The 57,671-nt window shown below is 37.9% G+C and carries 48 protein-coding genes and 1 other annotated feature (2 of these 49 only partly in view); of the genes, 38 read left to right on the top strand and 10 right to left on the bottom strand.

Features of this window, described 5'->3' with window-relative positions; all coding sequences use genetic code 11:
* The 4 genes from FD46_RS02070 to metF all read left to right on the top strand — a co-directional run.
* A protein-coding gene (locus FD46_RS02070) for a YfhO family protein (RefSeq protein ID WP_057895527.1) crosses the window boundary here: on the top strand, positions 1–2,078 show its 3' portion. It extends 568 nt beyond the left edge of the window; 2,078 of the gene's 2,646 nt are visible here — the last part of the coding sequence; its start codon lies beyond the left edge, outside the window; it ends in the stop codon at positions 2,076–2,078.
* A gap of 59 nt (positions 2,079–2,137) precedes the next feature.
* Positions 2,138–3,325, top strand: coding sequence for a DUF3114 domain-containing protein (locus tag FD46_RS02065; protein WP_057895526.1), 1,188 nt, complete (start codon positions 2,138–2,140; stop codon positions 3,323–3,325).
* Positions 3,326–4,109: 784 nt separating this feature from the next.
* The gene (gene metE, locus FD46_RS02060; RefSeq protein ID WP_057895525.1) at positions 4,110–6,395 is read left to right on the top strand and encodes a 5-methyltetrahydropteroyltriglutamate--homocysteine S-methyltransferase; all 2,286 of its coding nucleotides are present in this window, start codon (positions 4,110–4,112) and stop codon (positions 6,393–6,395) included.
* Positions 6,373–7,254 (top strand): methylenetetrahydrofolate reductase [NAD(P)H], encoded by an 882-nt coding sequence (gene metF, locus FD46_RS02055; protein WP_057895524.1) that lies wholly within the window; start codon positions 6,373–6,375, stop codon positions 7,252–7,254. The genes metE and metF overlap by 23 nt, the downstream gene beginning before the upstream one ends.
* Before the next feature lie 112 nt (positions 7,255–7,366).
* Here metF and FD46_RS02050 read toward each other — a convergent pair whose 3' ends face one another.
* Positions 7,367–8,233, bottom strand: a complete 867-nt coding sequence (locus FD46_RS02050; protein ID WP_057895523.1) for a homoserine O-acetyltransferase/O-succinyltransferase family protein — start codon at positions 8,231–8,233, stop codon at positions 7,367–7,369.
* A gap of 209 nt (positions 8,234–8,442) precedes the next feature.
* Positions 8,443–8,580, bottom strand: a complete 138-nt coding sequence (locus FD46_RS10505; RefSeq protein ID WP_235805529.1) for a hypothetical protein — start codon at positions 8,578–8,580, stop codon at positions 8,443–8,445.
* Between the two features lie 108 nt (positions 8,581–8,688).
* Positions 8,689–8,915 (top strand) — a binding site (T-box leader).
* A 78-nt stretch (positions 8,916–8,993) separates the two neighbouring features.
* Here FD46_RS10505 and FD46_RS02045 point away from each other — a divergent pair.
* Positions 8,994–10,271, top strand: a complete 1,278-nt coding sequence (locus FD46_RS02045) for an O-acetylhomoserine aminocarboxypropyltransferase/cysteine synthase family protein (protein WP_057895522.1) — start codon at positions 8,994–8,996, stop codon at positions 10,269–10,271.
* Between the two features lie 152 nt (positions 10,272–10,423).
* Positions 10,424–11,209: a MetQ/NlpA family ABC transporter substrate-binding protein gene (locus FD46_RS02040; protein WP_235805536.1), complete on the top strand. Its 786-nt coding sequence runs from the start codon at positions 10,424–10,426 to the stop codon at positions 11,207–11,209.
* A gap of 275 nt (positions 11,210–11,484) precedes the next feature.
* Here FD46_RS02040 and FD46_RS02035 read toward each other — a convergent pair whose 3' ends face one another.
* On the bottom strand, positions 11,485–12,339 hold the full coding sequence (locus FD46_RS02035; RefSeq protein ID WP_057895520.1) for a hypothetical protein: 855 nt from the start codon (positions 12,337–12,339) through the stop codon (positions 11,485–11,487).
* A gap of 361 nt (positions 12,340–12,700) precedes the next feature.
* Between FD46_RS02035 and nagE the strand changes: the two genes are divergently transcribed.
* The gene (gene nagE, locus FD46_RS02030; RefSeq protein ID WP_057895519.1) at positions 12,701–14,677 is read left to right on the top strand and encodes an N-acetylglucosamine-specific PTS transporter subunit IIBC; all 1,977 of its coding nucleotides are present in this window, start codon (positions 12,701–12,703) and stop codon (positions 14,675–14,677) included.
* 95 nt (positions 14,678–14,772) lie between these two features.
* Here the strand turns inward: nagE and FD46_RS02025 are convergent, their stop codons facing one another.
* Entirely contained in the window at positions 14,773–15,246 is a 474-nt protein-coding gene (locus FD46_RS02025; protein WP_057895518.1) for a nucleoside 2-deoxyribosyltransferase, read from the bottom strand.
* A 192-nt stretch (positions 15,247–15,438) separates the two neighbouring features.
* On the opposite strand from FD46_RS02025, the gene FD46_RS02020 reads away from it, so the two are divergent.
* The 11 genes from FD46_RS02020 to FD46_RS01970 all read left to right on the top strand — a co-directional run bounded on the left by FD46_RS02020 (position 15,439) and on the right by FD46_RS01970 (position 25,381).
* On the top strand, positions 15,439–16,176 hold the full coding sequence (locus FD46_RS02020) for a deoxynucleoside kinase (protein ID WP_057895517.1): 738 nt from the start codon (positions 15,439–15,441) through the stop codon (positions 16,174–16,176).
* A 295-nt stretch (positions 16,177–16,471) separates the two neighbouring features.
* On the top strand, positions 16,472–17,251 hold the full coding sequence (locus tag FD46_RS02015) for a CPBP family intramembrane glutamic endopeptidase (RefSeq protein WP_235805528.1): 780 nt from the start codon (positions 16,472–16,474) through the stop codon (positions 17,249–17,251).
* Between the two features lie 96 nt (positions 17,252–17,347).
* The gene (locus FD46_RS02010; RefSeq protein ID WP_057895515.1) at positions 17,348–17,821 is read left to right on the top strand and encodes a universal stress protein; all 474 of its coding nucleotides are present in this window, start codon (positions 17,348–17,350) and stop codon (positions 17,819–17,821) included.
* Positions 17,822–18,327: 506 nt separating this feature from the next.
* The gene (gene pxpB, locus FD46_RS02005) at positions 18,328–19,062 is read left to right on the top strand and encodes a 5-oxoprolinase subunit PxpB (RefSeq protein WP_057895514.1); all 735 of its coding nucleotides are present in this window, start codon (positions 18,328–18,330) and stop codon (positions 19,060–19,062) included.
* A gap of 2 nt (positions 19,063–19,064) precedes the next feature.
* Complete coding sequence (locus FD46_RS02000; RefSeq protein WP_057895513.1) at positions 19,065–20,066, top strand: 5-oxoprolinase subunit C family protein; 1,002 nt, start codon at positions 19,065–19,067, stop codon at positions 20,064–20,066.
* Between the two features lie 18 nt (positions 20,067–20,084).
* The gene (gene accB / locus FD46_RS01995; protein ID WP_057895512.1) at positions 20,085–20,516 is read left to right on the top strand and encodes an acetyl-CoA carboxylase biotin carboxyl carrier protein; all 432 of its coding nucleotides are present in this window, start codon (positions 20,085–20,087) and stop codon (positions 20,514–20,516) included.
* A 13-nt stretch (positions 20,517–20,529) separates the two neighbouring features.
* Positions 20,530–21,849, top strand: coding sequence for an acetyl-CoA carboxylase biotin carboxylase subunit (locus tag FD46_RS01990; protein WP_057895679.1), 1,320 nt, complete (start codon positions 20,530–20,532; stop codon positions 21,847–21,849).
* A gap of 12 nt (positions 21,850–21,861) precedes the next feature.
* Positions 21,862–22,656, top strand: coding sequence for a putative hydro-lyase (locus tag FD46_RS01985; RefSeq protein ID WP_169790350.1), 795 nt, complete (start codon positions 21,862–21,864; stop codon positions 22,654–22,656).
* Between the two features lie 11 nt (positions 22,657–22,667).
* Entirely contained in the window at positions 22,668–23,417 is a 750-nt protein-coding gene (locus FD46_RS01980) for a LamB/YcsF family protein (protein WP_057895510.1), read from the top strand.
* Positions 23,418–23,544: 127 nt separating this feature from the next.
* Complete coding sequence (locus FD46_RS01975) at positions 23,545–24,687, top strand: NRAMP family divalent metal transporter (protein ID WP_420805337.1); 1,143 nt, start codon at positions 23,545–23,547, stop codon at positions 24,685–24,687.
* Between the two features lie 349 nt (positions 24,688–25,036).
* The gene (locus FD46_RS01970; RefSeq protein ID WP_057895508.1) at positions 25,037–25,381 is read left to right on the top strand and encodes a helix-turn-helix transcriptional regulator; all 345 of its coding nucleotides are present in this window, start codon (positions 25,037–25,039) and stop codon (positions 25,379–25,381) included.
* 285 nt (positions 25,382–25,666) lie between these two features.
* Here FD46_RS01970 and FD46_RS01965 read toward each other — a convergent pair whose 3' ends face one another.
* The 3 genes from FD46_RS01965 to FD46_RS01955 are packed head-to-tail and all read right to left on the bottom strand — an operon-like array spanning position 25,667 to position 28,820.
* Positions 25,667–26,608: an L-lactate dehydrogenase gene (locus FD46_RS01965; RefSeq protein ID WP_057895678.1), complete on the bottom strand. Its 942-nt coding sequence runs from the start codon at positions 26,606–26,608 to the stop codon at positions 25,667–25,669.
* Between the two features lie 54 nt (positions 26,609–26,662).
* On the bottom strand, positions 26,663–27,745 hold the full coding sequence (locus FD46_RS01960; protein ID WP_057895507.1) for a PTS sugar transporter subunit IIC: 1,083 nt from the start codon (positions 27,743–27,745) through the stop codon (positions 26,663–26,665).
* A gap of 28 nt (positions 27,746–27,773) precedes the next feature.
* Positions 27,774–28,820, bottom strand: a complete 1,047-nt coding sequence (locus FD46_RS01955; RefSeq protein WP_057895506.1) for a branched-chain amino acid aminotransferase — start codon at positions 28,818–28,820, stop codon at positions 27,774–27,776.
* 631 nt (positions 28,821–29,451) lie between these two features.
* Between FD46_RS01955 and mnmE the strand changes: the two genes are divergently transcribed.
* From mnmE to FD46_RS01905, 10 genes are all read left to right on the top strand, one after another.
* Entirely contained in the window at positions 29,452–30,843 is a 1,392-nt protein-coding gene (gene mnmE / locus FD46_RS01950; RefSeq protein WP_057895505.1) for a tRNA uridine-5-carboxymethylaminomethyl(34) synthesis GTPase MnmE, read from the top strand.
* A gap of 18 nt (positions 30,844–30,861) precedes the next feature.
* The gene (gene mnmG / locus FD46_RS01945; RefSeq protein WP_057895504.1) at positions 30,862–32,781 is read left to right on the top strand and encodes a tRNA uridine-5-carboxymethylaminomethyl(34) synthesis enzyme MnmG; all 1,920 of its coding nucleotides are present in this window, start codon (positions 30,862–30,864) and stop codon (positions 32,779–32,781) included.
* A 448-nt stretch (positions 32,782–33,229) separates the two neighbouring features.
* Positions 33,230–33,397, top strand: a complete 168-nt coding sequence (locus FD46_RS10500) for a hypothetical protein (RefSeq protein WP_235805527.1) — start codon at positions 33,230–33,232, stop codon at positions 33,395–33,397.
* Positions 33,398–33,713: 316 nt separating this feature from the next.
* Entirely contained in the window at positions 33,714–34,814 is a 1,101-nt protein-coding gene (gene pdhA / locus FD46_RS01935; RefSeq protein WP_057895502.1) for a pyruvate dehydrogenase (acetyl-transferring) E1 component subunit alpha, read from the top strand.
* A gap of 2 nt (positions 34,815–34,816) precedes the next feature.
* On the top strand, positions 34,817–35,794 hold the full coding sequence (locus FD46_RS01930) for an alpha-ketoacid dehydrogenase subunit beta (RefSeq protein ID WP_057895501.1): 978 nt from the start codon (positions 34,817–34,819) through the stop codon (positions 35,792–35,794).
* Between the two features lie 11 nt (positions 35,795–35,805).
* Entirely contained in the window at positions 35,806–37,140 is a 1,335-nt protein-coding gene (locus tag FD46_RS01925; protein ID WP_057895500.1) for a 2-oxo acid dehydrogenase subunit E2, read from the top strand.
* Positions 37,141–37,146: 6 nt separating this feature from the next.
* Positions 37,147–38,553 (top strand): dihydrolipoyl dehydrogenase, encoded by a 1,407-nt coding sequence (gene lpdA / locus FD46_RS01920; protein WP_057895499.1) that lies wholly within the window; start codon positions 37,147–37,149, stop codon positions 38,551–38,553.
* A gap of 18 nt (positions 38,554–38,571) precedes the next feature.
* Positions 38,572–39,585: a lipoate--protein ligase gene (locus FD46_RS01915; RefSeq protein ID WP_057895498.1), complete on the top strand. Its 1,014-nt coding sequence runs from the start codon at positions 38,572–38,574 to the stop codon at positions 39,583–39,585.
* A gap of 403 nt (positions 39,586–39,988) precedes the next feature.
* Positions 39,989–41,122: an SGNH/GDSL hydrolase family protein gene (locus FD46_RS01910; RefSeq protein WP_057895497.1), complete on the top strand. Its 1,134-nt coding sequence runs from the start codon at positions 39,989–39,991 to the stop codon at positions 41,120–41,122.
* Between the two features lie 143 nt (positions 41,123–41,265).
* The gene (locus tag FD46_RS01905; protein ID WP_057895496.1) at positions 41,266–42,042 is read left to right on the top strand and encodes an epoxyqueuosine reductase QueH; all 777 of its coding nucleotides are present in this window, start codon (positions 41,266–41,268) and stop codon (positions 42,040–42,042) included.
* 271 nt (positions 42,043–42,313) lie between these two features.
* Here the strand turns inward: FD46_RS01905 and FD46_RS01900 are convergent, their stop codons facing one another.
* Positions 42,314–43,678, bottom strand: a complete 1,365-nt coding sequence (locus FD46_RS01900; protein ID WP_057895495.1) for an MFS transporter — start codon at positions 43,676–43,678, stop codon at positions 42,314–42,316.
* Positions 43,679–43,874: 196 nt separating this feature from the next.
* Here FD46_RS01900 and FD46_RS01895 point away from each other — a divergent pair, with 196 nt between their 5' ends.
* The 5 genes from FD46_RS01895 to FD46_RS01875 all read left to right on the top strand — a co-directional run bounded on the left by FD46_RS01895 (position 43,875) and on the right by FD46_RS01875 (position 49,674).
* Positions 43,875–44,144 (top strand): ACT domain-containing protein, encoded by a 270-nt coding sequence (locus FD46_RS01895; RefSeq protein WP_057895494.1) that lies wholly within the window; start codon positions 43,875–43,877, stop codon positions 44,142–44,144.
* Positions 44,145–44,160: 16 nt separating this feature from the next.
* Positions 44,161–45,504 carry a PFL family protein gene (locus FD46_RS01890; protein ID WP_057895493.1) on the top strand — a complete coding sequence of 448 codons (1,344 nt, stop codon included), beginning with the start codon at positions 44,161–44,163 and terminating at the stop codon, positions 45,502–45,504.
* 518 nt (positions 45,505–46,022) lie between these two features.
* Positions 46,023–46,778, top strand: a complete 756-nt coding sequence (locus tag FD46_RS01885) for a DeoR/GlpR family DNA-binding transcription regulator (protein ID WP_057895492.1) — start codon at positions 46,023–46,025, stop codon at positions 46,776–46,778.
* The gene (gene pfkB / locus FD46_RS01880; protein WP_057895491.1) at positions 46,775–47,692 is read left to right on the top strand and encodes a 1-phosphofructokinase; all 918 of its coding nucleotides are present in this window, start codon (positions 46,775–46,777) and stop codon (positions 47,690–47,692) included. Before FD46_RS01885 ends, pfkB begins: the two co-directional genes overlap by 4 nt.
* Positions 47,693–47,721: 29 nt before the next feature.
* The gene (locus FD46_RS01875) at positions 47,722–49,674 is read left to right on the top strand and encodes a PTS fructose transporter subunit IIABC (protein ID WP_057895490.1); all 1,953 of its coding nucleotides are present in this window, start codon (positions 47,722–47,724) and stop codon (positions 49,672–49,674) included.
* Between the two features lie 289 nt (positions 49,675–49,963).
* Here FD46_RS01875 and FD46_RS01870 read toward each other — a convergent pair whose 3' ends face one another.
* Together FD46_RS01870 and thrC are read right to left on the bottom strand one after the other, a co-directional pair.
* Positions 49,964–50,416 (bottom strand): Lrp/AsnC family transcriptional regulator, encoded by a 453-nt coding sequence (locus tag FD46_RS01870; protein WP_057895489.1) that lies wholly within the window; start codon positions 50,414–50,416, stop codon positions 49,964–49,966.
* A 77-nt stretch (positions 50,417–50,493) separates the two neighbouring features.
* Positions 50,494–51,987: a threonine synthase gene (thrC, locus tag FD46_RS01865; protein WP_057895488.1), complete on the bottom strand. Its 1,494-nt coding sequence runs from the start codon at positions 51,985–51,987 to the stop codon at positions 50,494–50,496.
* 213 nt (positions 51,988–52,200) lie between these two features.
* On the opposite strand from thrC, the gene FD46_RS01860 reads away from it, so the two are divergent.
* The 5 genes from FD46_RS01860 to glf form a co-directional block, all read left to right on the top strand.
* Complete coding sequence (locus FD46_RS01860) at positions 52,201–53,490, top strand: homoserine dehydrogenase (RefSeq protein ID WP_057895487.1); 1,290 nt, start codon at positions 52,201–52,203, stop codon at positions 53,488–53,490.
* An 11-nt stretch (positions 53,491–53,501) separates the two neighbouring features.
* Entirely contained in the window at positions 53,502–54,368 is an 867-nt protein-coding gene (gene thrB, locus FD46_RS01855) for a homoserine kinase (RefSeq protein WP_057895486.1), read from the top strand.
* A 486-nt stretch (positions 54,369–54,854) separates the two neighbouring features.
* Positions 54,855–55,502 carry a sugar transferase gene (locus FD46_RS01850; protein ID WP_057895485.1) on the top strand — a complete coding sequence of 216 codons (648 nt, stop codon included), beginning with the start codon at positions 54,855–54,857 and terminating at the stop codon, positions 55,500–55,502.
* A gap of 84 nt (positions 55,503–55,586) precedes the next feature.
* Positions 55,587–56,324, top strand: a complete 738-nt coding sequence (locus tag FD46_RS01845) for a DUF4422 domain-containing protein (protein WP_057895484.1) — start codon at positions 55,587–55,589, stop codon at positions 56,322–56,324.
* Positions 56,325–56,853: 529 nt separating this feature from the next.
* A protein-coding gene (glf, locus tag FD46_RS01840; RefSeq protein WP_057895483.1) for a UDP-galactopyranose mutase crosses the window boundary here: on the top strand, positions 56,854–57,671 show its 5' portion. 298 nt of this gene lie beyond the right edge of the window; only the first 818 of its 1,116 coding nucleotides appear in the window; the start codon lies at positions 56,854–56,856; its stop codon lies beyond the right edge, outside the window.

Raw genomic sequence — 57,671 nt, 5'->3', positions numbered from 1 at the left:
GAAATGTGCTTTATTGGGCTAGTCTTAGTTTTGCTATTATTTCAAATTATTATATTGGAATAATGCTGGTACTTTACCTTTTTATCTTAAGTATTTTCTGGTTAATACGAGAATTTTTGATTGGAAAAGATACGGTTGTTATTCTTAAAAACAGTGTAAAGCTCCTGTTAATGACACTATTTTCGCTAATGATCAGTGCGATGGTTCTTATACCAAGTATTATCAGTCAAAATAGTGTTTCAAAGGTACCATTCAACTACAAGTTTGAATATTTGTATAAGCCCATTCAAATTATAGGAGCACTTTTTTCACAGAGTAAAGAACAAAACACACCGATTATTTATTCGTGTTTACTAGTTACTATTTTATTATTCTGCTATCTTCGAAATCGATTAACTTCTAGTCTGGATAGGGGTTTGACCATTTCTTTTTTAGTAGTTCTTCTAGCTTCAACTTGGTTAAACACGCTTTACATGATGTGGCATGCTTTTACTATGCCGAACGGTTTCCCTAACCGAGAGTCATTTTGTGTTGTATTTACATTGGTAGTAATTGGTTATCAAACTTTAGGGATGATCTATAATCAAAAAGATAAGGCAATACGGATACCATTCTGGTTATTATTATTTGCGTTATTAGCAGTCGTACAGTTGCAATCAGGAAAAGTATTAAGCGGAGTGAATTTTTTAATTAACCTTGGCGGAATGGCTCTATTCTGTCTGCTGATCTGGTTGGTAAAGTTGGGGAAAAAACCTCTTATAGTAGCATGGCTGATTTTAGGATTTGTGCTAGCAGATATTATTTTTAGCAATTTTCAGGTACTACGTAAATCTGCATTATCTTCGACTCAAAGCCAAGCTTATGCTACGGTTGTTAAACAAACTAATAGGGCATTAAAAAAATTACATCAAAAGGATGATTCCTTTTACCGCTTGGGGAGTGCAACTGAGATGAATGCAAATGATCCTTTGCAGTTTAATTACAGGGGTATTTCTAATTATGTTTCACAACAATCTACTGAAAATACTAATTTTCTGTCAGCTGCAGGATATTACCAAAAACATGGTTGGATACGCTGGGCAAGGTACAATAATGGTTCAACTCTTTTTATGGATAGCATACTCGGCATAAAATATGTTTTAGCTGCAAATGGTAATGATTTTAATCAGGCGCTGGAGAAAACTAATAATGCTTTAAAGGCACAAAATACTAAACCTGCATTACAGTATAAACACAGTTATTTCAGAGACGGCAGTATTAGTGTTTATAAAAATGAAACATACTTTCCATTAGCTTTCCCAGTTAACGAAAAGATAAATCAATTTAAACTTAGTTATGATTCTCTGGGTAACCCTTTTGAAGAACAAAATGAATTATGGAAAGCAATGTTTAGCGCTCGAACAGCTCTTTATAGTACACAAAGGTACCAGAAACAAATCACACCGAAAAGCGCAGATATTAAAGTAAGAGCTAGTAAAAGTGGCTTAGTATATTTATATTTGCCGACTAACCAATGGGAAATGAACATCCCTGGTGTAAAGGTCTGGACAAATGGTAAATACACTACCACTCTCTTTAAAAACGCTGAAGCAGAAAATGGCATTATTTGTTTAGGCAAATTTCAAAAGGGCGATATTGTGCAAATTAAGTTAGAACCAGTTAATAATAATAGTATTAAGAAAGTGCAACTGTTGATGCCTCTTGTTGCGGTCGAAAGAACAGCTCTTTTAAAACAAGTGCGGCAGCAAGTATCTAAACAGGTAAAAGTGGTTAAACTGAAGGGAAATCAAATTGTTTTTAAAACAAATGCACAGTTTAAAGGAGGAAAAATTTTTCTTTCCGTCCCTTATGATAAAGGTTGGAGCACTAATATCGGCAGCAAAACGTTAATTTCTAAAGCAGCGGGGCATCTGATGACCGTCTCTGTTCCGGCAGGAAGACATAGAGTTTTTCTCAAATACGAGGTTGCTGGATTGAGGTCTGGGATACTTATTTCATTACTAGGTCTTGTTTTGGCAGTAGTAACTTCTGGTTTCTTTTACTTTCAGAAACTTAAACGGACAAGTTCAAGGAAATAGTTTGAGGGCATACCGGCATGCAATTTGTAAGATAGTTGCAATAGGTGGTGATTTAAAAAATGCAGGATAAAAATTTTACTGACATTGCTGCTTTAAAGAATGAACTGCTTTGTGCTGGTTGGGATGAAGTTGCATGCAAGGTGTATATAAAATCAATTAGGAAACAAAGCATAAGTTTTACGGGGCACACAACAGCTATAACAAAAAATTCTTTTGATAAAATGTGTTATCTTATCGGTTCTGAACTCTATACCAGAATGTTTAAAGCCGCACATTTTTCGCCGCTGCAGAAGTTATCATTAATCTTGAACCAGCTCAACGCAAAGATTGACGTTAATGGATTTTTACAAATCAGCGGCGAGTATAGACTTGATCCTGCAATGCCTCCGCACGCATACTTTTTAAAGTACTTTAGGAAACTGGTGCAACGTGCATTTTTACAAAAAAGCCTTAAAGATTATGTTCAAAATAACGGTCAGACGGCAAAAACCGCGATGAAAGTTCACCTTCTGCGCAGTTATATTGACAAAAATAATATTGAATTTGTGCAGCAGAATTTTATTGGGAAAAATGATTTTGAAAAATTGTTACAATACGCAAAGCAAGCTAAAATAAAGCTGGATTATAGTACCGCTGCTAACTATCATAATCGTTACCTGACAAACAATCGCTTTTTTTATCCGCAAAATATGAAAGTTCAGGTTACCAAAAGTTCACGGATGTCCGAATTCATTGTTGACTTGAAAGATGGCCACTTTGTGAGCGAATGGCAGGTATATAAGTATAACACTGATGGCACAGTTGACTCTGATCCAAGGCATTATAATCTGCAGCAAAGCGGTGAAATTGCAAATACAGAATCATTCAACTATGGTATACCGCATGGACGATACCCCAGTATTTTCTTCTGCGATAATCATAGCCATTACAGATTAGACGTATGGCATCCTGTAGATCCGTTAATTCGTAATACTATTACTAATCGTAAAAACACCTATTATTGGAAGACTGAAAAAAGCTATTATTGGAAGACTGAAAAAAGCTATTATGTAAAAGATAAAGAAGCCAATTACGCTGGAAACTATGCAGATGTTGTGAAAAACGGGAAAAGAGATTATGAAGCTTGGAGACAAGTTCCAGATAGTAAAAAAGCTGCAGTTTATTTGGACTTTTTGGAATACTGCCGCAGACGGCTGCCATTGCAAAACCCAGGATTTGCAAAATATGTGAAAAGGATTGGAAACTAAGGTACGGAAGAGAGTGTGACATAAGTCGGTAAAATTTGAGTGCTAACAAGGAATTACGAACATAGCAAGTAATTTGCTATGAGTAATTCGAGGTTAGACGGAAAATTTTGACTTATGTCACACGTTTATCTGGAATAAGTAGAGGAACTAGGCTAAAATTTCACTTTTGACCCAGCCCCCCTTTTTTGTGCTCTTTTACAGTTTCCATATTAATGTGTTTCAATAGCCAGTCTTTACAGTTTAACCACGAATTCTCATAATCAAATTCGGACTATGCTCGTAATTGGCAGTCAATGCTCAAAGTCTAACGACTATTGGCACACTTCCAGCTGATTTTATTTTTAACAACCATTGACAAAGAGTACGATTAAAATTATTATAATTCTATGAAAAGCATTTTTATTTTTGTAAAACTGCGAGGAGAAGAGTAACTGGCTTATTAAAAACTGCAGAAAGTCCGGATAATGAAAAAGGATGTTGTAACGGTCGGTGAAGATGAACTCTGATTAGTTGTATTTGGGTTAACGCTTAAATGCCGGAAGATGTCCGTTACAGCATCAGGTATTTATTAAGATACTTTCAGAGGTTCTATCCGAGAGGGTAGTGCAAATTTGGGTGGTAACACGAAATTAATTCGTCCCTTGATTGGTTATTCAACTGATCAAGGGCTTTTTTTATCTCAGGGAAAAAATACTTGAGGATCCATTCGGTAAAGATGCTCTTCTTTGATTAAGTGAATAAGGTTTTTAATTCATTATTAAGAAAAATATTAGGAGGATTTTATATGACAACAACTATTATTGGCTTTCCAAGAATCGGTCATCATCGTGAATTAAAGTTTGCAACGGAAAAATATTGGCGAGACCAGATTACGCAAGATGAATTATTGAAAACTGCAGCACAAATCAGGGAAAATCATTGGAAATTACAGAAAGAAGCAGGGATAGAACTGATTCCTGTTGGTGATTTTTCTTTCTTTGATAATCTTTTAGACACTGCTAATCTTTTGAATGTAGTTCCGCAGCGCTACAAAAATTTGAACCTATCGCCTTTGGATGAATATTTTGCGCAAGCACGTGGATATCAAAAAGGAGAAGAAGCAGTCAAAGCTTTACCGATGAAGAAGTGGTTTAATACAAACTACCACTATATTGTCCCCGAGTTTACAAAAGAAACAAAAGTAAAACTTGTTGGCGCTAAATTATTTGCAGAAGTGGATGAAGCTTTGAAGCAAGGAATCAATGCTAAAGCTGTGGTAATTGGTCCTTATACATTGCTTAAACTTAGTCGTTTTCTTGGGGGTAAAATTGCGCAAGACTTTATCCCTGATCTTGTTGCAGCCTATTCTCAAATTATTGAACGTTTAGGGCAAAAGAAAGTTCAGTGGTTGCAGATTGATGAACCTGCGCTTTGTCTGGATGTAACAGCTGCTGAGAAGGAGCTATTCAAAGAACTTTACTCGAAAATTTTGGAACCAAAACATTCGGTGAAGATCCTTTTGCAGACATATTTTGGTGATATTCGCGATGTTTATGAAGAAGTTGCCGAGCTTTCATTTGAAGGGATTGGGCTTGACTTTATTGAGGGAAGCTATAATGCTGAATTGATAGCAAAAAATGGTTTTCCAACTGACAAGATCCTTTTCGCCGGAGTAGTAAATGGTAAAAATGTTTGGCGGAATCACTATTCCGCGACACTTGAATTACTAAAAAAATTGGGCACAGATGCTAAGGTTGTTTTGAGCAGTTCAACCTCTTTGCTGCATGTTCCCTATAGTGCCGCTGATGAAGACCAGCTCGAAACAGGCGTTAAACAGCATTTAGCATTTGCAAGTGAAAAATTGACAGAACTGAAAGAATTGGATGCACTTTATACGAAAAAAGCCGGCAGCAAGCAGTTCTTAGAAAAGAACGATGCATTGTTTGCTAATGTAAAACATCCTTATAACCCTGAAGTTCATGAGCAAAGTGATAACTTAAAGCAGAGCGACTATCTTCGTACTCCTGAACGCAAGGTACGGCAACAGCTCCAGAAAAAAGAGTTCAAGCTGCCCATTTTGCCTACTACTACTATCGGATCATTTCCTCAGACTAGGGATGTGCGTCAAAATCGTGCTAGGCTGCGCAAGGGTGAAATAACTCGTGCGGAATATGATAAGTTTAATGAAGATAAAATAGCAAGAATTATTAAGATTCAAGAAAAACTTGGGCTGGATGTTTTAGTTCACGGAGAATACGAAAGAAATGACATGGTCGAATACTTTGGTGAAAAGCTTGATGGGTTTGTATTTACTAAAAACGGCTGGGTACAATCATACGGCAGTCGTGGAGTAAAACCACCGATTATTTGGGGGGATATCAGCAGAACTGCGCCTATAACTGTAGCTGCTTCTGTATTTGCCAACCATTTGACTGATAAGCCAATTAAAGGGATGCTTACAGGTCCTGTTACGATCTTTAACTGGTCCTTCCCGCGTGAGGATATTGCGCCGAAGAAAACTGTTACTCAGATTGCTTTGGCACTTCAGGCAGAAGTATTGGATTTGGAAGCTAACGATATCAAAATTATTCAAATTGATGAACCTGCTCTGCGTGAAAACCTGCCTTTACGCAAATCAAATTGGTACAAGGAATACCTCGACTGGGCGGTTCCTGCTTTTAGACTTGTTCATAGTAAAGTTCAGCCTACAACACAGATACACACCCATATGTGTTATAGCGAATTTGGAGACATTATTGATGCGATTGACCAGTTAGATGCAGATGTAATTTCATTTGAGGCTTCCCGTGCAGACTTTACACTGATTGATCAGTTAGCAGCCGCTGATTTTCAAACAGAGGTAGGGCCTGGAGTATATGATATTCATTCTCCAAGGATTCCTTCAGAAAAAGAAATTGAAAATCTGATTACGCAGATTATTAAAAAATTGCCGCTTGAAAAGATTTGGATAAATCCTGATTGCGGATTAAAAACACGTTCTGAAAAGGAATCATTTGCAAGTCTTGAAAAAATTATGGAGGCTACTAAGAAAATTAGGAGTAATGTAAATGAAGCTAACGGAACTCTTTAAAACTAAAACTGTTTTTTCACTGGAGGTTTTTCCGCCTAAAAATGAAATGTCAGGCAGTGAAATAATACCGACACTTGAAAAATTGCGAGGTGTCTCTCCTGATTTTATTTCTGTTACGCTTGGGGCGGGAGGAACAGAGCACAGCAAAGGAACAGTTGAAGTTGCGGATTTTATTCAAAACAAACTAAAAATTCCGGCAGTAGCACATGTTCCTGGATTATATTTAACAAAAAAGCAGGTTCTTAATCTTTTGGATCAGTTGGCAGAAGTTCATGTAAATAATATTCTGGCTTTGCGCGGTGATTACATTGCGGATAAAAAGCCGGCTGGAGACTTTTGCCATGCGAATGAACTAGTTGAATTTATTAAAAAAGAACGTCCCGGGATCAGTATAGCTGGTGCGTGCTATCCAGATAAGCATAGAGAAGCTGCAAGTTTTGTAGAGGATATAACATGCCTGAAAAGGAAAATTGATTCTGGCAGTGATCATTTAATTACGCAGCTGTTCTTTGATAATCAAACTTTTTATGATTTTAAAGAAAAAGCTGAAATTGCAGGAATAAATGTGCCGATTGAGGCAGGAATAATGCCTTGCACAAATAAAAGGCAGATTGAAAGGATTACTAAGGTCTCGGGTGTTCCAATACCGCAAAAATATAAAAAAATGCTGGATAAGTATCAGGATAACAAAGAAGCACTAAAAGATGCGGGAATTGCCTACGCAGTTGAACAGATAGTTGATTTGGTTTCACAAGGTGTTGACGGTATTCATCTTTATACGATGAATCATGCTGAAGTGGCACAAAGAATCTGGGATGAGACAAAGACAGTTTTTAAAGCTGCAAGTAAAAGTTTTTGAGCAGTTTGAAATATTTGCTGAAAACGTAAATCTAAATCAAAACTATAACTTTATAAGGTAAAATTTTTGATAGGATAATTAAAAAGGACTAGGGAAAAACGTATATTTTTCCCTAGCCCTTTTTTGTTTGCAGTGTATTATTAACTTTGACAGTTTTAAAATTTTTAAAGAAAAGTTGCTCTGAAGAAAAATCAGCAAATGAGGGCTTGAACATTCCATCCAACCAGTTCTGATAGAAATGAACAGCACTTTTTTCCCACGTGTTTGTTGCCTGCAGATCTTTACTAAAGTAATTTACTGGAATAGGAGTAGTTGGATCATGTTTAAGGTCACGATAGTATTCTTCTCTTAACGTATTAGTCAGATATTCAAAATGGCCGGTAACATACAAAGAAGCACTGGAAATATCACGGACAATTACAGCTCCGAGCAGTTCATTACCCGCAAGCAGATTATCATGATCTACATTTTGTTGTGGAATAGTAAAGTAACGTGAATGAGGCATTGTATATCCATTTACCGTATATACACCGCTGATCTTTTTTTCAAGTTTTTTTCCAACAAAGAAATGTTCGATCTCTCCAGCAGCATATGCACTCCAGCAGATAAAAAGGCTTGTTTTGACATGTGAATGCCGCCAAAAAATGATTTCTTTAAGTTCTTGCCAGTAATCAACTTTTTCAAATGCCAGCTGATCCACTGCTGCACCTGTAACTATCAAAGCATCATAATACTGGTCACGAATTTGGTCAAAAGTTACGTATTTTTCGTAAAGTCCTTTTTCTGGGTGACGAAATTGGTGTGTTTGGGGAATGCAGAAAGTTATTGTACTGTTATATGTTGTGTGTGCAAGCATCTTGGAAAATTGTCTTTCTGTTTTTATGCGGTCAGGCATTAAATTTAAAATGAGAATTTTTAAAGATGGGGTAGCTGGAGCATGACTTTGTGTCAAGCCATGCAAAATATTAACATAAGCCATAATATTATAACCTCCTTGTAGTTAATGGTAACAAAAAAGCCCCGCAGTTCTGAAAAGAACTGCGGGGCGACATGTCGCGGTACCACCCGTTTTTTGGCCAAATAGCCACTCAATAACATACGGCCACTAAAGGGCGATATGCTGTCGCTTTAACGGGCGCACCCGAAACACATTTGCTTTTAAGAATTAAAAGTTCATCTGTCTATTACTCAAAGACCATTTTCACACGTAAGCGGCAGTTGGATTGCACCATTTCCAACTTCTCTGACACCCGTTTTAAACGTCTTACTTATCTTGTCGTCGTAAATCATAATGATATTATATGTAGAATATGTTTTTTTTCTCAAAAGGTCAAGTAAAAACGGCTTATTTTAAAAAGATTTCTGGGTCCTAATTTTAAGTAGTAAAAGTTGTTGACATGTGATTGTTAGGATGATAAAGTATCTCCAATAAGACATGTGATTTTGATGAGAATAGTAAGTTTAAATTTAATCTAGCAGAGAGTACGGATTGGTGAAACCGTACGGTTGAATGAAACTGAAGATGAACTCGGAGTCATAATCGGCGGTGCAAGCCAATGGTTCGTTAGGATACGATACAATCCCAAGCATTATCTGTGCTAAGAGATCAGCTCTTTTGAACTGATGAAAATGGGTGGTACCACGTTAAAAACGTCCCTACAATATTTTATTGTAGGGGCGTTTTTGTCTTATAAAGATTGCAGCTGACAGTTATAAAGTACATTAAAGGAGGATCTCAAATGAGTAAAGAAAAATTAAATTTTGAAACACTACAAGTTCATGCAGGCCAAACGATAGATGAAACTGGTGCGAGAGCTGTTCCGATTTATCAGACAACTTCATATGTTTTTAAGGACGCTCAACAAGCAGCTGACAGATTTGCTCTTCGTGATCCGGGCAATATTTATAGTCGTTTGACCAATCCGACAACAGCAGTACTGGATCAGCGCATTGCAGCACTTGAAGGAGGAACCAGCGGAATAACTTTGGCAAGCGGCGCAGCAGCTGTTACAGCTGCAATCACAAATGTTGCAGGTCAAGGAGACGAGATAATTGCTGCAAGTACTCTTTATGGCGGCACTTACAATTTACTCAATGTAACGCTGCCAAAGTTGGGAATTACTACTCACTTTGTTGCCTCGGAAGAACCTGAAGGATATGAAAAATATATTAATGAACATACAAAAGCAATTTATTTAGAAACTATTGGGAATCCGGATATTAATCTATTAGATATCGATGCTATTTCGAAAATGGCACATACACATGGAATCTTAGTGCTGGTTGATAATACTTTTGCATCTCCTTATCTCTACCGTCCCTTGGAACATGGGGCTGACGTTGTAATTGAATCCGCCACAAAATTCATTGGCGGGCATGGAACAACGATGGGAGGCGTGATAGCTGAAAATGGAAAATTTGATTACAAAGTAAGCAGACGTTACCCAGAATTTGTTTCCCCCAATGCACAATACAATGGTCTGGTTTTTTCTGATTTAAAAGGCGGCGCTTTTACAACAAAGATCCGTGCGGAAATTTTGCGGGATACCGGCGCAGCTATCAGCCCTTTAAATTCATTTTTATTATTGCAGGGGCTTGAAACTTTATCCTTACGAATTGAAAGACATGTTTTTAATACAAGAAAAATTATTGCATTTTTGAACGATCATCCGAAAGTAGCTTGGATTAAGTATCCTGAACTTCAAACAAGCAAGTACCACAAATTAGCTGAAAAGAATTTTCCAAATGGTGCAGGTTCTATTTTTACGCTGGGTCTTACAGGTGGAGAAGAAGCTGGTAAAAAACTGATAGAACAGCTAAAATTGTTTTCCCTGCTTGCTAATGTAGGAGACGCAAAATCGCTGATTATTCATCCTGCATCGACGACACATGCACAGTTGAATGAAGAAGAACTTAAAGAAACAGGAATTACGCCGGATTTAATCAGGATTTCAGTTGGAATTGAAAATGCAGCTGATTTAATTGCCGATTTAAAACAAGGGTTGGATAAGATTTAAAAATAAAAACAATATAAATAAAGCAGTTTGATAGTGAAGTTTAGTACTCAGAAAAGTTGTTTCATTAACAACGCAATAGACTAGAGGGAGTGAAAAAATTGTTAAAAAAGCCATCTTTCAAATTATTTGCAGCTCTAATCGTTATTTTATTAATTGTTCTATTAGCATTTTTTACTTTCCGCAATAAAAAAGCAGCGACTTCAAATGAAAAACAAACTATTCAATTAGGTAGTTCTCCTGGACCTTATAGCGAGCTGTTTCTTAAAGGAATAAAGCCAATTCTTGAAAAAGAGGGTTATAAAGTAACTAATAAATCGTTTAACAACTTGCTTAATGCTGATATCGCACTTAGCGAAGGACAGGTAGATTTAAGTGTTGACCAGCATACAGCCTACATGAAGAACTTTAATTCAGAAAAAAATGCCAACCTTGTTGCATTAACGCCAATACCGACAGTTCCGACTGGCATATATCCTGCTAATAAGAAGTCTTTAAAAGAAGTAGCAACCGGCGATCGGATCGCAATCCCCAATGATCCAGCTAATACAGCTCGTGCATATAACCTCCTGGTTAAAGCCGGCTGGATCACTTTAAAAAAGGGAACTGACCTGATTAAAGCTACCAAAAAAGACATTGCAACCAATAAGTATAATTTAAAAATTATTGAAATTGATTCTTCGACTATTCCGCGTTCAAGACAGGATTTTGAATATGTGATTCTCCCTGGTTCAGTTGCCTACAGTGCTAAGATTTCTACTAACAAGATATTACTCCCAGAAACGCTGCGTGCTGAATACTGGTTAGTAGCAGTAACTAATAGGAAGAATGCAAATAGCAAATGGGCAAAGGCTGTTAAGAAGGCGTATCAATCACAAGAATTTAAAGATTATGTAAAAAAACATAATAATGATAATTATTGGGTTGTTCCTAAAAAATAACTTCGACTAGCTGATATTATTCATATTTTGAAGATAAACAAAAATTATATATCAAATAGGCAGTACCAAAGCGATGATATATCGACAAAGGCAACTGCCTATTTTTTAGTTTTGTTTTGCGGGTATTCAAATCACAGAGCGCAAATTTGGCTGATGCATATTTTTTATACACTATACCCTGTAGGATTAAATGTGCTGTTGGTTAGCGTTAATATGTTAGTATTTTGCTTGATTTTACAGGCTGTGTAACTAAAGTTTAAAGGCAAATGACATTTTTATTTAATACTAGCAGCCATTTTTATGGCAGTTTCGGCACTGTGACCACTTAATTGATAAATGGTATTTCCCTTTTGCCAGACAATAACCTGGTTTCGGCTCCCATAGCTGGTATTGGTATCAAAACGTACTTCACCATAAGGATCTGGTGCTGGGGGACGGTATGTTTCCAATAATTCAACCGTCTGCTTTGCGAGTTGCTGAGGATCCTCGTTATTGACAGCTGCTGCATGTACACGTAAAGCCCAGTTTCCTTCGTTCCAAGATAGATAACGTTGCCCCGCCCCAGAGTCAAGGTAACCTTTAATATTGTGACCAAGATCAATTTCCGGTAGACCTTGGGAATCGCTTGCTGTCTGATGATTTATTTGCTGTCCTGCTTCGTCAGCAGATGAATAAGTTTTTTTAGCAAATTCAGCGTATGGAATTTCTTGTGAGATAGAAGAATCGTTAAATTCTTTTGCTTGAGCACCAACACTGTAACTGATTGTATAGTTAGCGGTATTACCCTGATAACGAACATTCAGCTTATCACTGCCAGTGGCAAGTCCATCGGCTTGAGGAATTAAAGTATCTTTTAAATTAGCTTTCAGCTCTTGGTTGAATTGAGCTAAGCGGTTAGTATTTTGTTGTTGTGATTGTGAAGATGAGCTTGATGAGTTGGCCGCAGAGCTTTTTGAAGTGGCACTTGAACTTTGGCTAGCTGCAGCCGTTTGGCTACTTTTTGCCTGAGATTGCGAAACTTTCGAAGCTTGCGTTGCAGTTTGCTTTTCTTTTCCCTGATTTTTTTGCGCGCTGCACCCTACTAATAATAAGCAAAGCGGCACTAGAAATAGCTTATACTTGTTTAACATAACGGTATCACTCCCCCTTAATCATTAGGATACTATAAATCCGGTTTGTAATATAGATAATATTAAATGAAAATAATGAAAGACGATAGTTTGGTTTTCATTAGAAATATTTTTTTTAAAAAAGTAATCTTAAAGATAGCTGCTAAAAATCTTTTGAATACACTTTAAATAACGCTAGACATTGAACAACCTGCAAAATCACTTATAATAGAAAGCAGTTGTTTTCGCAATAATGAAAATAACATAAGAAAATATTGGAATCTGACACAATATTTCAGAAAATACATAATTATTTTTACTACTTTCTTTAATTAAATAAATATTGCGTCAGTTTTTGGTATTCTGAGGGGAAGATATCAATATGAAAACTTATTTACAACGGATGGGCAGGTCAATACAGCTGCCGATCTCCGTTCTTCCAGCAGCTGCATTGCTAGTCGGTATTGGTCACTGGCTGCCTTCTGACTGGGCAGCGGCTAAGTTCCTGCAGGATGGAGGAAATGCTGTTCTAGGAATTTTAGCGCTATTATTTGCTGCCGGTCTTTCAACCGGAATGTCTAAAAATAAAGATGGAGCAGCTGCACTTGCAGGAGTAGTAGCTTATTTTATACCAGTCAGTGTGCTTGCGCCTGCTTCGGTTGCAGCTTTGGAGGGAACAAAAACAGGTTCAGTTGATCCTGCATTCAGTGCGATTGCCGGTAATGTATTTATTGGTATTTTGAGCGGATTGATTGCAGCTGCACTTTATAATCGTTTTTATAAAACAAAACTGCCGATGGCACTTTCATTTTTCAGTGGGAAAAGACTGGTCCCAATAATGGCGGCTGCGGTTATGCTATTGGTTTCATTAGTGCTGTTATTTGTTTGGCCCGTTGTATACGGCTGGTTAGTGGCATTTGGTAAATTTATCGTTAGTTTAGGTGCTGTGGGAGCGGGTCTATATGGTTTCTTCAATCGCTTGTTGATTCCGACTGGCCTGCATCAAGCTTTGAACTCAGTTTTTTGGTTTAACGTTGCAGGAATCAATGACCTCGGTAAATTCTGGGCAAACCAAGGTACTAAGGGAGTTACAGGTATGTACATGGCCGGCTTTTTCCCAATAATGATGTTTGGCCTGCCAGCTGGTGCTTACGCTATCTACAAAAATGCACGTCCTGAACGTAAAAAGGTGACTGCATCATTGATGATGGCGGGGGCCTTTGCTTCCTTCTTTACTGGAGTTACAGAACCATTGGAATTTTCCTTCATGTTTGTTGCTTGGCCACTATATGTAATCCATGCTATTTTTACCGGCCTTTCAGTAGGATTTGCGGCGTTCATGCATTGGACAGCCGGGTTTACTTTTAGTGCCGGGTTAGTTGACTTTGTTTTGAGTTCAAGGATGCCGATGGCTTCAAAGCCGTATATGTTGATCGTTCAGGGAATAGTAATGGCATTTATTTATTATTTCGGTTTTGATTTTGCAATCAAGAAATTTAACCTGATGACACCAGGAAGAGAGTCACTTGTAGAAACACAAGCAGCTGTTGCTGCGGAAGTTCCTGTAGATGAAGCAGACGATAGGTTTACGTTATTAGCTAAAAAGATCTATGCTGCAATTGGCGGATATCAAAACATTAAAGTTGTTGATAATTGTACGACGCGGTTGCGTTTGCAGCTCAATGATACTGCAAGAATTAATAAAGCTGCGCTTTCTGCGAGCGGGGTTCCAGGTGTCAATGTGCTCGATAAGCATAACTTGCAAGTGATCGTTGGTACAGAAGTGCAGTTCGTTGCTGCTCCGCTTGAACAGCTGTTTAAAAATAAAGCAGCTATTTCGACAGTTCCTGTTTCTATGACAGCAAAAGAAGATCCTAGCAAAAAAACCAGCACAACCGGCACAGATGAAATCTTTAATGTCGCCGAAGGAAACTATTTGAGGATCGAAGAAGTTGCTGATAAAACATTTGCGTCCAAGGTCTTAGGTGATGGTTATGCCGTTGAACCAACAAGCGGCCAAATCTTTTCTCCAGCGGATGGCAAAGTAAGCGCCGTTTTTCCAACCAAACATGCTGTCGGAATTACAACTGAACTTGGACTTGAACTTTTGGTCCATATCGGGATTAATACGGTAGAATTGAAGGGTAGACCTTTCGAAGTAGTTGTTTCTAAGGGACAAGAGGTCAAACATGGCGACCTTCTTGTTAAGGCTGACCTTGCAAAGATCAAGGCTGCAGGTAAAAAAGCTACTACAATGGTGATAGCTACTAATATGGATAGAGTAGCTCATATTGATAAGATAGCACAAGAAGGAAAAGTTTCAGTTAATAAACTTATAATGAAAGTTATCACTAAATAAAAATAAATTCACCAAAAAGGCCTCTAACAACATTGTAACTTTTGTTAGAGGCCTTTTTTATTAAAGCCTGCAGATACCATACTGCACGTTCAATATTAGAATACTTTTCGGTGTGTTGGTTTTGATTTCAAGTTATTGAAATCATATTCGGCAAGCTCTCTAAGCCCATCTTTACTAGCATCAAAATATGCTGTTAAACTCTGTGCGATCATCAAATTTACTTCTTTTTCTGAATCAAATTGAACGATTGCAATTGGCGTGTTATCCTCGAAAGCCGCTCCGATTTCAAACATAGTTCCCGAGTCGCTTTCATTGTTGCCATCTTCCAACTTATAATCAAGAATCGCAATAAGAAGATCAGCACGGTGGACTTGGCGCATATCTGATGCAAAGACGTATTGCTGCCAAGCACGGCTGCCGAATTTTTCGTCTTCGAATTGATGTTCCTGTGGTAAAAAGATATTGTGGTTGTCAATTGTCGAATTCTGTTCAAGAGCCTTTTTGACAGCCTGAATTCGCTGATCTTGATGTTCGCTAAAAAAAGGTGCTGCAAGATAGACTTTATTCACTTTTATAACCTCGCTTTTATTTTAACTACAATATACAGTGGTTGAGTTTAATTTTAGTACATCCTATTGTGTAAAAGCAATCCTTTATTTTTAACTGAAGTCCGAGTATGATGGTAATTGGTCCTTATTGTGATGACCGCTTAGAAACTGAGATTTTAAAAAGAAAGTACTAGAAAGGGTGTATCAAACATTTTGATTACATTATCTGGCATTATTGGGTCCGGCAAGTCCAGCCTGACGGGAATTCTGGCTAGGGAGTTGGGGACTCAAGCCTTTTTTGAACCAGTAGAAGATAACCCAGTATTGCCTCTTTTTTATAAGGGAAATGAAATTGCTGCGAAAAAACGTGCCGTAGGGGATAAAGAAGCTACTAATCCTTATGCTTACTTATTGCAAACCTATTTTTTGAATCGTCGTTTTAAGATGATTAAAGAAGCGATGCAAGATGACAATAACATTTTGGATCGTTCAATTTATGAAGATGAATTATTCATGAAGATGAATACAGAGATGGGCAACGCTACAGAAGTTGAGTATCAAATATATAAAAGCCTGCTGAACAACATGATGGAAGAATTGCCATATGCTGCAAAGAAGAAATCTCCTGACTTGATGATTACAATTAAAGTGTCGTATGAGACAATGATTAAACGAATCACAAAACGCGGCCGTAAATATGAACTCATTGAAAATGATCCTTCGCTCATCAATTATTACAAGAGGCTTCTTAAATATTATGACGACTGGATGAATAGCTACACTGTTTCGCCACTATTGATTCTTAATGGTGATCAGTATGATTTTGTGGGTAATATGGCGGATAGAGTCAAGGTACTTGAAGTGATCGAAAACAAGTTGCTTTTACTTAAAAAAATACCAGATTCCAAGATTGAAAAGCTTAAAGAAAAGCATCATATCCTTTTTAAATGATACAAAAAAGATTTTCCGCCATTTTGGCGGTCTTTTTTATTTAGTAAACTCATTTACAAGTATGATTGAGAAACAGTATACTTATGTAAAATAAGCTGACTTTATGTCCAAAGGCTTTTGAGAGGAGCAGTTTGTTATTAATAAGATTGAAAAAAAACAATTTCAAAAAAGTATTGGGAAGGTTTTATTAGTCACAGCCGTCTATTTTATAGTTTTTCAGGTTGTTGCATTGGTTTCTTCTATTTTACTTTTATTTACACAAAGTGGTTCATTTTTACAAAAACTTTCTCCTAGTATGATTGAAAAAAGCGGAATACCTTATTTTTGGGCAGTTGGAATGGGGTTGCTAGTGATCATAGCAGTTTCTTCACCACGTTTGCGAAAGCGCTGCTTTGTTACTGGAAGAAGAGCCATGTCGGGCAGAATATTTTTTAGCCTTGTTACGATAATGATGGCTATTCAAGTCGTTGCAAGTGTTTACAGTTTGGTGTTTGAAAAATTCGTTAACCTTTTTGGAATAAGTGCTATGCAGCAGCTCGAAGCAGCGACACATTCTAGCCAAACTATCTCAATGCTCTTGTATGCTGGTTTTTTGGGTCCTGTGACTGAAGAAATTATTTTTCGCGGTTATTTATTACGTAGCTTGGAAAAATATGGTTCTGCATTGGCTATTACTATTTCCGCATATATGTTCGGCTTATATCATAGTAATTTTATTCAGTCTCCGTTTGCCTTTATGGTGGGACTGGTACTTGGCTATGTAGCAATCACCTATGGAATTAAATGGTCAATCAGCCTGCATATTTTTAATAATTTTATTTTGGGTGATTTTCTGACCTTCTTTTTACGCCGCTTTATGCCGCAACAAGTAGAAAAAGCCAGCAGTATGATTATTTTTATTGGCGGTTTGGTTGGTCTATATTTATTATTACGAAAGCGAGAAAAAATTTTCGCATGGTGGAATAGTAAGCGTAGCGAATTGCCATATTTAAAAGCTGCGTTCTTAAATAAGTATCTGCTTGTTATTACTGTCTTGGTTTTGGGGTTGGCTTGTTTGGGGCTTACCCGGGTCTGACCGCTGCAGCAGAGGTATTACATTGCTTGTAGTTTTTCTTTGAGAGCGCTATTATAAGCATAGAAGAGGAGTTACAATCTTAAGGCGGTGGATAAAATGGCTCATAAATATACTCAAATTCTGGTGGCAATCGACGGTTCTAACGGAGCGGAGGTTGCTTTAAAAAGGGCAATTGAGTCCGTAAAACATAATCAAGGAGTGAAGTTGGATATTCTAAGAGTTTTAGATTTGAATTCTTTAGAATATGGGGGTGCAGGAATTGCACTTGATGGTGAACGGATCTACAAGATTGAACAGGCAAACGAGGACTATCTGTTGAAGTTGAAAGAACGTCTGCTTAAAAATAATGAAATTGACAGTGATAAAATTAATGTCCATCTGCGCTTTGGAAATCCTAAAGTTGTAATCCTTGATTTCCAAAAAGAGTATCAAAATGACTTGATAATAGTCGGGTCAACTGGTAAGAACTTTATTGAGCGTTTAGTTGTGGGATCAGTAGCTTCATATATAATTCGTAATGCAGATTGTGATGTTTTAATGGCTAGAACAAATTTTCAGAAAAAAGAATGATTTTTAACAATAAAATAAAAATATAATAACGAGGGGTTAAGTCAAACTTTTGATTTAACCCCTTATTTTTAATCTGCAGTATGCGTACTAACATGTTTCAACGGTCAGTTTCTTCACTTAACCATGAATTGTTCTTAGCTAAATCCGGATTATTATGCTCGCAATTTGCAGTTAATGCCCAAAGTATAATGACTTTTGACACATTTTTTAGTGTCTATTTTTTTGCAATTTCTTCTTAGAAATAATAGCTGAATCGCAGGCTTCAAATTGAAGAAAAAATGTGAAACGAAAATATGAGATTCCTAACTAATGGAGCAGATTAAAATCTGTGAAAGTATTTAATAAATTTTATAAAGTTTTTATTTTATAAATTAATTACGTTTTTTATGTTAGTTAATATAACATAAATTGTTAGTAATCATAATGAAAGCGAAAACTAGCTTTACATAAAAATTAAAAAATGCTACCCTGGCTCTAATCCAAAACTCATAAAGCAAGGTGAGCTTATGCAAAAATATTCCTACAGTATTATTACGGTTGGCGAACAAACAGTAAATGTTGTTTTTCCAAACCAGATAAATATTAAAGAAAATCTTTATATTCAACATCTGAACCAATTGATTCTCGCTCGAAATGATCCAGGAATTTTAGCTAGTATTCCAGGATATCATACTCTGACGATCAGCTTTGATATTAGAATTTATGACTACAATAAAATTTTTAAATTAATTAAAAATATTTTAGAAAAAAAATCCTTTCAAATTCAAAGCTTCCATAAACGAATTTTGGAAATTCCAGTTTGCTATGACGAAACGCTGGGTCCAGATATTCAAGATGTTGCTGCATTCGGCAAGCTTTCCGTGAAAGAGCTGATTAAAATACATACACAAGTGGAATACTTTGTTTATATGATTGGTTTCTTACCTGGATTTGCCTATATGGGCACAGTTCCTTCCCAAATTGCTATGCCGCGTTTAGATAGGCCTAGGACAAAAATTCCAGCAGGAAGTGTCGGAATTGCAGGTGCTCAGACTGGAATGTATCCTGTTGAATCGCCAGGGGGTTGGCGGTTGATCGGGCAGACGCCACTAAAATTGTATGATGCTAAACATCCTAAGATTCGTTACCAGAGCGGTGATTTTATTCGCTTTAAAGCAATCACTATCAATGAGTTTAAAGCGATCCAAGATAGAGATTCATCGGGCGAATATCAGATTAAAATTTCAGAAGTGGGGGAATAAGCATGCGAGGAATAGAAGTTGTTGCCTCGGGGTTAGCTACTACGATTCAGGATATAGGTAGAATAAAGTATCAAAGTGCCGGTTTCCCTTCATCTGGAGCAATTGATCACCAAGCCCATTGTTTGGCGAACGCATTGGTAAATAATGAAGAAAATGCTGCGACTATCGAATATTGTTTAATGGGGCCAACGTTAAAATTCACTATGCAGACTTTTATTGCTTTGACTGGCGGTACTGTTCAGCCGCAACTTAACTCTCATATAGTTCCAATGAATCAAGCTGTTCCTGTTCATAGCGGTGATGTCTTAAAGATTGGGAATTTAAAGCATGGACGTTTTGGATATCTAGCCGTTGCCGGCGGAGGAATTCAGGTACCTGAAGTTTTAGGCAGTAAAAGCACCACTTTAAGAATTGAATTGGGCGGTTTTAAGGGACGTACGCTAGAGGAAGGTGATCTTTTACCAACATGTGATGTTTATACGATGCCCAGTTTAGCATCTCGAAAAGTTTCTGTAGAAACGAACAATACTACTCAAATTCGTTTCGTTAAGGGACCACAATGGAATTTATTCAGCGAACAAGCCCAGCATAAATTTATGGTACAAACTTATCACATTTCTAATCAGGCAGATCGGATGGGGTATCGTTTACGCGGCAAAGCAATTGAAGTTTCACAGTCCAATATGTTATCTGAAGGAACTGTTTTAGGAAATGTTCAGATCACGCGTGATGGGTCACCTATTGTTTTATTAGCAGATCGGCAAACCACAGGAGGATACCCAGTGATTGCTACTGTGATCGCGGCAGATTTAGGAAAATTAATTCAATTCTCTAACCAAATGGCCTTCAACTTTGTATTAACAGACATTGAAACGGCTGTAAAAGAACTTAAACAGCAAATTAAAAAAATTCAAGATCTACGAAAGCTCTGGCAACAAAAAAGGTACATGGAACCAATTGGGCCAGCACGTAAAGCAGCGTTGAAAATTGGGAAATTATTTTAAGAATTGAGGTATGATATTTTGGAACTAAAGAAAATTGAATCCATAATCAAATTATTTGGAAATTCAAAGTTAACACGTTTAAAGGTAAAAGATGGTGAAAGTGAGATCATTTTGGAAAATAAAATCTTTACCGGAAAAAATATAGTGTCATCTGCTGCCTCTACATCCGCAAGTCCACATAATGATTTAACGGCTGTCAAAGAAAAAAAGGATCAGGAGGTGATCAGTGCTCCTCTTGTAGGAACATTTTATACGGCTGAAGCGCCTGGAAAATCACCCTTTGTACAGCCTGGTGAAAAAGTAAAAACCGGGCAGACTGTCGGCATCATTGAAGCAATGAAAATGATGAATGAAGTTAAAGCAAAAAAAGATGGAATAGTTGAAAAAGTACTTGTTGCAGACGGAACAGCTGTTGAGTTTGACCAACCGCTTTTTCAACTTAAAGATTGATGGGGTGAATAACTTGAAAAAGGTATTGATCGCAAATCGGGGTGAAATTGCTGTCCGTATTATTCAAGCCTGCCATTTGTTGAAATTGAAGTGTGTTGCAGTATATTCAACCGCTGATAAGGAGGCACTTCATGTTCAGTTAGCCGACGAATCAGTTTGCATAGGGGGGCCTGATTCTAACCAAAGTTACCTTAATCAACAGAATCTGCTTGCTGCTGCTGAAATTACTAATGCAGATGCAATCCATCCTGGATATGGTTTTTTGTCAGAAAATGCTGATTTTGCGCACTTGTGTGAACAGCAAAATATTAAGTTTATCGGACCCAGCTCTAAGGTCATTGCTCTCATGGGTGAGAAGGCAAACGCACGGGAAACGATGGAAACTGCCGGTGTTCCAATCGTGCCTGGCAGCCCAAGAGATTTTATTGATGTTGATTCAGGATTAGCTATTGCCAAAAAGATTGGATATCCAGTGATGCTGAAAGCTAGTGCTGGTGGTGGCGGTAAGGGCATGCGGGTAATTCATTCCGAAATGGAATTTAAACAAAAATTTAGTATTGCGCAAAAAGAAGCTCAAAGTGCTTTCAATGATACCCATATGTACGAAGAAAAATATTTAGAGCATCCCCGCCATGTGGAAGTTCAACTTGTCGCGGACCAGCAAGGACATGTTGTGATATTAGGCAATAGAGATTGCACTTTACAGCAGAATCATCAAAAAGTGATTGAGGAAGCTCCTGCTGTCATTGTTGATAAAGCAACACAAGATGAAATGTTTCGAGTCTGTATTAGAGCAGCTAAGCAAATTCAATATGAAGGGGCTGGGACGATTGAATTCTTGTATGATGCTCCCGGTAAATTTTATTTTATGGAGATGAATACTCGCATACAAGTTGAACATCCTGTAACAGAACTAACAACTCAAACTGATATTGTTGCGTTACAATTACGAATTGCGAGGGGGGAACCATTAACAAATTTCAAAGAAGTAGTATCTGCTCGCGGTTTTGCGCTTGAATGTCGAGTAACTGCAAAAACAGCAGGACAAATTAAACATTTATTATTACCCAGTGGACATGGAATTCGGACAGATAGGGCTTTATATCAAGGATACAAAGTTCCTCCTAATTATGATGCAATGATCGCTAAAATTATTGCATATGGTCCTGATCGCCAGACAACTATCCGACAAATGCAAATAGCGATTGAACAAACCGTTGTTGAGGGAATTCGAACAAACTTGGATTTTCTGATGCAGTTATTACAGGAACCCGATTTTATTAAAAATACTACAGATGTCAATTGGATTGATTTACTTACCCATGCAAAATAGGAGGAGATATTTATGATAGAACAAATTAACACGTTATCTCCAGTTGAATTGCGTCATTTGATTCGCAAGGGTACTTATACTAAACCGACAAGCGGGTTAGCTCCTGGATATACCCAAGCAAATCTTGTAGTTTTGCCCAAAAGCCTAGCCTATGACTTTCTTTTATTTACACAGCGTAATCCCAAGCCCTGTCCAGTGTTAGAGGTCAGCGATGTTGGGAGCCGTCAACTACATCAATTTGCTAAAGACATTGATTTAGCAAATGATTTTCCCAGATATCGAATCTATAAAAAGGGAATTTTGCAACAGGAAGTAACAAGTGTCGCTCCTTTTTGGCGAGATGATCTGGTCAGTTTTCTGATTGGCTGCAGTTTCTCTTTTGAATCGGAGCTGCTTGCAGCTGGCATTGAAGTTCGCAATATTACGCAGGGTGTCAATGTACCGATGTTTGATACTGATATTCCTTTGCAATCCGCTGGGCATTTTCACGGGAAAATGGTTGTTAGTATGCGGCCAATTCCAGAAAATCAAGTAGTGAAGGCGGTAAAAGTAACTGCCGACATGCCAAGAGTTCATGGGGCGCCTATTCAGATTGGTAATCCGGAGCAGATTGGAATCAAAGATGTTTTTAAACCGGATTATGGGGATCCTGTCACTATAAACGAGGGTGAAGTTCCGGTTTTTTGGCCTTGTGGTGTTACTCCACAAAATGTAATTATGGCTTCTAAACCCGACTTTGTCATTACCCATGATCCTGGTCATATGTTAGTAACAGATATTAAAAATACAGCTTTGAAATACGATTAGGAGGTTGAACAATGGTCACAGTAGATTTGAATAGTGATTTGGGAGAAAGCTTTGGCCGTTATAGGATTGGCAAAGATGAGCAGGTCATAAAGACCGTCACTTCAGTTAATATTGCTTGTGGTTTTCATGCAGGTGATCCGGATGTAATGGCAAAAACTGTCGCAGAAGCAGAAGCCGCTGAAATAGGCATTGGGGCTCATCCCGGGTTTCATGATTTACAAGATTTTGGACGACGTTTTATCGATATTCCAGCTGAAGAGGTTCAACACTTAATTTCTTATCAAGTAGGGGCACTTCAAGGATTTACAAAAAATCATCGTTTGCATCACGTAAAACCTCATGGTGCTTTGTACAATGCAGCTGCTAGGAATCATGAACTGGCCGTTGCTGTTTGCCGGGGAATCCAAAAAGTCGATTCCAACTTGCCGCTTTATGGGCTGGCACACAGTGAACTAATCACAGCTGCAAAAGAGGTGGGGTTGCCATACGCACAAGAGGTATATGGAGATCGTAATTACTTGCCTGATGGGAGCTTAGTCCCAAGAAGCCAACCCAATGCCGTGATCACAGATCCAGAAAAAATTGCCAAACGCACGTTGAACATGATCAAAGACCAAGCTGTAACGGCTATTGATGGCAGCCGAGTTTCTCTAATAACGGATACAATTTGTGTCCATGGTGATAATGAAGAAGCTTTAGCTATCGTAAGAAGATTATCTACAACATTAAAAACAGCTGGTATAGGTTTAAAACCATTTTAATCAAGGAAGGATGTTGGCTCCTATGACAACTAAAAATACTAAAGATACAGCAGACACGGTTGCTTCGACAGATATAAATGGTAAGAAGCATTCTAAAAGAAGTATAGCAATGGGGGCTGCTTTTCTCATGGCAATGGCTGCTGTAGGCCCCGGTTTTCTGACACAAACAGCAACATTTACTGGACAAATGGGTGCAAATTTTGGGTTTGCTATTTTGATTTGTATTGTTGTTGATATTATCGTGCAAATGAACATTTGGCGCATTATAGTGGTGAGCGGCAAACGAGCTCAGGTAATCGCCAATGAAGTATTTCCGGGATTAGGCTATGTTTTATCATTTCTAGTTGCGCTAGGAGGATTATTTTTTAATATTGGCAACGTTGGTGGTGCTGGATTAGGATTAAACGTCTTATTTGGTATTTCACCTGAAAATGGTGCAGTGATTGCTGCAGCTTTGGCGATTATAGTGCTTGTGGTAAAAAATGCTCTTACAGTTATGGATCGTACAGTGCAGATCTTAGCCGTCGTGAAAGTGGCAATTTTGGTCTACATTATTTCTGTGATGGCAGTACCTTATCAGACAGCAGTTATCCATTCATTTATGCCAACGCAAATTAATTTTTATTCAATTGTTACTATTGTCGGGGGAACTGTTGGCGGTTATATTTCCTTTTCTGGCGGCCATCGTTTGATTGAAGGCGGCTTGAAAGGAAAAGAAAATATAAAGTATATTAATGAAGGCTCTTTGACTGGGATCGGGATCGCTTCATTAATTCGAATAATGCTATTTTTGGCGGGCTTAGCAGTTGTTACTACGGGATACAAGCTTGACCCGACAAATCCAGCTGCTTCAATTTTCAAGTATGCTGCGGGAAATTTTGGTTATAAATTCTTTGGTATTTTACTCTTTGCTGCAGGGATGACCTCTACTTTAGGCTCAACTTTCACTTCGACGTCATTTTTAGATTATGCTATTAGTACGAAAGGACAGAATAAATATCTTAAATATCGTAGTTGGCTGATTGTCGCGTTTATTGTGATTTCTACGGTAATTTTTTATTCAATTGGTAGTCCAGCCAAGGTCCTAGTTGTTGTAGGGGCGTTAAATGGTTTTGTATTACCAATTGCGCTCGCAATTTTGTTGGCTGCTGCTGTTAAAAGAAAGATTGTTGGTGATTATAAGCATCCTAAAACTTTAATTTATTTAGGATGGTTAGTGGTTGCTTTTATGGCTTTTGCAAGCATCGAAACATTTATTAATTTATTTTGACTAATTAAATTAGTGCAGTGTGTTTTTACATTTAAATTTATTTAAATAATTTAATTCTAAAGAGGCTGAGTCAAAAGTTATGTTTTGGCTCAGTCTTTATGTGTATTCTTTTGCAGTTAATGCTCAAAGCCTAATGACTATCGGCACACTTTCTTTTTTGTTTGCATTTGAGAAAACTATGGCAAGTAAATTGTAACGGTCTATTTGAGCCAACCTGATTGAAAATTCATGGCAGCGGGTGTAGTTTGCAATTATATACTTATGCACTGATCAATAACGTGCTTTTTATGGTGTTTTCAGCCATAATAAGGGTGGATAGAATAATAGATAGAACAAGGGGGTGCATAGGATGATTTTAGGAAATCTAATCAAAGAAGAACGCGAGAAACGTGAAATGACCCAGGAAAAATTAGCTAACACTTTAAATGTAAATCGTCAGGCTGTTTCGAAATGGGAAACGGGAACGGCTTACCCAGATATTGACCGTTTAATACAAATCAGCGAATTGTTTAATGTGAGTTTAGATAGTCTGATTAAGAACGATGATGGCTTGAAACAGAAAATAATTATCGATAAAAGCCATCAACATCCTAGAACAGGAGCATGGGAATTTATGCGCAGTACTGGTTGGATGATGGTAATAGCAGTTGTTTGGATAATTGGGCGAGTCATTAGTACTATTTGGGGAAATTAAGGAGAATATAAGAGGTATGTTTTTCACTATATATTTGTTAAGCATCTTGAGTATCCTTTAATGAGCGCATGCAGCAAAAAACAACAAAGGGGATTGGATCAAAAGTTAACTTTTGATCCAATCCCCTTTGTTTTAAGCTGAATATACCCATTAATCGTGTTTCAATAGTCAGTCTTTTCCTTTTAATCATGAAATACTCATAATCAAATTCAGACTGTGTTCGTAATTCGCAGTTAATGCTCAAGGTCTAACGACTATCGGCATGAGCCCTTTTTGATTACCTATTTAGTTAGTAACTTGTTCAACTACTTCCATCGTTTTGAATTTTTCTTTAATAGTAGCAGCAGAGTTGGCTAATTTTACCTCTTCTTCGGGCAATAGAGGAATGGCGACCACTTCTTCAACCCCATTTTTGCCGATGATTCCCGGTTGGCCGACGTAAGAATCATACTTTTCATTGTATGTTGAACAAGGGCACATCAGCTGTGCATCGTCAAAAACAGCACGGCTGAGTTTGATTGCACAGGTTGCAATTGCGAAACTGGTATAACCTTTTCCGGAATGGATTGCCCATCCACCAGAACGAGCTTGATCTTCCAGTTTGTCAAGATCCAAATGCTTTTGAGCAGCGAGAGGCTTTACATCGAGTCCATTTACTTTAACAGTCGACCATGCAACAAACTGTGATTCACCATGTTCACCATAGACAAAGCCGCTAACGTTTTTAGGATCCACAGCAAAATTTTCTGCGACGACACGTTGCATTCTAGCTGTATCAAGAAATGTTCCTGTTCCCAGAACCTGTGAACCCGGTAATCCGATCTCTTTTTGCAAATATTGAGAAATAGCATCACAAGGATTCATGGTGTCTATTAAAACACCATGAAAACCGCTTTCTTTGATCTTTGGTGCAATATCTTTGACGATTTCACGTGTATATTCAAATTCTGCCCACCGATTACCACTCGCATGATCTAAAGCATGGATATTTCCTGCTGTGACAAATAGAATATCAGTATCCGCGAGTTCACTGTAATCTTGAATTTTAATTTTAGGCCTAGTTTCTAATCGCGCTGTTGCATCTTGAAGATCAAGCTGCTCGGCACGAGCCTTCTTTTCATTCGTATCAATTAGAACCAGCTCGTCTGCATCGCCTTTAGTTACTAAAGCAAAAGCAATTGTAGAGCCGACATGACCAACACCAATAACTGCATATTTTCTTCCTATGTTATCTTTATATTCCTTTCTGTTCTCCAATGATTTACATATTCATATCTTTAATTAAACGATCTCTAAGTGAAGCTGATTATCTTTAATAAAGCCAGCTTTTTTCATCATGCTATATGCAACTAATGAGATTACTGCAGGCAAGAATACCCCAGTGAACATGTATACATCGAATGGGCCCCATCCTTGTGCAACATAGGCCAGTGGAGCAATGAAGGAATTAAGCCCTAAACCAGCAAGTTTGTAGGTTGAACGGAAGCCGAACATGATAGTTGCAATCGGTGCACAAACAACAGCGGAAAGCATTGATGGAACTAACAAGTAAGGATTGATCAAGAGGTTAGGAAATTGAACTTTAGGTGTCATAACTCCTTGAGCAATGTTGGCCCCTGCATTGTTTTGTTTGAATGACATTGCAGTAAAGGCTACAAATTGTGAGGTTGTACCTATTAAAGCTGCAGCTGAAGAAATTGGATCAAGCGTTAAAGCAATTGCGAGTGCTGCAGAAGACGCAGGTGTCATTAAGAAAAGAGCCCAGATTGCAGAAATTGAAATTGAACCTACCAGCGGATTTACCTGCATTGTTTGTGCGATAAATGCACTGACATTCAGCAAGAAGGGGGTAGTAACGGCTGCCAGACCTAAGCCGGCAATACCACCGACGAGAGTAGCGGTAAAAGGAACGAGCATCATATCAAGCGGTGTTTTTCCTGTAAGATATTTACCTACTAAAGCAGCAATTAAACCTGCTAAAACAGCACTAATCGGTTGTCCAGTTGCAAAAGTGGCGCTCCCTGCTGCCTGCATAAGACTTGCACCGGTTGCGGTAGTTCCATTGACAGCACTGTTTGTAAAATGTACCGCGTTTGCCCCTATAGTAGAAGAGATCATAGCACTGAACATGACCAGTGAATTGGTTCCAAGCTGTGAAGCAATAGCAACACCTAAAGCTGGGGCAAGGAGATCATTAGCAATTACTCCAACTTGATAAAGGGCATTCCAATGAATAAAAGATGCAATGGTCTGAAGCAACAAACCAATTCCTAAAGTAACCAAGATAGCGTTGGCAACTGCGGCACTAACACGATAGGCGTATTCTTTTACGGACGTTTTCTCAGCGGTATTTGTATTTTCCATTATAATAACTCCTTTTTAAAGATTAGTATTAAACTTTTTCAACCCAGCCTTGCGGTGCCTTGCGGTCGCCAAACTGGATCCCGGTTAATTCATCATAAAGTTTGCGTGTTACAGGGCCAACTTCTGTTTCACTATAAAAGACGTGGAAATTATCGCCGTATTTGAAACCGCCAATAGGTGAGATTACAGCAGCGGTTCCACAAGCGCCGGCTTCAGCAAAATGATCCAATTGATCAATATAGATGTCTCCTTGTTCGGTTTCCATGCCAAAGTGATGCTCAGCAAGATATAATAACGAGTACTTTGTAACACTTGGTAAAATAGATGGGGATTTTGGTGTGACAAATTTACCTTCTTTAGTAATTCCAAAGAAGTTTGCGGAACCAACTTCCTCGATCTTCTTGTGTTCAATCGGGTCAAGATAGATACAATCTGAAAAGCCTGCATCATGTGCAAGTTGTCCAGGGAAGAGGCTGGCTGCATAATTTCCGCCAACTTTGCTTGCACCTGTTCCTTTGTGTGCAGCTCTGTCATATTCAGATGCAACAAAGTTCGTAGGAGTCAAGCCGCCTTTGAAGTAACTTCCAACAGGCATTGCAAAAATTGAAAATATATATTCTTCTGCTGGGTGAACACCAATATTGCCGCCAACGCCAATCAAGTAAGGACGGAGGTAAAGAGTTGCACCTGTACCATATGGAGGAACATAATCTTCATTGGCTTTGACAACTTGTTTGAGAGCGTTGATAAACATTTCAACAGGGACTTTTGGCATCATTAAGCGCTCGCAGCTTTTCTGCATTCGCTTAGCATTTTGATCAGGACGGAAAAGGTTAATGCTGCCATCTTTACAACGATAAGCCTTCAAACCTTCGAAAACTTCTTGACCATAATGCAGACTTGTAGATCCTTCACTGATGGTAACATTTGCATCTTCTGTTAATCCTGTATCGCGCCACTCGCCATCCCGCCAATATGCGCGATATCTGTATGGTAAATTCATGTAGGTAAAGCCAAGGTTGTTCCAGTCTAATTCTTGTGGCTTTTTTGCTTTAGGGTCTGATGTCAATGTCATAATGATTCCTCCTCTAAATTAAATTGCGAAGCAACAGGAATTGAGTTAAAAGATAATAAAAAAGTACCCATCGCATAATATTCTAGCGATGGGTACGTAAAAAAAATCCACCGCCTAAGTTACCCTTAGCACGATGGTTTTTAATGTCCTTATACTCTAATCAGCCAAGACATTGAGAAACACATCGTGTGTGTTAATAATGACTAGGCTCACTAGGTATTGGATTGCTGTATTAGAGCTGTTATTGCAGCTCATGGTACTCATACTAGTGTATGACATGTTTCTCAACTCCCTTCGATTTTAAAGTTGTTTCGTAATTGATATTTTTATTATAACTACTCACATTAAAAAAGCAAGCATTATTTTAATAATAATGTAATTTTTATTTTATTTTCTGGATAAATAGTTAATAAAACATAGTTTTTATGTTGATATGACTCCTAAAAATTATGATGGAATAATTAAAAAAACATTTCCAAGCGAGCTGTGATTGACTTTTTTTTGAATAAAAAGTATATTATAGACAATCATTCTTATCTTAATTGATGAAGTAGTCAAAGTGCTTTATCCACGTATAACGCGTGGAGTGGCGCTTTTTTTATTGTCTTTATTTAAAGGAGGTCTTAAAAGGGTGGAAACTGCTACAGAATTTGACACAATCGCTGCAATTTCGACTCCGCCAGGTGAAGGAGCAATCTCGATTGTCCGCTTAAGCGGAGAAGAGGCGATTCAAGATACACAAAAAGTCTTTTCAGGTAAAAACCTGCTCCATGTTGCAAGTCATACTATTAATTATGGTCATATTATTGATCCTCAAACACATCAAGAAATTGATGAAGTAATGGTTTCTGTAATGAGGGCTCCTAAAACTTTTACTCGTGAAGATGTAGTCGAAATTAACTGTCACGGCGGAATAGTTGCAACAAATCGAATATTGCAGCTTTTACTAAGCAATGGAACTCGGTTGGCAGAACCGGGCGAGTTTACTAAACGCGCATTTTTACATGGACGGATCGATTTGTCACAGGCAGAAGCTGTCATGGATTTGATTCGGGCAAAGACTGACCGCTCTATGCAGGTTGCTTTAAAACAGCTCGATGGTAATTTAGCGCATCTGATTAAAAATTTACGCCAAGATATTTTAAGTGTACTGGCTCAAGTAGAAGTTAATATTGATTACCCAGAGTACGACGATGTTGAAGAAATGACAACTCGTTTACTTAAAGAAAAGGCACTTGAAGTTAAGCAGCGTATTCAACAGCTTCTTGAAACGGCTAAACAGGGCAAAGTTTTACGTGAAGGGCTTGCTACTGCTATTGTCGGGCGGCCCAACGTTGGAAAGTCGAGCCTGTTGAATCATCTTTTGCATGAAGATAAGGCGATCGTTACAGATGTTGCAGGAACAACCCGCGATGTAATTGAGGAATACGTTAATGTAAGAGGAGTGCCTCTGAAATTGGTAGATACTGCCGGTATTCGTGAGACTGCTGACAAAGTTGAAAAGATCGGGGTCGAGCGTTCAAAAAAAGCAATTGATCAGGCTGACTTGGTCATGCTGGTTTTAAATAGCAGCGAACCTTTAACAACTGAAGATCGGCAGTTGTTGGCATTAACTGCAAAAAAGAAGAGGCTTGTTCTTTTAAACAAGGGAGACCTTGAGCAAAAAATTGATTTGGAAGAGCTTAGGAAGCTTTTGGGATCTAATGAAGAATTGCTGACAATGTCTGTATTGAAAAATAAAGGACTTGCTGAGCTGGAAACAAAGATTTCAAAACTTTTCTTCGGCGGTATTGAAAACAGCCAGACAACGGTAATGGTTACAAATACACGCCATATTGCTCTTTTAAAGAGGGCAGAAAAAGCTCTTGACGCGGTGTTAAAGGGTATTGAAGACAATATGCCTGTTGATTTGGTTCAGATTGATATGACAAGTTGTTGGGACCTTTTAGGGGAAATTACAGGTGATAGTTATCAAGATGAACTTTTAAATCAGCTGTTCAGCCAGTTTTGTTTAGGAAAGTAAGAATAACAGGAGATTAAAATGGAAGTAAAGCAATATACTAGCAAAGATTATGATGTAATCGTTGTCGGTGCAGGGCATGCCGGCTGTGAAGCTGCGCTTGCAGCTGCTCGAATGGGCAACGACACACTTTTAATGACTATTAATCTAGAAATGGTTGCGTTTATGCCTTGCAACCCATCGATTGGCGGACCAGCTAAGGGAATTGTGGTGCGTGAAGTAGACGCTTTAGGCGGTGAAATGGGCCGTAACATAGATAAAACCTATGTGCAGATGAGAATGCTTAATACAGGTAAAGGACCAGCTGTACGTGCTTTGCGGGCTCAAGCTGATAAGCGTCTTTATTCGATCGAAATGAAGCATACTATTGAAAAACAACCGCATTTGACACTACGCCAAGGGATTGTTGACGATTTAATTGTTGAAGACGGTACAATTAAAGGTGTTGTTACTAATACGGGAGCACGTTATGGTGCAAAAACTGTGGTGCTGACAACGGGAACAGCTGCACGTGGTAAGATTATTATCGGTGAGTTGACATATTCTTCAGGCCCCAACAATACACAACCTGCTAAAAAACTTTCCGGCAATCTGGAAAAATTGGGCTTTGAACTACACCGTTTTAAAACAGGAACTCCGCCACGAGTTGATGGCAACACAATTGATTATACTGATACCGAGGAACAGCCAGGCGATACACAGCCAAATCATTTCAGTTTCGAATCATCCGATGAAGACTTTTTAAGTGTTAAAGAGCAGTTGTCATGCTGGCTAACATATACTAATGAAACAACGCATAAACTGATCAGAGAAAACCTTGATAGAGCCCCTATGTTTTCCGGGATAGTTAAGGGTGTGGGGCCGCGTTATTGTCCGTCCATTGAAGATAAGATTGTCAGGTTTGCTGACAAACCTCGTCATCAGCTATTTATTGAACCTGAAGGGCGAAATACAGATGAATATTATCTGCAAGGATTATCGACTTCAATGCCGGAAGAAATCCAGCAAAAACTGATTCATTCGATCAAGGGACTTGAACACGCTCAAATGATGCGTCCCGGCTATGCAATTGAATATGATATTGTTGCACCTTATCAGTTGCGGCCCACATTGGAGACTAAATTGATCAAGGGATTATATACTGCTGGGCAGACAAACGGGACTTCTGGGTATGAAGAAGCTGCAGGGCAAGGCATTCTAGCAGGTATCAATGCCGGACTAAAGGCTTTAGGCAAAAACCAAGTTATACTTAAAAGAAGTGATGCATATATCGGCGTGATGGTTGATGACCTTGTTACAAAAGGAACTAATGAACCGTATCGTTTGTTGACATCGCGTGCTGAGTACCGCTTGATTCTGCGCCACGATAATGCAGATTTGCGCTTGACGGCACTTGGACATCAGCTGGGTTTAATTTCAGAAGAAAGATTTGCTGCTTTTAATCGTAAAAAAGAGGCAATCGAAGACGAAATGAAGAGACTTAAAGAGGTAAGAATTAAACCTAACGAACAGGTGAATGCTTTTCTTGCAACCAAAGGGGCGGCACCATTGAAAGACGGGGTACTTGCAAGTGAATTTTTGCGTCGGCCTGAAGTAAGCTATGCGGACTTGCTAAGGTTTATCCCTGCACCTGAAGCACCGCTTAAGCAACGCGAGATTGAGCAGATTGAAATTCAATTTAAATATGACGGGTATATTAAAAAAGCATACAGAAAAGTAGAGAAACTTAAAAAGATGGAAGCAAAAAGAATTCCAGAGTTGATTGATTATACTGCAATTGAAGGTTTGGCAACCGAAGCTCGGCAAAAGCTGCAAAAGATTCAACCTGAAACTTTGGCTCAAGCTAGCAGAATCAGCGGAGTTAATCCTGCTGATATCTCTATTTTAGCGATATATATTGAACAAGGGAAAATTGCTAAATTAAAGAAAAAGGGAGCTTAAGGAACCTTTGAGCTTCAGTTTTAAACATAAGTTGCTGAAGTACATTGTTTCAGTAAGGTTATGAGGAGTGTGCTAATAGTCGTTAGATTTTGAGCATCAACTAACTGTGAGTTACGGATCTAGTCTGAATTTGACTATGAGTAATTCATGGTCAAACGGAAAAGACTAACTATTGAAATACATTAATTTGCATATTTCAGGTTAAAACAGGGACTAAGTCAAAAATTAACTTTTGGCTCAGTCCCATTTTTGTACGGTTTTTTAAAGCAAAAATCGAGGTAAAAGCTGTGTATTGCAACAGATAAACCAGTATTATGGTTTGTCATCTTCGTTTTTTTCCCTTGCTTTTTTCCTCTTAAATAAAACCAGCACTAATAAAACGGATTCTATATTAAGGTAAACAAAAACAATCAGGACCATAATAATGATCAATAAATAATTTTGGGCTATGAAAGACCAAATTGTCAAAAACAAAAGCGGTATAAAAAAAGTGCTAAAAATGGTGAGAAGCAGTGCGGCGTGGAGCCATATTTTTCTCAATGGTAACCTCCTAAAAATGATGGCTGTTTTAAAAGCAGCAAAAAATACCGACAGCATAAAATACTCAATATATTAGAATTTTAGCATAATTTCCAGTTAATTATCACTAGTGGTGTAAATTAATGCTCACTATTTCACAATCGGGCTATAATGAATTAATTTATAGTAACATTTAACTGTTTGTCCGAATTTTAAATGACTTATTCTTAACAAGTCCACAAATTAAGAAGTTAACAATGTTTAATTTTTAACAAAAAGGCGTTAAAATCATATTGTAAGCGTTTTACAAATACGTATTGTTAGCAAGAGGGGAAAAATTATGGCATATTGATTATCAGATACTGTTAGCCTAGAGAATAACAAAAGTTAAGTTTAACAAGGAGGCCCACGAAATGTCCGAAAAAATTATTGATTTTGAAAAATTGAAAAAAATTGGTGATGAATTTAAGACAGTCAAGATTTTGTCTGAGGATGGAAAATTGCTTAAAAAGAATTGGGAACCGGAATTAAGTGATGAAGAGTTATTTAAACTGTTTAAACAGATGGTCTGGTCCCGTGTTCTTGACGAGCGTTCTACTAAATTAAACCGACAAGGACGACTTGGATTTTACGCACCGACAGCAGGAGAAGAAGCTAGTCAAATTGCCTCTAATTTTGTAATGGACAAGAAAGACTTCATTTTGCCTGCATATCGTGATGTCCCACAGCTTGTATTGCACGGACTCCCTTTATATCAAGCTTTTTTGTGGTCTCGTGGGCATGTTGATGGTAATAAATATCCTGATAATTTCCCAGCATTACCACCGCAAATCATTATTGGGGCGCAATATGTGCAGGCCGCAGGAGTTGCACTAGGCTTTAAGCTCAAGGGGCAAAAAAATGTTGCCTACACTTATACCGGTGATGGCGGAACTTCTCAAGGTGATTTTTATGAGGGAATTAACTTTGCAGGGGCGTTTAAAGCACCCGCAATTTTCATTGTCCAAAATAACGGCTATGCTATTTCTGTTCCGCGCAGCGAACAAACTGCTGCAAATACATTGGCGCAAAAAGCAGTTGCAGCTGGTATTCCAGGGGTTCAGGTTGATGGAATGGATGCATTAGCCGTTTATGAAGTCACAAAAGAGGTTCGTGAATATGTGCTTGAAGGCAATGGACCGGTCTTAATTGAGACATTGACATATCGGTATGGACCACATACTTTATCTGGGGACGATCCAAAACGTTACCGGACGAAGGAGACTGATGATCTATGGCGTAAAAAAGATCCGCTTGTAAGAATGCGCAAGTATCTTGAAAATAAGGGGATCTGGACCCAAGAAAAGGAAGACAATTATGTAACAGAGGTTCAAGCACAGATAAAAGAAGCAATTGATAAAGTTGAAAACATGCCAAAACAAAAAATTAGCGAATATTTAAAGAATACTTTCAGTGAAACTCCAGCAGGTACCAAACAGGAGATTGAACGTTTTGAAGCAAAGGAGGGCAAGTAGTCATGACGAAAAAGACAATGATTAAAGCCATTACGGATGCGATGGATGAAGAACTTACCCGCGACGAAAAAGTACTGGTTTTTGGTGAAGATGTGGGTAAAAACGGTGGTGTATTCCGCGCAACAGAGGATCTGCAAAAAAAGCATGGTGAAAAGCGTGTTTTTGACACGCCGCTTGCTGAATCAGGAATTATCGGGTTATCTACAGGGCTTGCATTGCAGGGTTTTCGGCCCGTTCCTGAGATCCAATTTTTCGGTTTTGTATTCGAGACAATGGACCAAATAGCTGGACAGCTATCACGGATCAGATTCAGGTTAGGCGGTACACGAAAAGTACCTATAACCATTCGGGCTCCTTTTGGCGGTGGAGTTCATACACCAGAACTGCATGCAGACAGTCTGGAGGGCTTGATGGCGCAGATTCCGGGATTGCGTGTAGTTATCCCAAGCAATCCTTACGATGCAAAAGGGCTTTTGATTTCAGCAATTCGCGCAGATGATCCGGTTGTTTTCTTAGAACACATGAAACTATATCGTTCATTTAAAGCGGATGTACCTGATGAAGCGTATACAGTACCACTAGATAAGGCCAATGTTGTCAAAGAAGGTAAAGATATTACACTGATTGCATATGGTGCGATGGTACAAGAGAGCCTTAAAGCAAGTGAAGAATTGGCAAAACAAAATATTGACGCAGAAGTGATAGACTTACGAACGGTTTCTCCGCTTGATGAAGAAACAATTTTGAAATCTGTCAAAAAGACTGGACGTGTAGTTATTGTACAAGAAGCACAAGAACAAGCTGGAGTTGGGGCACACGTTGCGGCTTTGCTTGCGGAAGACGGTATCCTTTATTTAAAAGCACCGATTGGTCGTGTAACAGCACCGAATACTCCTTATCCATTTAGTGAAGCCGAAAGTGACTGGCTGCCTAATAAAGGAGATATTTTGGAAAAAGCAAATAAGGTTTTGGAATATTAGGAGGCGTAAAAATGGGCGTGTATCAGTTTAAGCTGCCAGATATTGGCGAAGGTATTTCAGAAGGTACAGTTGCGCAATGGTACGTTAAACCAGGCGATGAATTAAAAGAAGACGATGATCTGCTGGAGATTGAAAATGATAAGTCAGTTGAAGAAATTCCTTCTCCTGTTTCCGGTAAAGTTAAAAATATTCTTGTTGAAGAGGGTGAAACAGCAGAAGTCGGCCAGGCACTAGTTGAGTTTGAAGTGGCTGGAGAGGGTAACCAAACAGAAGATAACGCTGTTCAGCAAGAAACCGCTGTAAAGGAAACAGAGAATTCTCAAGAAACCACAAAATCCGAAGAAACAAAAGAACAGGAAGAAACAAAGGAGGTTTCGTCAAAACAAAGTACGTCATCAAGCGGCTCAATTCCGGCTGTTCCTGAGCGAACTTTACCAGTATTGGCGATGCCTGCAGTACGTGTTTATGCTCGTGAACAAGATGTTGACTTGATGCAAGTCAAAGGAAGCGGAAGTCATGGGCATGTGACAAAGGCTGACGTGGACGCATTTATTAAGAATGGACCGCAAGAAGCTGCTCAAAAAGAAGAGGCAGTATCAAAAGAGAAAGAGCAGTCTGGGAAAGCAGCTCCAAGTAGCAGTCAATGGTCTGAAACACGAGAAAAGATGTCTGGAGTCCGTAAAGCAACTGCAAAGGCCATGGCAAACAGCAATGCTAATATTCCTTCTGTAACTGTTTTTGATGACGTGATTGTTGACAAGTTATGGGATCACCGTAAGAAATATAAGGAAGTTGCTGCACAAAGAGAGATTAAACTGACTTTTTTAGCTTATGTAGTTAAAGCATTGGCATGTGTGATGAGAGAATTTCCAATCTTTAATTCTAAAGTTGATATGGAGAATCAAGGAATTGTTTACCGTGACTATATTAATGTAGGGGTAGCTACTGACACTGACAGGGGGCTGTTTGTTCCGAATGTCAAAAATGCCGACCAAAAGAGCATCTTTGTGATTGCCCGTCAAATTAGTGAAAATACTAAAAAAGCAAAAGACGCAAAACTCAGCAGTGAGGATATGAAGTACACTGGAATGTCAATCACTAATATCGGTTCAATTGGCGGCGGTTTCTTTACTCCAATAGTGAACTTGCCAGAAGTAGCAATTCTTGGTCTTGGTAGGATTACAAAAGAAGCCGTAGTGGAAGAAGATCAGGTTAAGGTTGCCCGTGTTCTGAAGTTATCACTTTCGTTTGATCATCGTGTAATTGATGGAGCAACTGCACAAAAGGCACTGAATCGGTTGAGTGAGCTGTTAAGCGACCCTGAACTCTTATTAATGGAAGGATGAGCACAGATGGTAGTTGGAGATTTTGCAATAGATTTAGATACAGTTGTAATTGGAACAGGGCCTGGCGGTTATGTTGCAGCTATTAGAGCGGCAGAAAAGGGACAAAAAGTGACTGTTATCGAAAGAGAGTTTATTGGGGGAGTTTGTTTAAATGTTGGCTGCATTCCTTCTAAAGCGCTGATTGAGGTTGCACATAGATATCGGCGTGCAAAAGAGTCTTCTGAAATGGGTTTGCGAATCACTGGTGCTAAGCTGGATTTTAAACAGACTCAAAAGTGGAAAAAAGAGAATGTTGTGGACAAATTAACCGGAGGTGTCGCTGGACTTTTTAAAAAGCATCACATTGATGTTGTATGGGGAAGTGCTTTTTTAAAGGATGACCATGAACTGCGGGTAATTAATGAGGATCATGCGCAAACCTATACTTTCAATAACTTGATTATTGCAACCGGCAGCCATCCGGTTGAAATTCCTAATTTTAAATTTGAAGGGAGGGTCTTAGATTCAACAGGCGCTTTGGCATTAGAAGAAGTTCCCAAAGAGTTAGTAGTAGTGGGCGGCGGCTACATCGGATGTGAGCTCGCTTCGGCGTATGCAAACCTGGGCTCTCATGTATCAATTCTGGAAGGTGCTGACCGTATTCTTGCAAACTATGAGCCCGATCTGGTTTCTGTGATCGAAAATCATTTTAGCGGGCAGAAGGTAGATATCTACACAAAAGCTATGGCCAAAAAAGCTGAGCAAACGAATGATGGGACTACGATTACATTTGAAGTTGCCGGGAAAGAAAAACAGCTTAAATCTGATTATTGTATTGTCTGTGTCGGCCGTAAGGCCAACACTGCTGAAATGGGATTAGAACATGTCGGCATCAAAATTGGTCAGAAAGGTCTGATTGAAGTTGATGCTCAAGGAAGAACATCTATTCCAAATATCTTTGCGATTGGCGATATAGTTGCCGGGCCCGCACTTGCACATAAGGCAAGTTACGAAGGTAAAATTGCAGCTGAAGCAATCTCAGGTTCAAAGGCGATTATAGACTATCGTGCAATGCCGGCAGTTTGTTATACAGATAGTGAAATTGCAACAACTGGTTTAACGGTTGCTGAGGCCAAAAAACAAGGCTTGACAGTTAAAAAAGCACAATTTCCTTTTGCAGCAAACGGTCGGGCTATCTCATTAAGCAGCACAAATGGGTTTGTGAGATTAGTGTTTGAAAGTGAGAGTCATGTCTTGGTAGGGGCGCAAATTGTGGGGCCAAATGCCAGTGATTTGATAACAGAGTTAACGCTTGCTATTGAAACTGGATCAACCATTGAGGACATTTCGCTAACTATTCATCCGCATCCAAGTGTCAGTGAGGCCGTTATGGATGCTGCGGATTTGGCAATGGGGCTGCCGGTTAACATTTGATGAAGGGAAGCGGTGACAGTGCAGTACGTAGCAATGAAAAATTTTGATATTAGAAGAAATCTTGCAACTGAACAGTATCTGATGAATAATGATGATTTAAAATTGCCCATGATGCTGTTTTATATTGAAAAATCATGTGTAATTGTGGGACGCAATCAAAATACCATTGAAGAAATTGATCAGAAATATTGCCGTGATCATGACGTTACTATTACTCGTCGTTTGTCAGGCGGCGGTGCAATGTATCAGGACCTTGGGAATCTTTGCTTCAGCTTTATTGTGGATGCAGATCATCATCGTTTTGGGGATTTTAAAACAATGGTTGCTCCAATTGTTTCAGCCTTGCATGAGATTGGCGTTGCTGGTGCAGAAGTTACCGGCAGGAATGATATTGTAGTAGACGGGAAAAAATTTTCTGGTAATGCGATGTATACTAGAGGAGGAAAGACCTTTTCACATGGAACTTTGATGCTTGATGTGGATACGGATGAAGTAACTAAGACTTTAAATGTTCCGTTAGACAAAATACAATCAAAGGGAATCAAGTCTGTTAGAAGCAGAGTTACTAACCTTAGGCCTTATCTGGCGCCGGCTTACCACGATATTACGACTGAGCAGTTTCGTGACTTGCTGGTCATGCGCGTTCTCGGGGTTGATAGTATGGAAGAAGCACAAAAGCACCAGTATCATCTGACCCCAGAAGACGAAAAAGAAATTGACAAGATAGAAGAAAAGTATTACAGCAACTGGGATTGGGTATACGGTCATTCACCTAATTTCACTGTCAAAAAACGACAACATTTTAATAGTGGAACAATTGATGCACGGATTTTGGTTGAAAAGGGCAAAATTGAAAATATTAAATTCTATGGTGACTTTTTTGGAACAGATAATGTGCAAAAATTAGAAGATTTGCTTGAAGGATGCATCTTTGACGAAGCTAAAATAGTGGAAGCCTTAAAAGATATTGACTTGAACAAATATTTCCAAGGTATTCCACGTCAAGAGGTTATTAGCTTGTTGGCAAATTAAAAATTGCAATTACGAAAAGCAACGTTTAAGAAGTATGTGATAGGGTCTAAGATTTGCTGAGATACGCGGTGAGTTAGAAACATAAAATAGATAAAAGCGGACTACTAGCAATCTTGTATTTGAAAAAATAAATTTTTGAAACACTTTTAATAGTAGTTTGGGGAAGGGAATTGGGTCAAATAACTTTTGACCCAGTTCCTCTGTTTTTAATCTGAAATAGGCGCATTAATATGTGTCTGGCCCGCTCAATCGCGAATTTTAATCATAGTCAAGTTCAGACTATGTTCGTAATACATAGTTAATGCTCAAAGCCTAATGTTTTTGGGATGTTACAGCAATCGTTTTTTAGGTTTAATTTATACAAGAATTAATGCTGACAGAAAACAAACTGGAGGTTTTTTAAGTGAAGTGGCAAACAATTTGGATGCATACTTGCAATGATTTTTCTTCACTCCCTTTTAAAATGGAACAATTGACACAAATTATTCAGGTAACTTCAAACCTTACAGGGACTAAGATACGCTTCAGATTAGCTAATCTTTATGGAAAACAGGAGCTAATATTTCAAAACGTCGAATTCTCAAAAGATGAGACGTTTCATGTGAAACTTCAGGTAACATTGCAAGGATCGCCAATCATCAAAATTCCCCAAGGAGGAAAAATTAAAACGGATCCGCTTGAGGTTAAGGTTCAAGCAGGTGAGAAAATTTTTCTTAGGTTAAGCAGTAATAAGCCGCAGACTTATACGGATTTCGGCAATACTTATGATACAACGCTAACTAATGCAGGGATTATTCGCAAAGCAGATGGATTACCGCGGCTACGCAGTTCTTTTACGGCACGAAGAGGCTGGTTTTGCTTAGATCAAGTTCAACTTTATACGGTAAAGCAGCCAAAAGTAATTTTGTTTACTGGAGACTCTCTTATTGAGATGGGTTTAATCAGCGATAGTTTAACTGCAAAATTATATCGAAACTTTCCAGAAAAGGTTGTAGCATTAAATAGTGGAATTTCAGGAAACAGGGTATTGCATGATGCTCCCGAAGATGAGCTGCTTTATCAGACTTTTGGTCAAGGACTGCTAGAAAGAGTACCAAAGTTGCTCAATATTAAACCTGATCTGGTATTTGTTTTTGCGGGTGGAAATGATCTTATTTTACCTTTACTCAGCACGCAGGCCCAAGCACAATTGGTATCTGCTGAGGAATTAGCAGAAGCTATGGCTAAGGTACAGCTCTTGGTTTCAGAAAATGGCGGTGTACTTCTTTGGGGAGATCTTTTTCCTTTTAAGCTAGGCCATAATAATACTGTATTTCATACAAAAATGTATAATAATGCTCAACAGATACGACGTAGACTCAATCAGTTGGTAAGGGGAAGAGGGTATGTTTTTCATAACAATTTTGTCGAAAATAATGAAGGACAATTGGCTGATACATATGATCTTGGAGATCATTTGCATATAGGTAAAGAAGGAGGTATGAAAATTGCAGCTCGTCTATATAAAAGAGTCTGTTTAGCACTAAAACTATATTGAAAATGAAAGGTATTGTTGCACATTTACTCAAGGTATATACTGAACTGGAAATAGCTTTTGTTCAGATATAATTAGTTCTCATATGGAAAGTATATAAAGAAGTTATATACGATGAAAAAGCACCTAAGGGAAGGGAAATTGTGATGATTGATCTGCATGAATTCTTGGATAGACTAAATCCAAATCAGAAAATTAATTATGATACAATCCTGCAAAAAATGGTTAAAAATTGGCAGCTGACCAAAAGCAGACCTAAGATCTTGCTGCATAGTTGTTGTGCACCGTGCAGTACATACACCCTTGAGTACTTAACAAGATACGCCGATGTGACCGTATATTATGCAAACTCTAATATTCATCCACGTGCAGAGTATCAACGACGTGAATATGTGCAGCAAAAATTTATTCATGATTTTAATGAAAAAACTGGCAACCACGTTCGCTTTTTAGCAGCATCTTATGAACCGCAGAAATATTTTGAAGCTGTGAGAGGTTTAGAAAAAGAACCCGAAGGTGCAAAACGCTGCCGGGTATGTTTTAGCTATCGCTTGGACATTGTTGCTGCTAAGGCTGTTGAACTTAATTTTGACTATTTTGGCAGTGCACTAACTATTAGCCCGCACAAAAACTCGCAAGTAGTAAATAGTGTGGGAATAGAGGTTCAGAATTTTTATACTACAAAGTATCTGCCAAGTGATTTTAAGAAAAACAATGGCTACCAGCGTTCACTTGAAATGTGCAAAGAATATAATGTTTACAGACAGTGCTATTGCGGTTGTATTTTTGCGGCTAAAATGCAGGGGATTAATTTGCCGCAAATTAGACGAGAAGCTATAGAATTTATTAAAGGTAAAGATGGCGCCGCAGAATTTCCTGAGATAAGATTTGTTTATCATGATAAAAGTGAGAAAGTTGAATAATAACACTACATACCTTAATTATTGAAGCATGTTAATGTGCCTATTTCAGATTAAAAAAGGGGTCTGAGTCAAAACTTATGTTTTGGCTCAATTTTTTTGGACTCTTTTGCAATTTCATATCAACGTGTTTCAATAGTCAGTCTTTTCTGCTTAACCACAAATTACTCATAGTCAAATTCGGACTATCTTCGTAATTAGCAGTTAATGCTCAAAGTCTAACGGCTATTGGCACACTCCCTCTTTTTTGTAATCATGCATCAATGTACTGTATCTAGTTTTTGCTATGCGTTTTTTCGGTATGCGTATATTTAAAAAATAGAGTTTCTGTGATTAAAAGCAGAATAACAGTAAAACCAATTGCTAGATGAGTACCTGTAACAAGAGAATGTGGAATATCTGCAATCACAATCATTAAAGTCGTTGAAACAGAAGCAGCTATCTGCCTTAAAGAGTTATTAAGTGCGGATGCGTGACTGACATAAAGAGGAGCAACGTCCCTGAAAGCTTCTGACATTGCAGGTGAAAAGACTAACGAATTCCCAATCATCCTAAGCAGATAAGCAAAGGTAATTATCCAAATCGGTGTTTTTTCATTCATTAGTAAAAAGGGAACCGTAGCAATTAGCATAAGTACAAACCCGACATTAAGCAACAGTTTAGGACCATGCAGATCATAATAACGGCCTGCCAAAGCTGCAAACAGGGCATTTAGAATTGCCCCTGGAAGAAGTACAAACCCGGCTTGCATACTGCTGAGGCCTTTAACATTTTCAACAAAGATCGGGATAAGCTGTTCAGTGCCGATCAGAACCATGAAAGCCAGCATTCCAACAAGTGTAAACAGGCGAAAAGAACGTAATTTAAATAATTGAACGCGTAACATCGGTTTTTTAAGTTGCAATTGCCGGCGAGTAAACACAAATAACAAAAAAAGACCGACAAGTAATGCTAAAAGCGCAAGAAGAATATTCTGCTGAAAGATAGTTAAGCTTGCAAGTGCTATTCCAGAGCCAAAAAGCGATAGAAAAACAGAGATAAAGTCGATCTTGATATCTTGCGGTTTTGAAAAATTAGGAAAAGTTATAAATCCTATGATTAAAATAAGAAACATAAAAGGAAGTATTAAAATAAATAAATACTGCCAATTGAAGAAATGAAGAATAACACCCGAAATAGTCGGTCCAATTGCTGGGCCAGAAGCAACTATTAGACTAGACATTCCCAGAACAGTTCCTCTTTTTTCAGGCGGATAGATCGTAATCATCGTTGTCATCTGAAATGACATCAAAATACCGCCTGCACATGCTTGCAAAAGGCGAGCCAAAAGCAGGATTTCAAAGTTAGAGGCACTTGCTCCCAGTAATGTTCCACAAATAAAAAGGCCAACAGTTGATAAAAATAATTGTCTATTGCTGAACTTCTCATAGAGATTAGAAGAAAGTGGCATGACTATTCCAACAACTAAAATATAACCGGTTGTAAGCCACTGAACGTTAGTCAGTGTAATTTTTAAAGATTGCTGGATTGGAGTCAATGCAGTAATCATCATTGTTTGACTGGCAAGCGAAATAAACGTTGAAAATAAAAGAAGTATAGTAATAATAGTGCGCTTGCGAGAGTTTAATTGTATTGGCATAAGGAGCCATCCTTCCTAAATATAGTAGAAACTTGCAAACACATTAATGTTAGTTGGAAGCAAAGAAAAATTCAAGAAGGAAAAGGCAGTGACATTTGATGATATACTGAGTCGAAAATGATGTTTGCACAAAGATCGCGGAAAAGATATACTTGAGCATAAGTTAGATTAAAATTCAATGAAAGAGGTGCTTTGCATGAGAGCTATTTTGACCACTATCGGTAAAGACCAAGTAGGTATTATTGCTGGTGTTAGTAACTTTTTGGCTGAAAATAAAATTAATATTCTTGACGTTTCACAAACAATTATGGATGGTTATTTCACAATGATGATGATGGTTGAAATAAGAAATGAAAATCTCGACTTTGTAGCATTGACACAACAATTGGATGAATTAGGGAAAAAATTAGGAGTAGAAATCAAAATCAGGCGCGCAGAAATTTATCATGCAATGCATCAACTATAGGAGGATCAGAATTTAGATGGAAACAGAAAAAATCATAGAAACGATTCATATGATCTCCGATGAAAAACTGGATGTACGAACAATTACTATGGGTATTTCCCTTTTGGATTGCATTGATAGCAACAGTGAAAGAGCCTGTGAACGAATTTACCACAAGATAATGACGAAGGCTAAAAATCTCGTTAAGGTGGGCCAGCAACTTGAAGCGGAGTATGGAATTCCAATTATTAATAAACGAATTTCAGTGACACCAATTTCAATTGTTGCTGCTGCTTGTAAGGATCATGATTATTTCAAATATGCACAAACACTCGATCGTGCTGCTAAAGACTTAGGTGTTAATTTTATTGGCGGTTTTTCAGCTTTGGTACAAAAGGGTTATCAAAGCGGCGATTTGCGTTTGATTCATTCGTTACCGCAGGTGCTGTCTGAAACTGACCTTGTCTGTGCATCTGTAAATGTAGGGTCAACACGCAGTGGAATCAATATGGATGCGGTGGCACAGATGGGAAAAGTCATAAAAGAAGCAGCTGAACGTTCATTTATGTCAAATACCAAAATGGTTGTTTTCTGTAATGCGGTTGAAGACAATCCTTTTATGGCTGGAGCTTTTCATGGTGTCGGCGAAAAAGATGTAGTCATCAATGTGGGTGTTAGCGGGCCAGGAGTAGTCAAGCATGCCCTTGAAAAGGTAAAGGGTGAACCGCTTGATGTAGTTGCTGAAACAATCAAAAAAACGGCTTTTAAAGTGACTAGAATGGGTCAGCTTATAGGAAGTTTAGCAGCAAAAAGATTGAATGTTCCTTTTGGAATCGTTGATCTTTCACTTGCACCGACACCAGCAGTGGGAGACTCAGTTGCAGAAATTTTAGAAGAAATTGGGCTTGAAACTGTCGGTACCCATGGTACAACAGCAGCATTAGCTTTGTTGAATGATGCAGTTAAAAAGGGCGGTATTATGGCATGCAACCATGTCGGCGGATTATCGGGCGCATTTATTCCAGTTTCAGAAGATGCAGGAATGATTGCGGCTGCAAAGTCCGGTACATTGAATGTTGAAAAGCTAGAAGCAATGACAGCGGTATGTTCTGTTGGCTTAGACATGATAGCAATTCCGGGTGATACACCAGCAGAAACAATTTCCGCAATGATTGCTGATGAAGCGGCAATCGGGATGATCAATAATAAAACAACTGCTGTTCGTGTGTTGCCAATTAAGGGTAAAAAAGTCGGTGACGTGGCGGAGTTTGGTGGTCTGTTAGGACATGCACCGATCATGGCCGTTAATTCGGCTTCTTCAGCTGCTATGATTTCACGTGGTGGTTTGATTCCAGCACCAATTCATAGTTTTAAAAATTAACTGATCGGAAATAAAATTTCAAGATGGCAACAAATAATGGATAGTAGTTAAAAAAAATAATCCGGAAGTGTGCGAATAGTCGTTGAACTTTGAATATTAGCGTATATTACAAACATAGCCTGAATTTGACTATGCTTAAGTTCGTGGTTAAGCGGAAAAGATTTGCTATTTGCATATAACATGAAATAAAGGGACCAGGTCAAAACGTAACTTTTGTCTTGGTTCCTCTTTTTTGAGTATTAATATAGGGAATGGTGCAAGTTACTGGACTATACTAAAAATTTTATCTATGTATATCTACAAAATGTGAGCGTGTTTACTTTTCTTAAAAATACATAACTGCTTAAATTATAAGGACTATCAAGGAAGTGTGGTCACATTTCTTTGAAGTATTCAAGTTTAATCGGTCAAAAACAATCATAAACACTTAATTTTATGGTTGAATATGAGGTTTTTTGCATTTTTTTGATTGATTTTTAGTAATCACGGTGTTAATATATTTTTTGGGGGTAGTGTAAGTGCTTGCAGAAGAACGGCAACAGATAATATTAGCGATGTTGGAAAGCAAAGGAATTATTAAGTTGCAAGATATTTGTGATTCCGTTGAGTGCTCAGAATCATCAGCACGTCGCGATTTACAGGTGCTGGAAGAAAGAGGAATGCTCCTTAGATTTCACGGAGGCGCGAAGCTTAAACATTCTTTGCAACAGGAACTTGATATGAGCGGCAAGTTTTCCAAAAACACACAGCAAAAAAATGAAATTGCAAAGTTGGCTGCTACTTCAGTACAAGATGGTGATGTTATCTACCTTGATGCTGGAACATCTACACTTGCAATGATTGGTTTCTTGCATGCTGGTAAAAATTTGGTCGTTGTTACTAATGGTGTGATGCATGCATCAGCACTTGCAGATCAAAATATTCGTACGATTCTGGTAGGTGGCGAACTGAAGAATACTACTAAGGCAATTATTGGGGTTGAAACTGTTAAACAGTTACAACAATACCGTTTTGACAAGGTTTTTTTAGGAATGAACGGTGTCCATCTGCAATATGGGTATACTACACCTGACCCTGATGAAGCAGCAGTAAAGAAAACAGCAATCATACAAGGAGAAAGGGCTTATATACTGGTTGATGATTCCAAATTCGACCAAATTTCCTTCGTTAAAGTTGCAGAGATAGCTGATGCGGTAATTATTACGAATAAGCTATCTAGATCGGTTTTCGATCAATACAGTAAGCAAACAAAAATTCAGGAGGTCTCACTATGATTTACACGGTAACAGTTAATCCATCTATTGATTACATTGTGCAGTTGAAAGAACTTACGCTAGGTAAAGTCAATCGCATGGATTATGATACCAAATTACCTGGTGGCAAGGGAATCAATGTTTCCCGAATTTTACGCGAGTTAGGTCATGAAAATGTTGCACTTGGTTTTTTAGGCGGTTTTACCGGCAGTTTTGTTGAAAAATCACTGGAAGCAAAAAAACTGCAGACAAGTTTTACTCATATAGCCGCTGATACCAGAATTAATGTTAAGGTTAAAGCACAAAATGAGACTGAAATTAACGGTAAGGGACCGCAAATTACCGCAGATGAGGTTGCCAAATTCAAGGAATCATTTGATAAACTTGAAAAGGATGACGTTGTGATTTTATCGGGCAGTCTTGCTCCGAGTTTGGACGATAATTTTTACTTCGACCTTATAGAACTTATTCGTGCAAAGGGTGCAGAGTTCGTAATTGATACAACCGGTGAAGGTTTGATGAAATCACTTAAGGAACATCCCTTAGTTGTTAAACCTAACCATCATGAACTTGCTGAACTTTTCGGAGTTAAGTTTGATGGAATCAGTGACATTGTAAAATATGGTAAAAAGCTGTTGAAACTTGGGGCACAGCATGTACTGATTTCAATGGCTGGCGATGGCGGTCTGTTGATCACACCCGAAAAAGTTTACTATAGCAAGGCCCCGAAAGGGACAGTTATTAACTCTGTCGGCGCTGGTGATTCTATGATTGGTGGGTTTGTAGGTACTTATGCTGCTACAAAAAACCCGCTTGAAAGTTTCCGTTATGGTTTAGCTTGCGGGAGTGCCACAGCATTTTCTGAAGATCTTGCTGATCGCAGTAAGATTGATGAAATTTTGCCAGGTATAAAAATCGAGAACTATGAAAAATAAAAAATTAATTTAAAAGGGAAGTGTTTTTAGTGGATATTCGTGAATTGTTATTGAAAGATGCAATGATCATGGATCTCAAAGCTTCGACTAAAGAAGAAGCAATTAATGAGATGGTGCACCAATATTTTGTAACAGGTGTTATTAATGACGAAGAACTCTATAAAAAAGATATTGTTGCTCGGGAAAAGCAGTCAACCACTGGAATAGGTGACGGGATTGCAATGCCGCATGCAAAAGATAAGGCTGTTCAGCGTGCAACTGTTCTGTTTGCTAAAAGTGAAAAGGGTGTTGATTACGATGCTTTGGATGGCAATCCTGTACATTTATTCTTTATGATTGCTGCTCCAGAAGGTGCTAATAATACGCATTTACAAGCATTAGCAACATTGTCAGGTCTTTTGATCGATCCAGCTTTGGTAGCTAAATTGAAAAAAGCTAAGACACCTGATGAAGTCCATCAGCTTTTTGCAGATGCCCAGGCCCAAAAAGAAGCTAAAGATAAAGCTGAAGAAAAGAAAGAAGCACAACAAACGACAACACCTGCTTCTTCTGATCGTCCTTATATTGTAGCGGTAACAGCTTGTCCTACCGGAATCGCGCACACATATATGGCTGAAGAAGCTTTGAAAAAGCAGGCTGAAGCAATGGGTGTCGATATCAAGGTTGAAACAAATGGATCTGAAGGTGTTAAACACTTATTGACTGCAGATGAAATCAGACGTGCAGCTGGGGTTATAATTGCTGCTGATAAGAAGGTTGCAATGGCTCGTTTCAACGGCAAGCATTTGGTAAACCGTCCAGTAGTTGACGGAATCAAAAAGTCCGAAGAACTGATCACCAAAGCGGTCAATGCGGATGCACCTGTTTATCATGCAGATTCAGCTGAGGAAGAAGAAGGCGATGATGCAGGCGGCTCAATTGGAAGTAAAATTTACAAAGATTTGATGAATGGGATCTCCCATATGCTTCCATTTGTTGTCGGCGGTGGTATTTTGATGGCCCTGTCATTTGTAATTGAACAATTTCTTGGTGGGCCGAAGTCAATTGGATTTATTTTCTTAAACAATGCCGGCAGTTTAGCATTTGCTTTCATGATACCGGTTTTGGCAGGTTATATTGCTGAATCAATTGGCGATCGTCCAGCTTTGATGCCTGGGTTTGTTGGTGGATTCATGGCAACTGTCTACAGCGGATCTTTTGGCGGAGCATATACAGCAAATGTAATGACGAATGCTAAAAGTGCAGCTGGATTCTTAGGCGGTATTGCTGCTGGTTTCATAGCAGGATACTTAACTATCTTCCTTAGAAAGCTGTTTTCTAAACTTCCTAAGTCACTTGAAGGTATGAAACCAATGCTCCTTTATCCAATTTTCGGATTGCTGTTGGTTGCTTTAATTATGTTCTTTATTGTTAATCCAATTTTTGCAATTATAAATACTTGGGTAACCGCCTTCTTGAATCACATGGGAACTGGTAATGCTGTTCTCTTAGGTATCGTTCTTGGCGGGATGATGTCAATCGATATGGGTGGTCCTTTCAACAAAGCGGCCTATGTTTTCGCTGTTGCAGCCTTTACTTCAACTAATAACGGGAACCTTATGGCAGCTGTAATGGCCGGTGGGATGGTTCCACCGTTTGCAACAGCTATTGCAACAGCCTTTTGGCCAAAGAAGTTTACAGATGATGAGCGTAAAGCAGGAATCACAAACTGGGTTCTGGGCTTCTCCTTCATTACAGAAGGCGCAATTCCATTTGCAACAGCAGATCCATTACGTGTTTTATCTTCATGTATTGTAGGGTCAGCTATTGCTGGCGGCTTAACTCAATTTTGGAAAGTCAGCGTTCCAGCACCTCATGGCGGTTTCTGGGTAACACCGCTTGCTACTAATGCTTTTGGATATATCTTTGCTGTAGTAATTGGAGCAATTATTTCCGGGGTAATAATGGGAATGTGGAAACAAACAAAAGAAACGGCTAAGTAAAAAGTTAGTTGTAGATATAAAAGGGGAGTGTGTCAATAGCTATTAGGCTTTGAGTATTAACAGCGAGTTACGAATATAGTCTGAATTTGACTGTGAGTAATTCGTGACTAAGCAGAAAAGGCTGGCTGTTGAAACACGTTAATGTACGACTTACAGATTAAAACAGAGAGACTGAGTCAAAAGTTAGCTTTTGACTCAGTCTCTCTGTTATTTTATATAAATGGAAAGTAGTTTAAAAAAATACTACTGTATCAGAAAAACCTTAAATGAAAGTTGAAAGGGCAGTTTTCTAAAAATAATTTTTACCCGGTGTCAACTCAAGCGGGCGCTGATTAACACTTGTAGAAAAGACAATTTGCGTTTTGGTTTCTCCGAAGCGTTGAATGTCATTGATGAAATTATCTAAGGATTTAGTGGACTTGAAATAACAGGTAATAATCTGAGAATAACTTCCCGTTACACAGTCGCAAGAAACCACATTACCGACAGATTTAATGTAAGGATAGAAATCATTTTTATCCTTTGCAGAAAGTCTTAAGCTAACATAGGCTTTAATAGGAAATCCTAGTATTTTATAATCAATCGAAGTCTGATAGCTGCTGATGATTCCCCGCTGTTCTAAATGTGATAACCGCGTCGAAACAGCAGGCGCTGAAATAAAACAGATATCAGCTAGTTTTTTTAAAGAAATTCGTGCATCCTTTTGTAAAGTAGATACTATTTTTAAATCAATTTCATCCATAAAAATCCCTCCAAGCTGCTCTACGTAATATAATATAACATATAAAAGCTAAGTACACACTCTGAATCCTTAGAAGACTAATTTAGCCCTAAAACTTTTTTCACTGTTCTTTCCATTTCGTGAGGCTTGATTTCTTTTTTAGCACGAATGGGCGAATCAAAAAGACGCGAAATTGTTGGCGGAAGCGGAATGTGAATTTTGCCTTGTAGTGCAGTGACAGCTTCTAAGCCGGGAATGAATGCGTTAGGATCATGCAATCCGACAAGAACCGCTTGTGCAAACTTATAAGGGCTGGCAGTTGAAACTACAATGGTAAAATGTTCATCCTCTGTTGTATCTTGAAAACTTCTTGCTACATAAGAAGCAACTGCTGTATGCGGATCAAGGGCTATTTTGTCTTTTGAAAAGAAACGATCAATTTCAGCTGCTGTTTTATCTTCACTAGCAAAGTTAGCATAAAACGATTTTAACTGTGAGCGCATTTGAGAAGTAATCGTATAATTTCCCTCTTCTTCTAACTGTTTCATAAAGGTACTTGTCTTTTGGGGGTCCTCTTTGGTCAGATAAAAGAGTAGTCTTTCCAAATTGCTTGAAATTAAGATATCCATTGACGGAGAAGATGTTACATAAAAAGGCCGTTTTCTATCATAAAGACCAGTATTAAAAAACTTTGTTAAAACGTTATTTTTATTTGAGGCACACAGGAGTTTATTGACAGGCAAGCCCATCTTTTTAGCATAATAACCAGCAAGAATATTACCAAAGTTTCCTGTGGGAACGCTAAAATTTACTTTTTCATAAGGCTTGATTTTATGATCCTTCAGTAATTGGCTGTAGGCATAGAAATAATAAACCACTTGAGGAAATAGTCTGCCAATATTGATGGAGTTGGCAGAAGAAAAACGGTAACCGTTTTTGGCCAAATCATTTTCAAGTAAAGTGTCGTTAAAAATTTTCTTGACCCTTGTCTGTGCATCATCAAAATTACCATCTACACCAAATATAAAAGTATTCTTTCCTTGCTGAGTCAGCATTTGTCTTTCCTGAATAAAGCTGACACCGTGCTTAGGATAAAAAACAATTATTTTGGTATGCGGGACATTTGCAAATCCAGCAAGTGCTGCCTTTCCAGTATCACCAGAAGTAGCTGTTAAAATAACTGTTTCTTTTTTTTCACTTTTTTTTGAAGCAGCAACGGACATTAAATGAGGCAGTAGCTGAAGTGCAACATCCTTAAAAGCAATTGTCGGCCCATGAAAAAGTTCAAGGAAGCCCAGTCCCTCATAATAAGACATAGGAGCAATTTTAGGAGTATCAAAATTTTTTCCATATGCCTTTGTGATACAAGAACGCAATTCTGTTTCAGTAAAATCGCTGAAAAATAATTTCAAAATTTGATATGCAAGTTCTTGGTAGCTGAAATTGGGCAGATCATCTAGTGGAAAGGTGATTTTAGGGATAGAAGTAGGAACATACAATCCGCCATCAGGGCTGAGGCCTTGTAAAATAGCACTTGATGCAGAAACTGTTTCTTTAGTTTTACCCCGAGTACTACGGTAAAGTATTTTCATGTGGACGCTCTCTCCTTCTTGACTGTTGAATAATTGTTCTCGCTTATAAGAAGAATACCATAAATAAAAAAATGGTGATAGTTTTCTAAAGAAGTTGCAAAGACTAATGAAATCAACTATGAAAATTAGAAATGAAGTCTTTTTAAAGTTAATAAGCAGAAAATTAAATTTTTATGATAGAATGGTTTCAACAAGAAAACAGGAGGGTACTATATGCAGGCCATAAATATCGGTATTTTGGGGTTAGGAACTGTTGGGAGCGGCGTAATAAAACTTATAAAGGACCATCAAAAAAAAATCTCAGGTATTACGGGTCGACAACTCGTGATTAAAAGAGCTGTTGTGCACAATCCTGATAAAAAAAGAAATGTCGATTTATCTGGGATTACTGTTACCACTGATATCAATGACTTGATTAATGACCCTGATATTCAGATTGTAGTCGAAGTTATGGGAACAGTAGAGATAGCAAAGGATTACATTGAACGTCTCTTGCGAGCAGGAAAACATATTATTACAGCTAACAAAGATTTAATTGCAATTCATGGATCACAGTTGGCTGAACTTGCAGATAAAAATCACTGTGACCTTTTTTATGAAGCAAGCGTCGCTGGTGGAATTCCAATCTTGAGAACAATAGTCAGCTCATTTGCAGCTGATAGGATTATTGAAGTTAAGGGGATCGTTAATGGCACAACAAACTATATTTTGACACAAATGAGCCAAAATAATGTTTCCTTTAATGAGGCTTTGAAATCTGCTCAGAAACTGGGCTTTGCCGAAGCAGATCCTACAAACGATGTTGCAGGAATTGATGCTGCATATAAAATGATTATTTTGACACAGTTTGCGTTTGGAATGAATGTTACCCTCACTGATATTAAAACAACTGGTATTCAAAAAATTGAACTTGCAGATATTAAACAAGCAGAAGAACTCGGCTACAAAATTAAATTGCTAGGGATTGCAAAATTGATTGATAAACGTATTAGCGTCTCTGTTGGACCCGTACTGATACCTGCAAGCCAACCGCTGGCAGCAGTGCAAAACGAAAATAATGCGGTTTTAGTTACAGGTGCGGCAGTAGGCGAAACAATGTTTTATGGTCCTGGAGCAGGAGAGCTGCCGACAGCAAACAGTGTCTTAAGTGATATCATTGCAGTTACTAAGGATATTGTTATGAAGACAACAGGAAGCAGGTTTAATGAATTTTCTCAAGAAGGAAAGACAGCAAGTAAAGAAAATGTTTTTTATCCTTACTACATTTCATTAAAAGTTAAAGATCGTCCGGGCCAGATGCTTAAGATTACCCGCATAATGTCAGAAATAAATGCCAGTTTCCACTTAATAATTCAGACTGAGTTAGATGAAGAAAATGCTAGGGTAGTGATGACAACGCATCAGGTTTCTGAATCACAGTTGGATGCTATTCTTAATGGTATTTCTAAACTAAAAGAAATTAGTGTAATAGCAGCGTATAAAATTCTACCTGGACAACAATAAGGAGTCAGAAGATGGTTTTAAAGATCAAGGTTCCGGCAACAAGTGCAAACCTTGGACCAGGGTTTGATTCACTCGGAATTGCAGTGGACTGTTATTTAACACTTATAGTAGAAGAAAAAACTTCAAAGTGGGAAGTAATTCATGAAATGGGAAGAATACCCCACGATAAAAGGAATATGATTGTAGAGACTGCTTTGAAACTTGCACCGGGACTTTCTCCTCATCGTCTTAGAGTAGTCTCAGAAATTCCGCTTGCCCGTGGATTAGGCAGTAGTTCTTCAGCAATTGTGGCAGGGATAGAATTGGCAGATCGGCTTGGAAATTTGCAGCTTTCTTTGGAAGAAAAGGTACAGTTTGCAACAGAACTCGAAGGACATCCTGATAACGTGGCGCCTGCAATATTAGGAGGATTTGTTGCTTCTACTTATACTGAGGGAAAAGCAATCAGTGTAAAATTGAACTTTCCGAAGGTAGCACTAGTTGCATATGTGCCGCAAGAACCGCTTTTGACAAGCAAGAGTCGAGAAGTTCTGCCACAGAGGCTGTCCTTCAAGAAAGCTGTGGCAGGCAGCAGTATTGCGAATACTCTGATTGGAGCGCTTCTAACAAATCAGCTTGATAAAGTTAAATTTTTGTTAGAAAAGGACCAATTTCACGAAGGCTACCGCCGTAAACTAGTCCCAGATCTTGATAAAATTAGAAAAATAGCACAAAATTATAGAACTTATGGCACGTATTTGAGCGGAGCAGGGCCGACAGTAATGACTCTTGTGGCTTTTGAAGATAAATTTTTATTTGTGCAGGCGTTAAATAGACAACTTAAGTTTGGAGAAGCTCTTACATTAAATTGTGTAGAACAAGGTTTGCAGATCAGTTAGGGGAGTATTTGTGCTTAGTTTGTAAAAAGCTAATTAAAAGTTTAGTTAATTTAAAAATATAATGTTAAATTTAGTTTGAGGCGCTGGCTAATCCAGTTCTTTGAACTAATTTTTCTTTTAAGGGGAAATATGTTATATACAGCTATTAAACTTATAGAAAGGACTATACTTTTAAGGGTACGAAAGAACAGAGACAGCGAAAATTTCAACGTGCGTTAACAAATTCTATAGCTTGTACAAAAATGCAGTTTAGTACGTTTAACTGTGTCTTTTTGGTTAAATACAAGTCCTTGGTATTAGTCCAATTTTAAGTATGCAACGTTATAATGACTTTTAGAAGTGCTGCTGTACTTTCCTTAAATTGCTAAAACAGCATATTCGTATTATAATACAATATATGTACACTTTTACCGAAGTGTTATTTTTGACACTAAAAAGGGTAAAGATTAAATTATTAATTGCATTTAGACGATAGAGGAGAATAAAATGGCTCATGAAGCTACTAGGCTGGGGAAGCATAGCGCTTATCTATTCAGTAAAAGAGTACTGGATATTATTATTTCGACGCTTGCCCTGCTGATAATGCTCCCCTTGTTTTTGGTAATGTTTATTGTTTACCGTTTTGGAGAAAACAAGGGACCGTTATTTTACAAGCAAGAACGTGTTGGGAAGAATGGAAAAAAGTTTTACATTTATAAATTTCGTTCTATGATTGTTGATGCTGATAAAAAACTTAAGAGTGATAAGAAACTATATAAAATGTATGTTCAAAATAGCTACAAGTTGCCAGCAGAGCTTGATCCAAGGATTACCGCTTTGGGTCGTTTTTTGCGTAAATCTTCAGTTGATGAACTACCACAGTTTATTAATATCTTTAAAGGTGAGATGACATTGATCGGTCCTCGACCAATTATCATGGAAGAGTTGAGTGAATATGGTAATCAAGTAAAGAAGTTTCTTTCTGTAACACCTGGAGCAATGGGGTATTGGCAAGCATCAGGGCGAAGTAATATTGAATATCCTGAAAGGTGCAAATATGAACTTTATTATGTAGATCATGCTTCATTTTTTTTTGATATTAAGATATTATTCAAGAATATCGTTACCATTTTTAAGGGTGATGGAGCTTATTAATGATTCGGTTGAACGGATAGATACTGAGAAAGTTGGATCTGATTGAAAACAGAAATATATATAGTTAGTCATAAGAAAGTAAAAATGCCCAAAGAGAAAATTTATCTCCCAGTACAAGTTGGAGGAAGCTCTGAGAACTTTCAAGGTTTTGAAAGGGACAATACTGGTGAAAACATTGCGCAGAAGAATGCAAATTACTGTGAATTGACTGCTCAATATTGGGCATGGAAAAATCGTAAAGCTGATGTTAAGGGCTTAGTACATTATCGTCGCTATTTTTCAAATGGAAGAACAAGGTTTTTTAGTTCTGCTGATGAAAAGTTAAAGAATGTGCTGACTGCTGAACTGTTAGATAAAATCTTAAGTGATTATGATGCAGTTTTACCTACTAAGAGAAATTATTATATTGAGACATCCTGGTCGCATTATAAGCATGCACATCATATTGAAGGCCTTGAGGCTGCAAGAGAAGTAATCAGGGAAAAATTTCCAGATTATCTTCCAGTTTTTGATGAAGTTGTGCGAAGAAAAAGTGTCCATATGTTTAACATGCTGATTACACGTTCTACTGTGTTTGATGCATATACAAAATGGTTGTTTGAAATTTTGTTTGAAGTCGAAAAAAGGGTGGATATTTCAGATTATTCTGAATATGAAAAAAGAATATTTGGCTTTATCAGTGAAGTTTTACTTGATGTTTGGTTTGAAAAAAATAAAGTTAGTTATAAAGAATTACCAGTAATGTTTATTGGCAAACAACACTGGATTAAAAAAATTACAAGGTTTTTGCTGAGAAAATTTGGGTTAAGTGATAAAACATAGAAAAAACATTCCTTGCGTTAGATCTAGAAATTATCCATGTGCTAATGTAATTTTGGCAAGTCCATAGAGACTTGCTTTTTTGTTTTAAACGACATAATTCTTTTAAGAGGAAAAGAAACAAACTGTTGAAGTATGTTATAAAGTAAAATTAATTAAAGTACAAGAAAGGGAATATTTTCTTGTCGCGTATGAAATCAGAAGTAATATAAGCTGTTGATGAAATGTTTCTCTATGTATTTTTAGACTTGTATTTAAAATAATATATGAGCACTGTGGAATTAGAAACTCATGAATAATTTCTATAATAAGTGCAAAGCTCTTTTTTAATTCTATTTTACTTTTGATGTTATACTGGTAAAATGTTATTCAGTGATGGTGTAAGAGTTTTAAAAATATTATATCCATGAATTGTTATGCTTTTTCACTTATTCAAAATGTCAGTTTAGGCATGGCAGCAAAGACAGCAAAGACAGTTCAATTAAAAATAAAGAAGTTTAAGGGCAGTATTTAAAAATGGAGGTTTAGTTTTATGTCAAAATATTTAGTAATAGGGGCTGGGCTTTTTGGAGCAACTTTTGCCTATGAAGCGGCAAAAAGAGGTAATCGGGTAGATGTCATTGAAAGGCGTAACCATATTGCAGGAAATGTCTATACTAAAAAGATAGATGGCATTCAAGTTCATCAATACGGTGCACATATTTTTCATACTTCAAATAAAAAAGTTTGGGATTATGTAAACCATTTTGCACCTTTTAATCGTTATACGAATAGCCCTGTAGCCAATTATCATGGCGAGATCTATAATCTTCCATTTAATATGAATACTTTTAACAAGTTATGGGGAGTAGTAACTCCGCAACAAGCACAAGAGAAAATTGATGAACAAAGGGCTATTTTAAAGGGTAAGCGGCCTGAAAATCTTGAAGAACAAGCAATTTCACTTGTTGGAACTGATATATATGAAAAGCTTATTAAGGGTTACACGGAAAAACAATGGGGGCACTCTACTAAAGATTTGCCTGCCTTTATTATCAGACGGCTTCCAGTTAGACTAACTTATGATAATAACTACTTTAATGATGACTACCAAGGAATTCCAATTGGCGGCTATACTCAGATTGTGGAAAAGATGCTTGCAAGTGATTTGATTTCTGTGCAAGTAGGTGTAGACTTTTTTGATCGTAAAGAAGAATATTTGAAAGAATATGACCATATTATTTTTACAGGAATGATTGATGAATACTTTGACTATCGACTAGGTGAGCTTGAATATCGCAGCCTGCGTTTTGAATCTGAAGAGCTGGAAACAGATAATTACCAAGGTAATGCTGTGGTTAACTACACAGA

This window comes from Liquorilactobacillus oeni DSM 19972, assembly GCF_001436275.1.
GTDB lineage: Bacteria > Bacillota > Bacilli > Lactobacillales > Lactobacillaceae > Liquorilactobacillus > Liquorilactobacillus oeni.
This window is presented reverse-complemented; position numbering and strand designations above follow the sequence as displayed.

Excerpts from the sequence above, each read along its gene's own strand:
- pdhA (WP_057895502.1), top strand. The coding sequence starts at position 33,714 with ATGTCCGAAAAAATTATTGATTTTGAAAAATTGAAAAAAATTGGTGAT.
- FD46_RS02035 (WP_057895520.1), bottom strand. The coding sequence starts at position 12,339 with ATGTTAAACAAGTATAAGCTATTTCTAGTGCCGCTTTGCTTATTATTA.
- lpdA (WP_057895499.1), top strand. The coding sequence starts at position 37,147 with ATGGTAGTTGGAGATTTTGCAATAGATTTAGATACAGTTGTAATTGGA.
- FD46_RS01870 (WP_057895489.1), bottom strand. The coding sequence starts at position 50,416 with ATGGATGAAATTGATTTAAAAATAGTATCTACTTTACAAAAGGATGCA.
- FD46_RS02000 (WP_057895513.1), top strand. The coding sequence starts at position 19,065 with ATGCGAGGAATAGAAGTTGTTGCCTCGGGGTTAGCTACTACGATTCAG.
- FD46_RS01895 (WP_057895494.1), top strand. The coding sequence starts at position 43,875 with ATGAGAGCTATTTTGACCACTATCGGTAAAGACCAAGTAGGTATTATT.
- FD46_RS02065 (WP_057895526.1), top strand. The coding sequence starts at position 2,138 with ATGCAGGATAAAAATTTTACTGACATTGCTGCTTTAAAGAATGAACTG.
- pfkB (WP_057895491.1), top strand. The coding sequence starts at position 46,775 with ATGATTTACACGGTAACAGTTAATCCATCTATTGATTACATTGTGCAG.
- FD46_RS02045 (WP_057895522.1), top strand. The coding sequence starts at position 8,994 with ATGAGTAAAGAAAAATTAAATTTTGAAACACTACAAGTTCATGCAGGC.
- metE (WP_057895525.1), top strand. The coding sequence starts at position 4,110 with ATGACAACAACTATTATTGGCTTTCCAAGAATCGGTCATCATCGTGAA.
- FD46_RS10500 (WP_235805527.1), top strand. The coding sequence starts at position 33,230 with ATGAAAGACCAAATTGTCAAAAACAAAAGCGGTATAAAAAAAGTGCTA.
- FD46_RS01925 (WP_057895500.1), top strand. The coding sequence starts at position 35,806 with ATGGGCGTGTATCAGTTTAAGCTGCCAGATATTGGCGAAGGTATTTCA.
- FD46_RS01955 (WP_057895506.1), bottom strand. The coding sequence starts at position 28,820 with ATGACATTGACATCAGACCCTAAAGCAAAAAAGCCACAAGAATTAGAC.
- FD46_RS01845 (WP_057895484.1), top strand. The coding sequence starts at position 55,587 with ATGCCCAAAGAGAAAATTTATCTCCCAGTACAAGTTGGAGGAAGCTCT.
- FD46_RS01900 (WP_057895495.1), bottom strand. The coding sequence starts at position 43,678 with ATGCCAATACAATTAAACTCTCGCAAGCGCACTATTATTACTATACTT.
- mnmG (WP_057895504.1), top strand. The coding sequence starts at position 30,862 with ATGGAAGTAAAGCAATATACTAGCAAAGATTATGATGTAATCGTTGTC.
- thrC (WP_057895488.1), bottom strand. The coding sequence starts at position 51,987 with ATGAAAATACTTTACCGTAGTACTCGGGGTAAAACTAAAGAAACAGTT.
- FD46_RS01930 (WP_057895501.1), top strand. The coding sequence starts at position 34,817 with ATGACGAAAAAGACAATGATTAAAGCCATTACGGATGCGATGGATGAA.
- FD46_RS01975 (WP_420805337.1), top strand. The coding sequence starts at position 23,545 with ATGGCAATGGCTGCTGTAGGCCCCGGTTTTCTGACACAAACAGCAACA.
- FD46_RS02015 (WP_235805528.1), top strand. The coding sequence starts at position 16,472 with ATGATTGAAAAAAGCGGAATACCTTATTTTTGGGCAGTTGGAATGGGG.
- thrB (WP_057895486.1), top strand. The coding sequence starts at position 53,502 with ATGGTTTTAAAGATCAAGGTTCCGGCAACAAGTGCAAACCTTGGACCA.
- FD46_RS01980 (WP_057895510.1), top strand. The coding sequence starts at position 22,668 with ATGGTCACAGTAGATTTGAATAGTGATTTGGGAGAAAGCTTTGGCCGT.
- FD46_RS01890 (WP_057895493.1), top strand. The coding sequence starts at position 44,161 with ATGGAAACAGAAAAAATCATAGAAACGATTCATATGATCTCCGATGAA.
- FD46_RS02050 (WP_057895523.1), bottom strand. The coding sequence starts at position 8,233 with ATGGCTTATGTTAATATTTTGCATGGCTTGACACAAAGTCATGCTCCA.
- FD46_RS02010 (WP_057895515.1), top strand. The coding sequence starts at position 17,348 with ATGGCTCATAAATATACTCAAATTCTGGTGGCAATCGACGGTTCTAAC.
- FD46_RS01905 (WP_057895496.1), top strand. The coding sequence starts at position 41,266 with ATGATTGATCTGCATGAATTCTTGGATAGACTAAATCCAAATCAGAAA.
- FD46_RS01985 (WP_169790350.1), top strand. The coding sequence starts at position 21,862 with ATGATAGAACAAATTAACACGTTATCTCCAGTTGAATTGCGTCATTTG.
- FD46_RS01860 (WP_057895487.1), top strand. The coding sequence starts at position 52,201 with ATGCAGGCCATAAATATCGGTATTTTGGGGTTAGGAACTGTTGGGAGC.
- pxpB (WP_057895514.1), top strand. The coding sequence starts at position 18,328 with ATGCAAAAATATTCCTACAGTATTATTACGGTTGGCGAACAAACAGTA.
- FD46_RS01960 (WP_057895507.1), bottom strand. The coding sequence starts at position 27,745 with ATGGAAAATACAAATACCGCTGAGAAAACGTCCGTAAAAGAATACGCC.
- FD46_RS01850 (WP_057895485.1), top strand. The coding sequence starts at position 54,855 with ATGGCTCATGAAGCTACTAGGCTGGGGAAGCATAGCGCTTATCTATTC.
- FD46_RS01970 (WP_057895508.1), top strand. The coding sequence starts at position 25,037 with ATGATTTTAGGAAATCTAATCAAAGAAGAACGCGAGAAACGTGAAATG.
- metF (WP_057895524.1), top strand. The coding sequence starts at position 6,373 with ATGAAGCTAACGGAACTCTTTAAAACTAAAACTGTTTTTTCACTGGAG.
- nagE (WP_057895519.1), top strand. The coding sequence starts at position 12,701 with ATGAAAACTTATTTACAACGGATGGGCAGGTCAATACAGCTGCCGATC.